General features: G+C 57.1%; 54 protein-coding genes, 1 tRNA gene, 1 other RNA gene and 1 riboswitch (1 of these 57 running past the window's edge). Of the genes, 16 read left to right on the forward strand and 40 right to left on the reverse strand.

Annotated features, from left to right (window positions below; translation table 11 throughout):
* Positions 1 to 386: 386 nt before the first annotated feature.
* Positions 387 to 498, reverse strand: a riboswitch (cyclic di-GMP riboswitch).
* Between the two features lie 310 nt (positions 499 to 808).
* A tRNA-Phe gene (locus VES88_16555) sits at positions 809 to 881 on the reverse strand.
* 139 nt (positions 882 to 1,020) lie between these two features.
* Here VES88_16555 and VES88_16560 point away from each other — a divergent pair.
* Positions 1,021 to 1,149 (forward strand): hypothetical protein, encoded by a 129-nt coding sequence (locus VES88_16560; protein HYN83093.1) that lies wholly within the window; start codon positions 1,021 to 1,023, stop codon positions 1,147 to 1,149.
* Positions 1,150 to 1,162: 13 nt separating this feature from the next.
* Here the strand turns inward: VES88_16560 and queF are convergent, their stop codons facing one another.
* The 13 genes from queF to VES88_16625 all read right to left on the reverse strand — a co-directional run bounded on the left by queF (position 1,163) and on the right by VES88_16625 (position 15,324).
* Positions 1,163 to 1,555, reverse strand: a complete 393-nt coding sequence (gene queF, locus VES88_16565; GenBank protein HYN83094.1) for a preQ(1) synthase — start codon at positions 1,553 to 1,555, stop codon at positions 1,163 to 1,165.
* A 42-nt stretch (positions 1,556 to 1,597) separates the two neighbouring features.
* Positions 1,598 to 2,518 carry a rhomboid family intramembrane serine protease gene (locus tag VES88_16570; GenBank protein HYN83095.1) on the reverse strand — a complete coding sequence of 307 codons (921 nt, stop codon included), beginning with the start codon at positions 2,516 to 2,518 and terminating at the stop codon, positions 1,598 to 1,600.
* Between the two features lie 68 nt (positions 2,519 to 2,586).
* Positions 2,587 to 3,609: a D-alanine--D-alanine ligase gene (locus tag VES88_16575; GenBank protein HYN83096.1), complete on the reverse strand. Its 1,023-nt coding sequence runs from the start codon at positions 3,607 to 3,609 to the stop codon at positions 2,587 to 2,589.
* A gap of 13 nt (positions 3,610 to 3,622) precedes the next feature.
* Positions 3,623 to 5,026, reverse strand: coding sequence for a pyridoxal-phosphate dependent enzyme (locus tag VES88_16580; GenBank protein ID HYN83097.1), 1,404 nt, complete (start codon positions 5,024 to 5,026; stop codon positions 3,623 to 3,625).
* Entirely contained in the window at positions 5,026 to 5,652 is a 627-nt protein-coding gene (locus VES88_16585; protein HYN83098.1) for an energy transducer TonB, read from the reverse strand. Before VES88_16585 ends, VES88_16580 begins: the two co-directional genes overlap by 1 nt.
* A 9-nt stretch (positions 5,653 to 5,661) precedes the next feature.
* Positions 5,662 to 8,310 carry a DNA mismatch repair protein MutS gene (gene mutS, locus VES88_16590; GenBank protein ID HYN83099.1) on the reverse strand — a complete coding sequence of 883 codons (2,649 nt, stop codon included), beginning with the start codon at positions 8,308 to 8,310 and terminating at the stop codon, positions 5,662 to 5,664.
* A gap of 2 nt (positions 8,311 to 8,312) precedes the next feature.
* Positions 8,313 to 9,398, reverse strand: coding sequence for an SPOR domain-containing protein (locus VES88_16595; protein HYN83100.1), 1,086 nt, complete (start codon positions 9,396 to 9,398; stop codon positions 8,313 to 8,315).
* 16 nt (positions 9,399 to 9,414) lie between these two features.
* Positions 9,415 to 10,473 carry a DNA polymerase III subunit delta gene (gene holA / locus VES88_16600; protein ID HYN83101.1) on the reverse strand — a complete coding sequence of 353 codons (1,059 nt, stop codon included), beginning with the start codon at positions 10,471 to 10,473 and terminating at the stop codon, positions 9,415 to 9,417.
* A 100-nt stretch (positions 10,474 to 10,573) separates the two neighbouring features.
* On the reverse strand, positions 10,574 to 11,104 hold the full coding sequence (locus VES88_16605) for an anti-sigma factor (GenBank protein ID HYN83102.1): 531 nt from the start codon (positions 11,102 to 11,104) through the stop codon (positions 10,574 to 10,576).
* Between the two features lie 70 nt (positions 11,105 to 11,174).
* Positions 11,175 to 11,813 carry a sigma-70 family RNA polymerase sigma factor gene (locus tag VES88_16610; GenBank protein HYN83103.1) on the reverse strand — a complete coding sequence of 213 codons (639 nt, stop codon included), beginning with the start codon at positions 11,811 to 11,813 and terminating at the stop codon, positions 11,175 to 11,177.
* Between the two features lie 276 nt (positions 11,814 to 12,089).
* Positions 12,090 to 12,632: an NUDIX hydrolase gene (locus tag VES88_16615; GenBank protein ID HYN83104.1), complete on the reverse strand. Its 543-nt coding sequence runs from the start codon at positions 12,630 to 12,632 to the stop codon at positions 12,090 to 12,092.
* 26 nt (positions 12,633 to 12,658) lie between these two features.
* Entirely contained in the window at positions 12,659 to 14,017 is a 1,359-nt protein-coding gene (locus tag VES88_16620) for a pitrilysin family protein (protein HYN83105.1), read from the reverse strand.
* Complete coding sequence (locus VES88_16625; GenBank protein ID HYN83106.1) at positions 14,014 to 15,324, reverse strand: pitrilysin family protein; 1,311 nt, start codon at positions 15,322 to 15,324, stop codon at positions 14,014 to 14,016. The genes VES88_16620 and VES88_16625 overlap by 4 nt, the downstream gene beginning before the upstream one ends.
* Before the next feature lie 90 nt (positions 15,325 to 15,414).
* Between VES88_16625 and VES88_16630 the strand changes: the two genes are divergently transcribed.
* A complete protein-coding gene (locus VES88_16630) occupies positions 15,415 to 16,227 on the forward strand; it encodes an alpha/beta hydrolase (protein HYN83107.1) in 813 nt (270 codons plus the stop codon).
* Positions 16,228 to 16,275: 48 nt separating this feature from the next.
* Here the strand turns inward: VES88_16630 and VES88_16635 are convergent, their stop codons facing one another.
* The 5 genes from VES88_16635 to VES88_16655 are packed head-to-tail and all read right to left on the reverse strand — an operon-like array spanning position 16,276 to position 21,268.
* On the reverse strand, positions 16,276 to 17,724 hold the full coding sequence (locus VES88_16635) for a pitrilysin family protein (GenBank protein HYN83108.1): 1,449 nt from the start codon (positions 17,722 to 17,724) through the stop codon (positions 16,276 to 16,278).
* Entirely contained in the window at positions 17,721 to 19,091 is a 1,371-nt protein-coding gene (locus tag VES88_16640; GenBank protein HYN83109.1) for a pitrilysin family protein, read from the reverse strand. The genes VES88_16635 and VES88_16640 overlap by 4 nt, the downstream gene beginning before the upstream one ends.
* Positions 19,088 to 19,693: a YdcF family protein gene (locus tag VES88_16645; GenBank protein HYN83110.1), complete on the reverse strand. Its 606-nt coding sequence runs from the start codon at positions 19,691 to 19,693 to the stop codon at positions 19,088 to 19,090. Before VES88_16645 ends, VES88_16640 begins: the two co-directional genes overlap by 4 nt.
* A 13-nt stretch (positions 19,694 to 19,706) precedes the next feature.
* Entirely contained in the window at positions 19,707 to 21,089 is a 1,383-nt protein-coding gene (locus VES88_16650) for an MBL fold metallo-hydrolase (GenBank protein HYN83111.1), read from the reverse strand.
* A 2-nt stretch (positions 21,090 to 21,091) separates the two neighbouring features.
* Positions 21,092 to 21,268 carry a hypothetical protein gene (locus tag VES88_16655; protein ID HYN83112.1) on the reverse strand — a complete coding sequence of 59 codons (177 nt, stop codon included), beginning with the start codon at positions 21,266 to 21,268 and terminating at the stop codon, positions 21,092 to 21,094.
* Between the two features lie 91 nt (positions 21,269 to 21,359).
* On the opposite strand from VES88_16655, the gene upp reads away from it, so the two are divergent.
* Complete coding sequence (upp, locus tag VES88_16660) at positions 21,360 to 22,010, forward strand: uracil phosphoribosyltransferase (GenBank protein ID HYN83113.1); 651 nt, start codon at positions 21,360 to 21,362, stop codon at positions 22,008 to 22,010.
* A 6-nt stretch (positions 22,011 to 22,016) separates the two neighbouring features.
* Here the strand turns inward: upp and VES88_16665 are convergent, their stop codons facing one another.
* On the reverse strand, positions 22,017 to 22,667 hold the full coding sequence (locus VES88_16665) for a DUF2225 domain-containing protein (protein ID HYN83114.1): 651 nt from the start codon (positions 22,665 to 22,667) through the stop codon (positions 22,017 to 22,019).
* A gap of 159 nt (positions 22,668 to 22,826) precedes the next feature.
* Here VES88_16665 and VES88_16670 point away from each other — a divergent pair, with 159 nt between their 5' ends.
* Entirely contained in the window at positions 22,827 to 23,768 is a 942-nt protein-coding gene (locus tag VES88_16670) for a hypothetical protein (protein HYN83115.1), read from the forward strand.
* 4 nt (positions 23,769 to 23,772) lie between these two features.
* Here VES88_16670 and mnmE read toward each other — a convergent pair whose 3' ends face one another.
* The 5 genes from mnmE to rpmH form a co-directional block, all read right to left on the reverse strand.
* On the reverse strand, positions 23,773 to 25,164 hold the full coding sequence (gene mnmE / locus VES88_16675) for a tRNA uridine-5-carboxymethylaminomethyl(34) synthesis GTPase MnmE (protein ID HYN83116.1): 1,392 nt from the start codon (positions 25,162 to 25,164) through the stop codon (positions 23,773 to 23,775).
* Positions 25,164 to 25,946, reverse strand: coding sequence for an MBL fold metallo-hydrolase (locus VES88_16680; protein ID HYN83117.1), 783 nt, complete (start codon positions 25,944 to 25,946; stop codon positions 25,164 to 25,166). Before VES88_16680 ends, mnmE begins: the two co-directional genes overlap by 1 nt.
* Before the next feature lie 15 nt (positions 25,947 to 25,961).
* Entirely contained in the window at positions 25,962 to 27,614 is a 1,653-nt protein-coding gene (gene yidC / locus VES88_16685; protein ID HYN83118.1) for a membrane protein insertase YidC, read from the reverse strand.
* A complete protein-coding gene (gene yidD, locus VES88_16690) occupies positions 27,614 to 27,823 on the reverse strand; it encodes a membrane protein insertion efficiency factor YidD (GenBank protein ID HYN83119.1) in 210 nt (69 codons plus the stop codon). The genes yidC and yidD overlap by 1 nt, the downstream gene beginning before the upstream one ends.
* 354 nt (positions 27,824 to 28,177) lie before the next feature.
* On the reverse strand, positions 28,178 to 28,342 hold the full coding sequence (rpmH, locus tag VES88_16695; protein ID HYN83120.1) for a 50S ribosomal protein L34: 165 nt from the start codon (positions 28,340 to 28,342) through the stop codon (positions 28,178 to 28,180).
* A gap of 147 nt (positions 28,343 to 28,489) precedes the next feature.
* Here rpmH and dnaA point away from each other — a divergent pair, with 147 nt between their 5' ends.
* Positions 28,490 to 29,884 (forward strand): chromosomal replication initiator protein DnaA, encoded by a 1,395-nt coding sequence (dnaA, locus tag VES88_16700; GenBank protein ID HYN83121.1) that lies wholly within the window; start codon positions 28,490 to 28,492, stop codon positions 29,882 to 29,884.
* Positions 29,885 to 30,068: 184 nt separating this feature from the next.
* Positions 30,069 to 31,181, forward strand: coding sequence for a DNA polymerase III subunit beta (gene dnaN / locus VES88_16705; GenBank protein HYN83122.1), 1,113 nt, complete (start codon positions 30,069 to 30,071; stop codon positions 31,179 to 31,181).
* Between the two features lie 75 nt (positions 31,182 to 31,256).
* Here the strand turns inward: dnaN and rnpB are convergent.
* Positions 31,257 to 31,641: RNase P RNA component class A (rnpB, locus tag VES88_16710), an RNA gene on the reverse strand.
* Between the two features lie 989 nt (positions 31,642 to 32,630).
* The gene (gene pyrE, locus VES88_16715; GenBank protein HYN83123.1) at positions 32,631 to 33,218 is read right to left on the reverse strand and encodes an orotate phosphoribosyltransferase; all 588 of its coding nucleotides are present in this window, start codon (positions 33,216 to 33,218) and stop codon (positions 32,631 to 32,633) included.
* A 221-nt stretch (positions 33,219 to 33,439) separates the two neighbouring features.
* Between pyrE and VES88_16720 the strand changes: the two genes are divergently transcribed.
* Complete coding sequence (locus VES88_16720) at positions 33,440 to 34,228, forward strand: HAMP domain-containing sensor histidine kinase (protein ID HYN83124.1); 789 nt, start codon at positions 33,440 to 33,442, stop codon at positions 34,226 to 34,228.
* On the opposite strand, the gene VES88_16725 is transcribed toward VES88_16720, so the two are convergent.
* Positions 34,193 to 35,110, reverse strand: a complete 918-nt coding sequence (locus VES88_16725) for a serine/threonine-protein kinase (GenBank protein HYN83125.1) — start codon at positions 35,108 to 35,110, stop codon at positions 34,193 to 34,195. The genes VES88_16720 and VES88_16725 overlap by 36 nt on opposite strands.
* A gap of 65 nt (positions 35,111 to 35,175) precedes the next feature.
* On the opposite strand from VES88_16725, the gene VES88_16730 reads away from it, so the two are divergent.
* From VES88_16730 to VES88_16745, 4 genes are all read left to right on the forward strand, one after another.
* Positions 35,176 to 36,564 carry a GWxTD domain-containing protein gene (locus VES88_16730; protein HYN83126.1) on the forward strand — a complete coding sequence of 463 codons (1,389 nt, stop codon included), beginning with the start codon at positions 35,176 to 35,178 and terminating at the stop codon, positions 36,562 to 36,564.
* Positions 36,565 to 36,660: 96 nt separating this feature from the next.
* Positions 36,661 to 36,864 (forward strand): cold-shock protein, encoded by a 204-nt coding sequence (locus VES88_16735; GenBank protein HYN83127.1) that lies wholly within the window; start codon positions 36,661 to 36,663, stop codon positions 36,862 to 36,864.
* An 88-nt stretch (positions 36,865 to 36,952) separates the two neighbouring features.
* Entirely contained in the window at positions 36,953 to 39,913 is a 2,961-nt protein-coding gene (polA, locus tag VES88_16740; GenBank protein ID HYN83128.1) for a DNA polymerase I, read from the forward strand.
* Positions 39,914 to 40,086: 173 nt separating this feature from the next.
* Positions 40,087 to 40,839 (forward strand): hypothetical protein, encoded by a 753-nt coding sequence (locus VES88_16745; protein ID HYN83129.1) that lies wholly within the window; start codon positions 40,087 to 40,089, stop codon positions 40,837 to 40,839.
* A gap of 31 nt (positions 40,840 to 40,870) precedes the next feature.
* Here VES88_16745 and VES88_16750 read toward each other — a convergent pair whose 3' ends face one another.
* The 9 genes from VES88_16750 to mnmG form a co-directional block, all read right to left on the reverse strand.
* On the reverse strand, positions 40,871 to 41,782 hold the full coding sequence (locus VES88_16750) for an ABC transporter permease (protein HYN83130.1): 912 nt from the start codon (positions 41,780 to 41,782) through the stop codon (positions 40,871 to 40,873).
* Positions 41,782 to 42,723 carry an ABC transporter permease gene (locus VES88_16755; GenBank protein ID HYN83131.1) on the reverse strand — a complete coding sequence of 314 codons (942 nt, stop codon included), beginning with the start codon at positions 42,721 to 42,723 and terminating at the stop codon, positions 41,782 to 41,784. The genes VES88_16750 and VES88_16755 overlap by 1 nt, the downstream gene beginning before the upstream one ends.
* A gap of 3 nt (positions 42,724 to 42,726) precedes the next feature.
* A complete protein-coding gene (locus VES88_16760) occupies positions 42,727 to 44,148 on the reverse strand; it encodes an ATP-binding cassette domain-containing protein (protein HYN83132.1) in 1,422 nt (473 codons plus the stop codon).
* Between the two features lie 56 nt (positions 44,149 to 44,204).
* Positions 44,205 to 44,987 (reverse strand): Nif3-like dinuclear metal center hexameric protein, encoded by a 783-nt coding sequence (locus tag VES88_16765; GenBank protein ID HYN83133.1) that lies wholly within the window; start codon positions 44,985 to 44,987, stop codon positions 44,205 to 44,207.
* Positions 44,984 to 45,991, reverse strand: a complete 1,008-nt coding sequence (locus tag VES88_16770; protein HYN83134.1) for a BMP family protein — start codon at positions 45,989 to 45,991, stop codon at positions 44,984 to 44,986. Before VES88_16770 ends, VES88_16765 begins: the two co-directional genes overlap by 4 nt.
* Positions 45,992 to 46,027: 36 nt before the next feature.
* Complete coding sequence (locus VES88_16775; protein HYN83135.1) at positions 46,028 to 46,966, reverse strand: ParB/RepB/Spo0J family partition protein; 939 nt, start codon at positions 46,964 to 46,966, stop codon at positions 46,028 to 46,030.
* A complete protein-coding gene (locus VES88_16780; GenBank protein ID HYN83136.1) occupies positions 46,935 to 47,726 on the reverse strand; it encodes an AAA family ATPase in 792 nt (263 codons plus the stop codon). Before VES88_16780 ends, VES88_16775 begins: the two co-directional genes overlap by 32 nt.
* Positions 47,727 to 47,897: 171 nt before the next feature.
* The gene (locus VES88_16785; GenBank protein ID HYN83137.1) at positions 47,898 to 48,515 is read right to left on the reverse strand and encodes an SIMPL domain-containing protein; all 618 of its coding nucleotides are present in this window, start codon (positions 48,513 to 48,515) and stop codon (positions 47,898 to 47,900) included.
* Positions 48,516 to 48,607: 92 nt separating this feature from the next.
* Positions 48,608 to 50,620, reverse strand: a complete 2,013-nt coding sequence (gene mnmG, locus VES88_16790; protein ID HYN83138.1) for a tRNA uridine-5-carboxymethylaminomethyl(34) synthesis enzyme MnmG — start codon at positions 50,618 to 50,620, stop codon at positions 48,608 to 48,610.
* A gap of 59 nt (positions 50,621 to 50,679) precedes the next feature.
* Between mnmG and VES88_16795 the strand changes: the two genes are divergently transcribed.
* Entirely contained in the window at positions 50,680 to 50,958 is a 279-nt protein-coding gene (locus VES88_16795; protein ID HYN83139.1) for a hypothetical protein, read from the forward strand.
* A gap of 22 nt (positions 50,959 to 50,980) precedes the next feature.
* Here the strand turns inward: VES88_16795 and VES88_16800 are convergent, their stop codons facing one another.
* Together VES88_16800 and VES88_16805 are read right to left on the reverse strand one after the other, a co-directional pair.
* Complete coding sequence (locus VES88_16800) at positions 50,981 to 51,538, reverse strand: hypothetical protein (protein HYN83140.1); 558 nt, start codon at positions 51,536 to 51,538, stop codon at positions 50,981 to 50,983.
* Positions 51,539 to 51,748: 210 nt separating this feature from the next.
* On the reverse strand, positions 51,749 to 52,723 hold the full coding sequence (locus VES88_16805) for a hydrolase (GenBank protein HYN83141.1): 975 nt from the start codon (positions 52,721 to 52,723) through the stop codon (positions 51,749 to 51,751).
* A gap of 80 nt (positions 52,724 to 52,803) precedes the next feature.
* On the opposite strand from VES88_16805, the gene VES88_16810 reads away from it, so the two are divergent.
* From VES88_16810 to VES88_16820, 3 genes are read left to right on the forward strand one after another with little or no spacing between them, the layout of a single operon-like run.
* Positions 52,804 to 53,151 carry an ArsC/Spx/MgsR family protein gene (locus tag VES88_16810; protein HYN83142.1) on the forward strand — a complete coding sequence of 116 codons (348 nt, stop codon included), beginning with the start codon at positions 52,804 to 52,806 and terminating at the stop codon, positions 53,149 to 53,151.
* Positions 53,148 to 54,245, forward strand: coding sequence for an alanine--glyoxylate aminotransferase family protein (locus VES88_16815; protein ID HYN83143.1), 1,098 nt, complete (start codon positions 53,148 to 53,150; stop codon positions 54,243 to 54,245). The genes VES88_16810 and VES88_16815 overlap by 4 nt, the downstream gene beginning before the upstream one ends.
* A complete protein-coding gene (locus VES88_16820) occupies positions 54,242 to 56,185 on the forward strand; it encodes an ABC-F family ATP-binding cassette domain-containing protein (protein HYN83144.1) in 1,944 nt (647 codons plus the stop codon). The genes VES88_16815 and VES88_16820 overlap by 4 nt, the downstream gene beginning before the upstream one ends.
* Here the strand turns inward: VES88_16820 and murB are convergent.
* Complete coding sequence (gene murB, locus VES88_16825) at positions 56,182 to 57,120, reverse strand: UDP-N-acetylmuramate dehydrogenase (GenBank protein HYN83145.1); 939 nt, start codon at positions 57,118 to 57,120, stop codon at positions 56,182 to 56,184. The two genes, VES88_16820 and murB, sit on opposite strands and share 4 nt — an antisense overlap.
* A gap of 12 nt (positions 57,121 to 57,132) precedes the next feature.
* Between murB and VES88_16830 the strand changes: the two genes are divergently transcribed.
* Positions 57,133 to 57,671: the start of a pitrilysin family protein gene (locus VES88_16830; GenBank protein HYN83146.1), read on the forward strand. Its footprint extends 877 nt past the window's final position; the window shows 539 of its 1,416 coding nt (coding positions 1–539); it begins with the start codon at positions 57,133 to 57,135; the stop codon falls past the right edge of the window.

Below are 57,671 nucleotides of genomic sequence, written 5' to 3' on the forward strand. Positions count from 1 at the left end.
GTGAAGCCAAAGTGCGACAGGTTGACGGCACCGTTCCCGTCGAGATCCTGTCCGAAGGTCGTGGTACCGCCCCCCGTGGCCTGCACACTGCGTGGCGCGGCCGTTTTTTGGGCCATCGAGGCCCCCGGCCCCGGGGCAGCAACATCTGCTGGGCCACTCACATCGTTCATCCGCTCACACCCAGCCATGACCAAAAGCAGCCCGAGTCCAGCCAATCGTGTGATCCGAATCCGGACGGCCGTGGCTGGTCGCCGCGTATGGTCGAACATGATTCGCTTCCTCCGTTCATCGATGGACGACGCCGTGCTCCCGCGCCGCTGGACGCTCGCGCGGGGCGTCCGGGGTGGACTTGGCCGCACCAAAGACGCGAATCGCCAAGCGCACCTTTCGGTAGCTCGGCGATCGTGCGGCCTTCGTGGCGTCAGCCTGCGGCGTCGGAGGAAGCGAGGACCCGTGGCTTTGCGACCCCGGCTTTGGCCGGGTGTGCTTTTATCGATGGGTGGTAGCGCCTGAGATACAGCGCGGTACGGGGGCTGTCAACAATTGCGGCGGCCCGCGGCAATGCTTGCGCGGAGCGACCCGAGAGAGCGGTTAGCGACCGTTCCGTTCCGCAACGAGTTACGAAACAGCGTAAGGTAATTCAGCACCAAAGAGAACGGCGGAGTTATGCGGAGTTCAGGTACTAACCAGGTACCATCCAGCTTGGCGAACGTCCGCGACTTCCCGAGTGATCTGGAGGGCATCACCAATCGGCAGCGGCCGCTCTCGACGGAGCCGGTCGCGCAGCGACTCGCCGAGTTACAACCAATGGCCAGGGAGGGAATTGAACCCCCGACACGCGGATTTTCAGTCCGCTGCTCTACCAACTGAGCTACCTGGCCTGTACAACCCGCTACAAAAACCGGCTTCGCAATGTAGTAATGGCTGCGTGACGCTGGAACCCCTCACACGGCGTTCTCCACCGTCGTTACCGCTGCCTGCCAAATAAAGGCGGTATGACTCCTGCGATGCAGGGTTTCCATGAGCAAACTGCTTCGCGGCCTCGCTGCCGGTTATGGCGCAAAGAAGATGGGCGGTGGCTGCTTCAGCACCATTATCATCTTCATCATCCTCTGGTGGCTCCTCGGCAACTTCGGAATTTTCCAGTAGCCGATCGCCCTGGTTACCTCGAGCCGTGCGTGGCCGTGATCACCGACTTGATCCCGCCGCGCACGTTGAAGTCGCCAACCACCTTCATCCACTTCGGCTTCGACGCCGCCACGAGATCGTCGAGTATCCGGTTCACCGCCCGCTCGTAGAAGATTCCCTCGTTCCTGAAGCTCCACAGATAGAACTTGAGACTCTTGAGCTCCACGCAAAGGTCTCCCGGCACGTAAGTGACTCGGATCGTCCCGAAGTCCGGAGCGCCACCCTTGAGTAGATCGAGATCGGACGCGTCACTCTCCACCCCACCTACCGGACAGAGCGATGTGAACTCGTCGCAGTCCATGTGGATCTCGTAATCCCGCTTCGCGTAAGGATTCGCGAAGGTCTCTAGCAGCTCCGGCTTCGGCATTCCGTAGAATGCACGAATCAGGGAGCGGGATCAATCAGCGCGTCACGATCCGCGCAGCTTCCTCGACATGTCTTCCAGAATTCGGACTTCTTCGCTCGTCAGACTCTCGATCCCGTGCTTCGAGATCTTGTCGAGAACGACGTCCAGGCGCTCGGCCGATTGACGATTCGAATCCTCGGTGAGTGGCACCAGCGCCGATCGAGCTGGCCGGGCGACGACGGCATTGCTCTTTGCCACTACCTCGTCGACTTCACCCCTGTCGGAGCGCTGGCGATTTCTGGGTCGTACCTTGGGTACAGCTCGGAATGCGTCTTCCGGCTCATCCGGAACCGGCGATACCCACCGGCGGAAATTGTCGAGCCCGCCAAACGAAGACATCCGGAGATAGAGCCACCCGAACGCCAGGCCGCCGAGGTGCGAGAACCACGCTATCCCGGACCCTCCCGGAGTCGACGCTACACCCATCGCCAGGTTGATCAGGACCATCCAGACGACGAGCCAGCGCGTCTTCATCGGAATTACACCGAATAGATAGACCTCTTCGTCCGGCCATCTGAGAGCATACGCGAGCATGACGCCGCTCACTGCCGCGGATGCGCCAATCAGACTGGCCCTACCCTGCAGGAGCAGGTGCGCTACCGCGCCGCCGAGTCCGCACCACAGGTAGAAATAAGTGAACCCACGCGTGTTCCAGCTCTGCTCTACACGCGGTCCGAACATCCACAGCGCAAACATGTTGAACGCGAGGTGCCACAGCCCTGCGTGGACGAACATGTAGGTGACCGGCGTCCACCACACCGAGGTGAGACTGTCGGCCGAAAGACCAAGCGCGCGAAAGACAGCGTCGGACCGGAATAGAGTCAGCTGCAGGAAATACACACCGATATTCGCCGCGAGCAGCCATTGAACCGCTGGCGTCATTCTTGGCTGCTGCTGTTGCGAATCGTAAAGCGCGTCTGACATGCGAAAATCCCGGACCTGACTGAAAGAAAGCTCTGATTTCTATAACACGGACCGTGCCTGACTGTTCCTCACTTTCGCGCGAGGTTGACAATCTCCTCGCAAAGCTCGGCGAACGACATGCCGCTCGCCGCTGCACCCTGCGGAATCAGACTGAGCTCGGTCATCCCAGGCAACGTGTTCGCCTCGAGGCAGTAAAAATCACCGCCTCCGCTCATACTGCCATCATCGGAAGAAGCGAGCCGAAAATCAATCCGCGCACAGCCCCCTAGTTTGAGCGCCCGGAACGCCGCGAGCGCCTGTTGCTGGATTTTGGCGGTCTGCTCCGGTGACAGCTGTGCCGGAAATTCCTCTTCGGCCATTCCCGGAGTGTATTTGCATTCGTAGTCGTAGATCTCGTGCTTCGGCTTGATCTCGCCCACAGGGAAAACACGGTCTCCGAGGACCCCTACCGTCAGCTCTCTGCCGGGAATGAATTGCTCGATCATCACCTCGTCATCGAACCGCCACGCCTCCGTCACCGCAGCGTCGAATTGACCTCGCTCCTTCACCACCGTGAGCCCCACCGTCGACCCCTGCTTTGACGGTTTTACCACGACCGGGAAACCGAGCTCACACTCCACATCCTCGATCGAAGCCGGCGCCATCAGCCAATCCGGAGTCAGCACGCCCTCGGTCCGGAAAAGCTTCTTCGAGAGATCCTTGTCCATCGCCAGCGCACTCGCGAGGTGCCCACTCCCTGTATACCTGATATGTGCCATGTCGAGCAGCGCTTGCAGCGTACCGTCCTCACCCTGGCCCCCGTGCAGCGCGAGAAACACAACGTCTGCGCTCATCAGTTCCGGGTGACGCTCGAGCGCCGGCAGGAAGGATCCGCCAGTCGCTTCGGCAAGTGATTCCAGCGATGGCGGCTCTCTTCCCACGCTGCCTTCACTTAGCCCGCGCTCCGCATCGGCGCTGATCATGCCCTTGGATGGATCGAAGGCTGTTACATCGTGACCTCGGGAGCGCAGCGCCGCTGCAATCCTGAGCCCGCTGGCCAGCGACACGTTTCTCTCGGCTGAGGCGCCGCCCATAAGAACAGTGATCTTCATCGGGGGACAGAGCCTACCGTGACATCATGAAGCGGAGCATGTCGGAGCGGGTCACAATTCCCTGCACCGTTCCATTTTCACGAACTAGAACCGCCGGATTCGACTTGGACAGCAGCTTGACCACACTGTCCACCGGCTGGTCGCTCGCAATCACGGGAAACGGCGATTCCATTACCTCGCTCACGGTGGCGTCGAGGAGCTTTGGATTCTCCAGGCTTTTCTGCGACAGCGACCAGTCGCTCACCGATCCCACGCAATTCGGTCCGTCCATCACTGGGAGTTGCGACACATCATGGAGCGCCATCAAGCCAAGAGCCTGTCGCACGCTCGCTCCCGGCGCAACACTGACCACAGCGGGCGCATCCCGGTCGCTCTCCTTGCCGCCAAGCACGTGGCTCAGCATGACGCGCGGCGAATCCAGCATCTGGTTCTCCCGCATCCATTCGTCGTTGTAGACCTTGGACAGATACCGCTCACCCGTGTCACAGAGCACGGTGACGACGAATGCGTCCGGATCATCTATCTGCCGGGCGACGTTGAGCGCCACGTGTGTTATCAACCCCGACGACCCTCCCACAAAAAGCCCCTCCTCACGTGTCAGGCGTCGCGCCATTGCAAACGAATCCTTGTCGCTTACCGTCTGGAAGTCGTCGATCAGGCTCATGTCCAGCGTTCCCGGAATCTTGTCCTGTCCGATTCCCTCCACCTTGTACGGTACGCCCTCGTTGAGGCGCGTTCCGTTGGAGCGCCAGTGATCCGCCAGTATCGAGCCAACCGGATCGCCGGCGATCACCTTGATTTGAGGATTCTTCTCCTTCAGGTAGCGCCCGACTCCGGTGATTGTGCCGCCGGTTCCGGCCCCCGCGACAAAATGTGTTATGCGACCACTGGTCTGTTCCCATAACTCTGGACCGGTGACGTCGTAATGCGCCTCGGGATTTGCCTGGTTGTAAAACTGATCCGCGAGAATCGCGTTCGGTGTCTCGCTCGCTATCCGCTTCGCCATCATCACGTAGCTGTCCGGATGATCGGGAGGCACGGCCGTCGGCGTGACGATCACCTCAGCGCCAAAGGCTTTCAGGAGGCGAACCTTTTCCTGCGACATCTTGTCTGGCATCGTGAAGATGCACTTGTAGCCTCGAAGAGCGGCCGCTATCGCGAGAGCTACTCCAGTATTCCCGCTAGTGCCTTCGACGATCGTTCCACCAGGCTGGAGCGTGCCATCCCGCTCGGCTTTCTCGATGATCGGTACCGCGATCCGATCTTTCACCGAGCCGCCCGGATTGAAAAACTCCGCCTTGGCGTACACTGGCGTCCGCAGTCCACGCGTCACCGAGTTGAGGCGGATCAACGGCGTCCACCCGATGGTGTCGATGACGCTCTCGTAAGGATGCCGGTTTCGCTCGACCGGCGGCATCAGCCTTTCTTCTTCGTCGTTGTTTTCTTCGGTGCAGCCTTCTTGGTCGTGGTCTTCTTTGTTGGCGTGCTCGCCTTTTTCGCCGATGACGCCTTAGGGGCAGATTTGACTGCGGTATCCGTGCGCGCCGCAGTTGTACTCACCGGAGCTGCGACGGGGGCTGTCGAGGGTGAAGCCGGAGTAATCGATATCCCCGGCTTCTTGAGGATGGTATCGCCCGGGAGTGGTGGTGCCCCGGGATGCCTGAAGTACACGGGAAAAAGAATCGAGACCGGAACAGCTTCGCCGCGGGTCTTTGCTGGAATGAACCGCAGCTCGCTCGATCCCCTGACCGCCGCCGAGTCAAGCGACGGGAAAGTCGAGCTTTCCGCAACGTGGGTCGACTCGGCAACCACCTGCCCTTCCTTGTCGATGAACACCCTTAGAGTCACGTTCGCTTGAACCTTCTTTGCATAGAGGGCGGCGGGATACCTGAAAGGCAGGTCTTTGTTGAGCATGACAGGCAGCACGTCAGGTCTCGCTCCGACACCCGAGAACGGCTCGTCCGATTCCTCGCCTCTGTTACAGCCTGTCGAGGCCAGAACGCCAAGCAGTAACGCCGCACCGACCGCGTACTTCATCGACATCGCCGTAATCTACGACTGCCTTGCACGCGTCACGAGGCGATCGAGAATTGCCAGTGCATCTATCGGCTTCATTTCGTCCGGCTTCAGATCCTTGAGCTCCTCGATTATCGGGTGCGGCAGCGATCCGAACAGCGGCAGCTGCTCTCCGGCCTTGGGCTCCTTCCGTTTCCCCGGACTGCCACTCGTCACACCCTCTTTCGTTCCTCCCAGTGCGGTTACGATCTGCGCCCCCTCGAACAGACTGAGCAATGCCCTCGCGCGGTGCAGGATCTCCTCTGGAAGTCCCGCCAGGCGCCCGACCTCGATTCCATAGGAGCGGTCAGCCCCACCTGGTACAAGCCGATGCAGGAATAGCACCCGCCCCTCCACCTCACGCACCTGGACACTATAGTTACAAGCTGCTACTAATTCGTCGGTGAGCTGCGTCAGCTCATGGTAGTGCGTTGCGAACACTGTCTTGCAGCCGACTTTGTCGTGCAGATACTCGCTCACCGACCACGCAATCGATACTCCGTCGTACGTCGAGGTGCCGCGCCCTATCTCATCGAGCAGGACAAGACTGGACCGCGTCGCCGTATGGAGAATTGCGCTCGTCTCCGACATCTCCACCATGAAGGTGGATTGTCCGCGAACGAGGTTGTCGCTTGCCCCCACACGCGTGAACAGCCTGTCCACTACCCCGATTTTCGCCCGCGAAGCGGGAACGAAGGATCCGATCTGTGCCAGCAGAACGATCAACCCGACTTGACGCAGGATCGTCGACTTTCCCGCCATGTTCGGCCCGGTCAGGATGATCATCCGCGCAGTCTCGATCAGGCGCACGTCGTTGGGAATAAACTTCTCCCGCTGCATCATCCGCTCGACGACCGGGTGGCGGCCGGCAACTATCTCCAGATCGAACCCGTCGGTCATCTCTGGTCGAACGTACCCTTCCCGCTCGGCGACTTCGGCCAGGGTGGCAAGTACGTCGAGCTCGGCAATCAGGCGCGCGACACACTGTAGTCGCCCCACCTGGATCCCAATTCGCCGGCGGAGCGCCTCGAACACCTCACGTTCGCGCTCCTCGATTCTTTCGGCGGCCGTTAGAACCTTCTCTTCGAACTCCTTCAGAGCCGGCGTGACATATCTCTCCGCTCCGGTGAGTGTCTGCCGTCGCTGATAATCCGCCGGCACCAGGTGCGCATTGGTGTTGGTGACTTCAATGAAATATCCGAACACACGATTGTAGCCGACCTTCAGCGAGTTGATGCCTGTCCTGGACCGTTCTTCCATTTGAATCCGCGCAATCCCGTCCTTTCCTCCGTCACGCAGGGTCCGCCATTCGTCCAGCTGAGCGTCAACGCCTGTCCGAATGCTTGGCTCGTCGCCAAGTGTCAGCGGAGGCCGGTCGACCAGTATCTTCGTGATGTCGTCGCCGAGGTCGGCGCATGCATCCCACTGGCTCATCAGTGCAGTGAGTGGATTCCCCGACTCAGCGCCATCCTGCGCTGCCAGCTGCTTCAGTACCGTTTCGACCGTCGGCAATCGTTCGATCGAGTCACCGAGTGCTCTGAGCTCTCGCGGCGTCGCCCGCGCAGACGCCGTTTTGCTGGCGAGCCGTTCCACGTCGCGAACACCGTCCAGAGCACTTCTCATTGCCTCGCGGACAATCGGGTCGGCCGCCAGCAGGCCTACGGCGTCGAGCCGCGCCTCGATTGCTGTGCGGCTGGTCAACGGTGCAAGCAGCCATTGGCGCAGAAGCCTCGAGCCCATCGGGGTGAGCGTGCGATCGAGAACGCCGAGAAGCGTTCCTTCGTTGCCTCCTCCCCGCAGTGATTCCACGAGCTCAAGATTCCGGCGTGTCATTTCGTCAAGGGGCATCGTGCCGCCAGGCCGTTCCACCCTGGGCCAGGTCAGATGCGGGATTCCGCCCGGCTGCAGCTCATGCAGATAGCGCATCAGCACTCCCGCGGCCGCGACCGCGGGACCATCGGACTCGGTGATGCCAATTCCCTCGATGGAAGCGACGTTGAACTGGCGTGTCAGCTCCGCTGCCGCAAGTCCGACATCGAACTCCCACGGCTCACGCTCCGTCACCAGGGCGCCTTCTTCGCGGCTGTGCTGCGTCAGTCTGGCCGGAGTCGATTCCCGCGCAACCAGAATTTCACGAGGCGTCAGACGCGACAATGCCGCATCGGCGTCGCCGGCAGACGTCATGATGAGCCTGAGCTCGCCTGTGGTCACGTCTACAGCCGCGATGCCCACTGAGTCGCCTGCAGAATGGATCGCGCACAGGAAATTGTTGCGTGATCCATCGAGCATATCGTCGGCGTATGCAGCACCTGGCGTGACCGTCTCGATCACTTCACGCCGAACAATGCCTTTCGCAAACTTTGGATCTTCGGTCTGCTCGCAGATCGAGACTTTGAAGCCTTGTTGAACGAGGCGGCGCAGATACTCACCCGCCGCTTTCACCGGAACTCCCGCGAGAGGAACTTCGGCAGACCCTCCGTTGTTCCGCGAGGTAAGCGTCAGCCCGAGAGCACGGGATGCTACTTCAGCATCCTCGTAGAACATCTCGTAGAAGTCACCCATTCGGAAGAACAGAATTGCGTCCTGGTGCCGGGCTTTTATTTCCCGGTACTGCTGCATCAACGGAGTTGATGAAGCGCGGCTCACCGCTATTCGGCCTTTACCACAAACCCGTTGATCTGCTTTGCCTTGAGTGAACGCATCACTGCACTTGCCTGCGCCTGCGTCGGATAGTGGCCGATCCTTACTCGGAATGGGGCGCTTGTGCCTGAGACGCGGGCGTCGTAGCCCCTCTTCTTGAGGCTCTCAACCATCGCCCGCGCCTGGGATTTCACGTTGTACGCGGCGACCTGAACGGAATATCCACCTTCATCCGATGCCGCAGCCGGGGAAGGAGTCACCGGCTTCGCCGTCGCCACAGTTTTTTTCGCTGCGGCTGGTGCCGGTGCCGGTGCCGGTGCCGGTGCCGGTGCCGGTGCCGGTGCCGGTGCCGGTGGAGTAATCATCGACGGGCTCACGTCCCGCGGCGTCGAGGGTGGTTGCATTGACGGCTTGGAGACGACAGTAGGCGACTTGACGGCAATGGAGTCGGTTTTCGGCGCCAGAACGCTCGCGCTGGGAACACGTGTTGAGTCAGTCACCGGAACGGCGGCGGAAACCGGTGTAGTGGAGCTCGCTATCACTACACCGACACAGCGCTGATTGAGATACGAGATCTGATTCCGCAGCTCTACGTCATTCGGATTTGTTTGCGCGAGCGCGTCCGCATTCACTGCACACGCGCGCTGCACATCGTTTTTCTCGAACAGAACACGCGCCGTCCAGTACCCGGCACGAGCCCTTGTCGCACCGGTCGGATGTTCGAGGGTGAGCCGGTTCAGGTGCTGTAGCGCTCCGTCATAGTCGGCGCGCGCGAGCTCGAGCTGGGCAAGCCGGAGCAGAACGTCTTCCACACGCGGAGAAAGCGGATAGTCGACGACGATTCGGCGATAGTCCATCTCCGCATCCGAGGCCATAGCGGAGAGAACAGCCCTCCAGTAGAGACCCTCGGCGTATGCGTTCGTCCCTGGGGCTGCGTGAGCAATCATCGAGTCTACGATCGCTCGGCCGGTTGCGGCGTTCCCATCATTTACGAGCGTCTGCGCTCTCCGATACGCCGAACTGTCGGGACTACCCTGTGCCTGACTCAGTACCGGTAACAACACCATCGCTGCGACTGCCCACTTCCTTGACATCTCTACTCCTTGCTTCCTATGCGGCAATTTTCTGCTCATTTCCGGCGCACATCGCCAGAATGAGCGTGGTCAGCACCTGCTCCTCCGAAGAAACCCTGCTTTCCTTGAGCGTCAGATCAGCTATCAGCAATGCGTCGAGCGCGCGCTGCAGCGATTCCGTTTCCCATGAGCCTGCAGCCGAGGCCCATGCAGCTACTGCTGTACCCCAAGGGCGCCCGGTGAATGCCGATCCGGACTGCTTCAACAGGTTCCAATAGTCGTTTTGCAGCTGCCCGGGTTGCAAGCCTTCGTCGAGCCTCGCCCTCCCCCATGCCAACGCGACTGTTTGCGTTGCAAGCGCCATGACGACCAGGACCGCGCTGGTTTTCGGCTGCGCCAGAACGTGGTCGACCAGTGCCAGCGCGTGCTTTACGTCGCGTCTCCCTATCGCATCCAGAAGATCCGCCATTGTCTCACCCCGGCGTACTCCGACCACTTCGGAAACGGCTTCCTCGGTGATTTCTCGCCCGTTTGCGAAGCTTGCAAGCTTTTCCAGCTCAGTCACCAATTGGCGCAAATCATTTCCGACCGCTGACTGAAGCAGGTCGATGGCTCCCACAGATATGGCGCCTTTGAGGTTCAGCGTAACGTGATGGGCAATCCATCGGGGGATTCTGTCGGCTGTCAGCGTGTCGAATTCCAGAACAGTCGCCAGACGCGCTAGTTCCTTGTCCGTCTTTCCGCCCGCTGCCTCGACGAGCAACAGTAGCATATCTGCGGACGGTTTTTCGAGATACTGTTCGACAACTTTTCGTGGGTCCTTTCGCAGCGCACCCGCATCACTAATCACCACGACGCGGCGCTCGGCCATCATCGGCATCGAGGAAAGAAGCGCATCCATCGATTTTGGGTCGACATCCTGCGCACGACGAACGTCGAGATTGAAATCCCGCATCCCAGGGTCGGTTGCTGTCGCAATGAGCTGCCTCATCGCGTCTTCTTTCTGAAAGTCGTCTTCGCCGCAGATGTAGTACGCGGCGTCGAATGACTGCCGCTTCAAAACCTCTCCGAGCGACTTTAGTGCAGCCTTGGACATGCTGCTAATATAGAAAAAGATTCATCCGGAACCCCTTGCCGAGTGTTCTCCCCCTCCCGGAGTTCCTTAAGAAAAAGACCCGGGCTTGGAGGCCCGGGGATTATCGTCCGTTTTGGGTGAGCTGGAGGTCCGCGGATGCGAAATGAATCGGTGCCAGCTCTGCATAGAGCGCGGCCGTCCAGATCGGAAGCCCGGCAGGAACGGAGGCAACCATTGCCGGTGCCGGAGTCGTAATCGGAGCAAACTCTGGCTCGGGAATGCTTGCCACGGCCGGAGGAAAGACGATGTCCCGGGAAGCATCCACATCGCGCAATGAGCTGCCGATGTACCCGAGCATCAGCGCGCTCGAAACTGCTATCGTCGCTGCAAATGCGCGGGAATGATGAAATACGGGAGCAGCTTCGGCGTCCTTCAGCTCACGGAGTCGAGCATTCAGCCTCTCGGAGAAATCCGCTGATGGCTCGATCCTTGGAAGATTTCGAAACAGGAGAAGCGAGCGGCGAACGATCGCGTCGTGCTTCGCACACTCTTCGCACTCCGCAATGTGCCGCTGCACGCCGACAAGCTCGATACCGGATAGCGTGTCGTCGATGAAGGCGGAGTGTGTTTTATGGAATTCGCGACAGTCCATGAGGCAGGTTCAGGGGGTCTGGGTACCAGTACCCGTTCGACGGGTACTGGTTCCCCCCAAACTCATAACTCTACTCCATGTAGGGCGCAACAATCTCCGCGAAGGAGTTCCTTGCCCTGTTCAGTCGCGATTTGACCGTGCCGAGATTGCAGTCCGTGATCTCGGCGATCTCCTCGTAGGACTTCCCCTCGAGCTCCCGGAGGACGAAGACATGCCGATGATGCTCGGGCAGCTTTGCCACCGATTCCTCGACTATTTCCCGCAGGTGCCGCTTCCGGTACATGTCATCCGGCCGTGAGGTGGTATCCTCGAATTGCAGCGGCCGATCGTCATCCTGCCAGTTCTTTTGAACCGTCTGCATCAGTACCAGCGGATTTCGCGAGCGATTCCGGAGCTCGTTTTTCGCCAGATTCGATGCAATCGTGTACGCCCACGTCGAAAACTTCTTCGACCGGTCGAAACGATGAAGATGCCGGTACACCCGGATGAACACTTCCTGAACCAGATCCTCCGCCTTCTCCCGATCACCAATCGTCCGGTAAATGAAGTTCAACAGGCGGGTCTGATACCTCTCCACCAGCTCCGAGAACGCTCTTTCCTCTCCCCCCAGGAAAGCGGTGACTACGGCTGAATCGTCCATCGCCCGCAGTCGCTCCCTGACGGTAATTCCTTGACTCGGAATCTCTTGTTTACGAGCGATACTTGCCATTACCTACCCCCGAAATAGATGAGACTCTGACAACAGAAGAACCTGTGGCCGCCTCCTGGGTAAAAGTTTCTTGCCTTGGTCCATAGTGCAGGGGGTATGCCGACCATCGGTCAGCGGAATAAGCCATTCAATGACAATGGCTTAGGCCTTCTCCACCACCCTGCTTGTCCCGCCCCCGGCGCCCTGGTGTCCTAAAAACAAGACAATTCGGGGCGCATTCCTTGTACGTGGGGCCTTCCTTATACGTTGGTTGGAGTCCTTTCGGCCTTCGAGGGTTTACTTTGGCCGGTGGCTCGCGTGGGCCAGGAGCAGCCCCAGGGCGGTCTTTGCGTCCACAATTTCGCCCGAATGGACCATCGCCACGGCCCGCGACAGGGAAATCGGGTGGAGCTCCATGAACTCATCGGGCTCGCGGCTCGCTACGCCGCCGGTGAGCTCCTCCGCCACGAAAAGATGGATCTGCTCATCCGTAAACCCTGGCGTCGTATAGATGGTAGTCAGACGTCGCAAGTGTCTCGCCGAGTATCCCGTTTCCTCTCGTAGCTCTCGCTCGGCGCATTCCTCCGGAGACTCGTCCGGGTCTAGACGCCCAGCCGGGATCTCATATAGATAGCGTTCCGCGGCGTACCGGTATTGGCGGATCAGAAGGACATCCGGACCTGCTTTGGACGCGTCCAGCAACGGAACGACCGCGCTTGCTCCCGAGTGCCGAATCATCTCCAGCTCGCCAATCGTTCCATCGGGGAAGCGAACCTGATCCACATCCAATGAGATGACCCTGCCGGTATACACTCGGCGGGAAGAGACCTTTCCGGTCATCTCGGTTTTTGTGGCTTGCTGCCTTTTCACGCTTCAGTAGCGGATCGCACTGATAGATCACCGAGCGCTAGCTTCCCCACAGGCTCCTTCACCACCGCAGGATCTCCGACAACGACTATTTGCAGCATCTCGGGAAAGACGTAGCCCTGCGCTGCCCGGAGGACGTCCGACGGCCGGACGGCGTGAATATTCTCCCGATATGTGTCATAGAAATTCTCCGGAAGACCGAAAACCACCAGGTTCGCGAGTGCGGATGCGATTGAGGATGTCGTTTCGTACCGTATCGGGAAAACGCCTTCCAGGTAGTTCGTTGCCAGCGACAGCTCCTCCTCGGGAATTTCTTCGGTTCTCATCCCATCGATTTCCTTCAGCGTCTCACTTATGGCGGCCGCCGAAACTTCACTCTGAACGGCGGTTGCGATCACGAACGGCCCGGGCTCACGCCGCCAGTCGAAGAAAGACGAGGCTCCGTAGGTGTAGCCGTGTTGCTCTCTGAGATTGAGGTTGATTCGGGACGAGAACAATCCACCGAGGAGTGCGTTCATCACCACTACGTTGAAATAATCAGGATGAGATCGCGGGATCCCGATGTGTCCAAGACGTAGCTCCGCCTGCGCTGCACCCTCTTTGGCGATTATCTCCACCGCGCGAGTGCTCCGGGCTTGCATTACAGAGGCGGCGTCTACGGAAGCCCTTTTCCCCGCCCACCCGCCCAGCGTCGTCGAAACAAGCGTCACCGCCTCCTCAGTGTGGATATCCCCAACGACTATCACCGTTACCGCATCGGGTGTATAGCGCGATGCAAAGAAGGCGGCAATCTCGTCACGAGTAATGACAGACACCGATGCAGTCGTCCCGGCCATTGGCTCACTGTATCGCGAGCGTTTCGCATACAGAAATCTCGAGAATGACTCGTCAGCCAGGCCCCTCGGCTCTGCCAGAATCTGTGCTCTTTCGGCAAGCCGTTCGGCTTTAAGGCGCTCCACTTCGCGCTCGGGAAACGAGGGGGAGGTGAGCACCTCGGTCATGAGCTCCAGCCCTGGCGTCAACTTGTCCCGCAGGAGAGTCATGCTCACGATCGTGCTGTCCCAGTCTGCGCCAGCCTCGAGCGAAGAGCCGAGTTTCTCGAAACCTTCCAGTATCTGAATACCGTCGTGCTTAAGGGTGCCTTCCCTCAAACCCTCAGCGGTGAGCTGCGCCAGGCCTTCGCGTCCGGGGGGGTCGGACGTGGCCCCGGCATCGATCACTGCCAGCACGGTGACGACGGGAAGTTTTCGGACAGGCGCAACGACTACCTGGAGCCCATTCGGTAACGCGGTGCGCTCGAATCGCGGGAATTGAAATGTCCGCGATGGCCCTGGCGCCGGCCGCGTGGAGATCGTCATGCCGCGATCGACGGCGGTGTTGTTACGCCAGAATCCGCGGTCTCCATTCTCGGGACGAAGAGCAGTGTCACGCGGTTCTCCGGACCAAGTCTCGAGCCAGCGAACTCATTGACGGCTTCGACTGTTACATCCTGGTATTTCGCGGGCTGTTCGTTCAGGAGCTCCGGCTCGCCGAAGTATGTGGCGAACATTGACAGCCTGTCCGCTCGCTCACTCGCTGACTGCAGCGCTGTGACGATCTCGGTGTCGATCAGCGCGACTGCTCGCTCGACCTCTTCTTCTCGTACACCGTCCTGTATCAGACGATCGACTTCCCGATTGACCTCTTCCTCCAGCCTTTCGGGTGTTGTTTCGGGACGCGCGATGACGTCGACCACCAGAAGATCACTTGCCTTGGCAAGGTCGAATGTGAACGCTGAAGCATCCGCTGCGACTTGTCGCTCACGCACGAGCGACCGGTGCAGACGGCTGCCTCGACGCATGCCCAGGATCGCACCAGCGACGCTTGCCGCGTAGTAGCCATCACTGCCGAAGATTGGAGACCGGAATGCCAGATAGAGACGTGGTAAGGCCACATCATCGCCAACCACGAGGCGCAAAGGCTGCCCGAAAATTGGCGGTACGTCCATCCCCGTGAGCGAAGGTTTTCCTCGACCTCGCGGAATTTCGCCGAAATATTTCTCGACCAGCCTGCGAGCATCAGCCGAATCGAAGTCGCCGGCGATGGAGAGCACTGCATTATCCGGAGTGTAGTACGTCTCGAAGAACTGTTTGATATCGTCGAGCGACGCTGCGGAAAGATCTTCCATCGAGCCGATCAGCGAGTGATGAAATGGGTGTGACTCCGGGAACGTGAGCGCCGAGAGCCGCTCCAGCCACGTTCCATAAGGCTGATTGTCGATGGACCAGCGGCGTTCATTCTTCACGACGTCGCGTTGTGTATCCAGCTTTTCCTGCGTCATCGCCGGCAGCAGGCTGCCCATTCGGTCTGCTTCCAGCCAGAGGGCGAGTGACAGCTGATTCGAGGGAACTGTCTCGTAATAGTTCGTCCTCTCCAGCCATGTAGACCCATTGAGGGTCCCGCCGGCTCGCTGTATCAGCTCGAAGTGCTCGTTGGACCCGACGTGCTCCGATCCCTGGAAAAGCATATGCTCGAACAAATGGGCAAAGCCCGTTCGCCCCAGTCGTTCGTTTGCAGAACCGACATGATACCAGAGGTTTACGGCAACGATCGGTGCGGTCCGATCCTCTGATAGCGTTACGAAAAGGCCGTTATCCAGGCGAAATGTGTCGATAGGTATTCGCATTGGCGTAAATTGACTGAGATGCCTTGGCAGGGTAACCCATCGCGACGTCCGCTCCGCCCGCTCCGCCCGCTCTCAATTCCTGGACCATCCGTGACGGCGATCATCCTCAACATCACCGGCCTGGTGCTCACCGCCCTGGTGGTTTTTGTCGGGATTGTCTGGCTGTTTCAGGAACGCATTGCTTTTCAGCCGCCTCGCCCGCCACTGGAAACAGTCGAGGCAAGCCGTGTGTCGTACAAGGCTCGCGATGGCCAGCCACTTCTCGCTTATGTCGTTGGAGACCCGAAGACGGCGAGGGGCCTCCTGCTCTCGTTCCACGGCAACGCAGATCTCGCAGTAAACGGGATTGACTGGGCAGAAGAGGTCAACCGAGCTACTGGTTTTGCCGTAATGCTGACCGAGTACCGCGGCTACATGAATCTTGGCGGACGACCCACCTACAAAGGGTCACAGCTCGACTCGGAAGCTGCTTATGAGTTCGCGCGCCGTGAGCTCGGTATTCCTGCCGACAGCATCGCGTTCTACGGACACTCGCTTGGCGGCGCAATCGCTGCCGAACTTGCATCACGACACCGTCCGCTCGCACTACTTCTCGAGTCTCCTTTTACTTCCGCGCGGGCAATGAGCCGCATAATCGGCTGGAGAGCCACCCACTTCGTGTGGGATGCAATCGCTCGGTTTCATTTTGATACAGTGGAAAAGGTGGCTTCCATCGAGGCACCCGTCTGGGTGGCCCATGGTCTGCGAGACCGGATCATTCCGGCTCAGATGGGCAAGGATGTATTCGCTGCGGCCAAGGTGAAGGGCGAAATGCTGCTCGTGCCTGAGGCGTCACACAACGATGTCGGATACGTCGCCGGGCCAGGCTATTGGCGATGGATAAGCGCAGCGTTGCAGAAATAAAAAGCAGGACTTGAGAGAGGTCCTGCTTTTCCATCCGGCGCACCCCGACTACTGGGTGACAGGCTTTCCGAAGAAATCCCGGACTGAAATCGGCCCGGTACCCACAGCCTTGAGGCCCGACTCGATGCTCTTTCTGTCTCCGACAATCACGATCGCCAGCGAGGATGGGTTGATGTACTCCCTCGCCACACGCTGCACGTCCGCCTGCGTTATTGCCTCGACGTTCTGCACGTAGTTGTTGTAGTAGTCGAGGGGAAGGTTATAGAGGGCTACCGGGACCAGCACCGTCGCGATCTGTTGCGTCGTCTCGAAGTCGGCTGGAAGTCCGAGCTGCAGGTATCGCTTGGCCTTGAGGAGCTCATCCGGTGGCACAGCGTTGCGAATGGCATTGAGCTCCTTTATGAACTCGATCAGTCCGGAGTCTGTTTTGGCGGCAACAATTTCGGCCGACGCAGTAAATGGGCCCGCAGCTCGGCGCATGTCGAAGCCGGAACGTGCTCCATACGTATATCCGCGCGTCTCCCGCAGGTTCTGGTTCAGCCGGCTGGTGAATGAGCCGCCAAGTATCGTGTTCATCACCGTCAGCGCAAAGTAGTCCTTCGTCGATCGGGGAACACCGATGCTGCCGATGCGGAACGACGACTGTGCCGCGCCGGGTTTGTCGATCAGGTAGACCGTCGTACTGGCAGCTTTCGGCGCGTCAGTGAGAGTGTAGGACGGCACTGTTCCACGCTGCCAGCTGCCGAATATTCCGGCGATTTTCTGTTCGATCTGAGCAGGGTTCACATCACCGACAATGATAAGGGTCGAGTTATTCGGGAAGAAATGAGTCTTGTAGTAGTTCACCAGGTCGCTCGGCGCCATTCCGGTGATCGAGGCCTCCGTTCCGATCAAGGCCTGGCCGTACGGATGCGACGCCCCGTAGAGAATCGACGCATACGCCTGGTTGGCAATCGCAGTCGGCCGATCCTTGAGCTGAATCAGCTCGGTCAATCTGTTCTTTCGGATTCTCTCGAACTCGCTCGCCGGGAAGGATGGCTTGAGAATCACATCGGCAAAGAGCGCCAGAGCGCTGTCGAGCTGCGCCGTCGGCGTGTGCAGGCTCACAGTCGACGCATCCCAGTTGCTGTTCGTGCCAAGGCCGATTCCGAGGAACGCAATCTGGTCGGCTATCTCGAGGCTGGACCGCGTCGTGGTACCCTCGACGAGCATCGTCGAGGTAAGGTTCGCCACTCCCGGTTTCCCCGTCGGGTCAACAGTCCCTCCGCTGCCGACAACAAGCGCAAAGTCGGCGAGCGGCAGTTCATGCTGCTCGACGATCACGAGCTTCAGGCCATTTGGAAGCACGCGTGTGATGATCGGCGGCAATGAGACTTTCGGCGGCGGCCCCAGAATCGGCGCACGCGACCGATCGACCGCCTGAGCACCAGCAACGGACTGGATTCCCGCCGCAGCTGCGACAAACGCCAGCGATCTGAGCGAGCGCTGCGACATCATCGCGTACCCCCGGTTGATGTAAGCATCATCTCGCGCTTTCCCTCGGGCACTACAGTCAGCACCACCTTCGTTTTGGCGAGATACAACCTTGCCACACGCTGTACGTCTGCGCGGGTGACGCACTCGTAACGCGCCGCATCCTGCTGGACGTACTCCGGCGTGCCGGCCATGTAGTTGTACTGGTTCAGGATGTCTGCCTTGGTCCGCACGCTGGTCATGCGGTTCAGAAAGCTTGCCTTGAACGAGTTTTGAACTCTGGCCAGCTCTCGTGCGGTGATTGGCTCGTTCATCAGACGCTGCAGCTCTTCCTGGACGATCTTGTCGATAGCGGCAAGGCTCTGTTCAGGCTTCGGCGTTACGTCGATCTGGAAGAACCCCGCGAGCCTGCTGGCCTGTTGTGACGCTCGCACGGCCTGAGCTATCTGGCTGTCGTACACGAGTCGCTTGTACAAGCGGGAGTTCTTGCCACTCGCAAGGATGGCTGCCAGAACATCGAGCGCGGCATCATCGCTCGCGAAAAGCTTTACCGTCGGCCAGGTATAGAACGCCCGCGGCAGCTGCACCTTGTCCTCGAGCACGAGGAATGTGTCCTTCGCCAGCAATACCACAGGGACATTCGGTCGCGGAGGAAGAGCCGGACCTCGAGGAATCGCAGCAAAATACTGCTGAATCAAAGCCTTCGTCTTCACAGGATCGAAATCACCTGCGATAGACAGCGTCGCATTGTTGGGAGCGTAATACGTCCGGAAGAAATTCTTCACGTCATCGAGTGATGCGGCGCTCAGATCCTCCATCGACCCTATTACCGACCACGAGTACGGATGTCCTTTTGGATAAAGTGCTGCCAGGATGATTTCCTCCGACTTTCCGTAAGGCACGTTATCGACACTCTGCCGACGCTCGTTCTTCACGACGTCCCGTTGTAGATCGAGCTTCGGGAGGTCCATCGTTGGCAGCAGGAACCCCATCCGGTCAGAGTCGAGCCACAGCGCGAGGGGAACTGCATTGGAGGGTACGACCTCGAAGTAATTGGTCCGGTCCTCTGTGGTCGACCCGTTGTTGTCGCCGCCGGCTGCCTCGAGCTCCTTGTCGAACACTCCCACCGGCACATTCTGGGAGCCCATGAACATGATGTGCTCGAACAGATGTGCGAATCCTGTTCTTCCAACCTTCTCGTCGCCTGACCCAACCTTGTACCAGGTATTCACGGCCACGATCGGCGTTGAATGGTCCTCGTGGAGGATTACCTCCAGCCCGTTCGGCAGCGTGTACTTCTCGAATGCAATTCTGGGAACCGGCTGAGCCTGAAGGCTGCCTGAAATGGCCGTTATTAAGTAACAAATCGATACTATCAATGCGCGGCTCACATTTTCCTCTCGAATAAGAAGGCCATTGGTGCTTTGAACGACTCACTCAGCATGTATTTCCAGCGCTCCGACCGATTTGGTGAGATTGGGCTAGTTCTGGTTGGTGACGTATAAGGAGTAAACCCGAATCGCCGGCTCAGGATCCACAAGCGAAGCATGTGAAACGGATCACTCACCACAATTGCTGTCTTGAATCCCCTTCCTTTCAGCATTCCGGCTACAGCCTGCAGTGATTCCCGGGTGGTTCGACCCTCGTTCTCCAAGATTATTGACCCGTCTGGAACTCCGTGTTTCCTGATATATCCGCGGCTCACGGCAGCCTCACTCGTAGTATCGCCGAAGCCCGTACCTCCTGTCAGGATCACGACACGTGCCAGGCGCTTGTTCCACAGATCGACTGCGTGATCCAGACGGGCTCGCAATACCGGAGAGGGGTGCCCATCGTACTGAGCCGCACCTAGTACTACAATCGAGTCCGCGGGACGTGCCTGATCCATCTCACTCCACAGCAGCACTGCTCCCATCCAGCCAGCCCAGAACACGAGCAAAGCCAATACTGTGCTGACAGCCAGCTTTAGGATCGTGCGTCCCGCCCGGGCCATCGCTGGAAGGTACCTAGAAGGTCACTCGCGTGTGCGGCTCCGGGCAGGTGACGGAGTACCCTTTCGCCTCGAGTGTCGTCTTGAGCGCCTCCTGCGCTTCGGGCTCACCATGAACAAGGTGAACAGCTGCCAGGTTCGGTGACCCTGCCCGTACCACATCGAGCCAGATACGTAACTCGGTTCGATCGGCATGAGCGCTATAGCCGTTGATTACCTCAACGTTCGCCCTCAGTGGAATCTCCTCGCCGAATATCCGCAGCATTGGAGCTTTCTCCACTATCCGCCGCCCGAGCGTGTGCTCTGCCTGGAAGCCAACAATCAGTATCGTGTTGCGGGGGTCTGAAGCTCCCTGAGCCAGATGGTGGAGAATCCGCCCCGCTTCTACCATGCCCGACGCCGCAATGATTATCATCGGCCCGTTCATGTGAGCAAGAGCCTTTGATTCCTCGACATCACGCGTGTAGTGAATCAGCGGGAAGTCGAACAGCTCCTGCACCTTCTTGACCATGTCCTCGGATTGATCGAAGGCCTCGGGGTGCATCTCGAAAACGGTGGTCGTGTCAATTGCGAGCGGGCTATCGATATAGATCGGAATTGCAGGAATGGCTGATTCCCTGATCAGCGAATGCAGGTTGTAGATGATCTCCTGCGTGCGCCCTACCGCAAATGCGGGAATCAGAACTCGTCCTCCCTTTGCGGCGGTGTCCCGAACGATTTCCGCAAGCCGCACACGCGCGCCATCTACCGACTCATGGTCACGATTTCCATAGGTAGATTCCATGATGAGCGTGTTTGCTCCGGTCGGCGGTACGGGGTCCTTGATTATCGCCAGACCCGACCTGCCGATGTCGCCGGAGAACACCAGTCTCTTTGCCTGGCCGTCCTCCACACAATCGAGTATCACGGATGCAGAGCCCAGAATGTGACCTGCATCGACATAGGTTCCCTGAACGCCCGGCACTACATCGAACGGCTTGTTATACGGAACAGCAACCATCAGCTCCATTGTCCTGACTGCGTGCCTTGTTCCGTACAGCGGCTGAATAAACTCCTTTTTTCGCCTGGCCAGAAACTCGGCATCTTTCTCCTGGATATGAGCCGAGTCGGCCAGCATTACGGCGCACAGGTCACGAGTGGCCGAAGTTGCCCAGATGGTGCCGCTGTAGCCTTCGGCGATGAGAAACGGCAGTCGCCCGGAGTGGTCGATATGCGCATGTGACAGGACGATTGAGCTGATCTCTGCAATCGGTACCGGCAGTGTTCTATTCTTTTGCTCGGCGTCGCTTCTCTTCCCCTGGAACATGCCACAGTCGAGAAGGACTGTGCTGCCGTTTACGCGCAGGATGTGACACGAGCCCGTGACCTCGCGGGCCGCTCCATAGAACTCGATTTCCAAGTTTATCCTTCGGCTACGGCGTTACGCTGAAACAGAATTATCAGTCGCAGTTCATCCTGGGACATGAGTGCTGGTTCCCAGCCTCCCCTGCTTCGCTCATTGAGAAGGTCAGTCAGCGTATCTTCGTCCTCACGTGTGTGCCGGGTCAGCTTGACCACCACTGCCTGGTATTCCTTCATGCCGACATGAAATGAAAGTAAGTTAGAGGCGGTGAGTGGACGGATTCTTCAGCTGCTTCTGTGTGGTTACGGAAGGGTGGGTTGACGACAAATGATCGAGCGCACGAAGGAATTTCCAACACTCACAATTATCCGGCATCCACTCGTTCAGCACAAGCTGACGATAATGCGCAGCCGTGAGACTCCGACAAAAATCTTCAAGGAGCTCGTCGACGAGATCGCAATGCTGATGGCCTATGAGGCCACTATCGACCTCACCGTCGAGCCACTTCTGGTGACAACTCCCTTGGAGGATACAGCCGGGTGGCACATCAGCGGGAAAAAGCTGACCCTCGTACCGATTCTCAGGGCCGGGCTCGGAATGGTGGAGGGAATTCTTCGGCTTGTCCCCGCTGCGAGAGTCGGACACATCGGTCTCTACCGCGATCACGATACGCTCCAGCCTATCGACTACTACTTCAAGGTTCCAAGCGATGTGACCGAGCGGGATTTTTTCGTTCTCGATCCGATGCTGGCTACCGGCGGAAGCGCAGCCGCTGCCGTTTCCTCTCTTAAACGAGCTGGCGCTACGAGGATTCGGTTCCTCTGCCTAGTGGCTGCGCCTGAGGGCGTAAGACGCCTTGCCTCCGAGCATCCCGATGTTCAGGTGTACTGCGCGGCGCTCGACCGGGAGCTCAACTCACAAGGGTACATTCTGCCTGGTTTGGGCGATGCCGGTGACAGGCTTTTTGGAACACGGTAACACCCCTTAGCCAAACCACTCCTGGGGGTCAGTTCGCTGCTGGTCGGCCGCGGCGAGAATCCAATGCTGACTCTCCGGATCGGTCACCTCCTCGGGAACACGGTCGAACCAGTCTCTGGCCTGACCCAGGTCGCCGACGCGCCTCCAGAGCTCTCCAACCAGATATGTGAGGATTGCCCGTTCTTCGACAGCGACTCCGTCGTAGCTGCCGAGCGCTTCCTCGAAGCTCCATGCCGCCAGCCGGCGGAAGTATCGCTCTGTTTCGATGTCGTCTTCATCAACGCAGCACCAGGCAGCACGAAGCAGAATATCCGCAATCTGGCGCGCTTCGCCTCCCTGCCACTTAGCGACCTTCGCTGCGGCTTCATATTTCACCGACCCTGATGTGCTTGATGGAGCATGAGGAGCAAGCTCATTCAAAACGTGCTCCTTGACGAGCGGGCTGACTTCAGTAGCTCCTGAAAAGTCTCGCTCGCCGCCCGAGTACCCGCATTCGTCACACATATGAATGAGATAGGCCAGGGGCTGTGTTCCCGACGCGCACTCATGGAAATCCGTCCGCTTACCACCAAAGGCATTCGTTGAAACGACCGCCTGGGAGTGAAAACTGTGCCGACAGATTGGACAACAAAGTTCTATCTGACGGAGAGTCGTCATATCACCTCGAGATGCAATCCGAAAGGGACAAGGGGAAATTCTGTGCCAGCTTTTTTGTCAAGGTTGGGTTAGGTCGCTCTTGTTCGGAATTTCCTTCGAACGTATTTTCTCGCATCCAAAAGCGCGCCGCGCTAAAATGAACTCCTCGCGACCTGGTCGTTGATGCTGATTAACCTGCTGCCTGATTTCTTCGCAGTTCTTAACAGCACCGATCGCATCGCGGCATACCACCGCTACTTCGACACTCACCGCAACATCCTCCAGGCTTACTGGTCAAATTACGTCCTCGATCCCGATGGACCGCATTTCGCCGACGTAGCTCGATCAGCCGCTCTCGCCGGCCGAGGAGACCTCCGGACAATGCTCGAGAGAATCGATGTTGTTTCTCTCGCCAGAAATGCCGAAGAACAGTGTCGGGCTCTCCTCGATGTCGATTCCGATATCGATGTCGTGCTGATGGTCGGCGTCGGGGCAGCCAATGCAGGCGAACTGGTAGTAAACGGACGGGGAATTGCCTTCGTGTGTCTCGAGCACTTTACCAGTGTCACAAACCCCGAGACCCACGGGCTGGGACTCGACCCCGAGCTCATCCCCCTTTGGCTTGCCCACGAAATCGCGCACGCTGTTCGCTACACTTCACCCGAAAGCCGAAGCGAAATGCGCCAGGCTATTGAAGAGATGGGGGGCTACTACTCCTATTGGGAGACGGGAAAACGGGTAAGTCTTCGCGAGCTGCTCATCAACGAGGGCATTGCAGTTCACGTTTCTCGCGTAATCAGTCCGGGCCATGCTGCCTGGGAGTACTTCGGTTATGACCGTCGCGAATATGCCCGTATTCGTGAAATGGAGCCCGTGGTGGCCCGGGCATTGTCAGCCGAGCTTGACAGTGCAGGTCTCGGACTGCGCCTGAAATACCTCTCCGAGGGCATGACAGACGAGAGGAGGCGGGTCGGCGATCAAATTCTGCCCGAGCGGGCAGGCTATTATGTCGGCGCAAAGATGGCCGAGCATGCAATTGCCACCAGAGGCTACGCGTGGACTGCGAGGGCTGGCGCCCAGGAAATAATGGCGAGCGCTGGAGAGGCAGCAGAGAGCGCTTAGTCGGTTATTTCCCTACACAGAAGGCACTGAACACTCGCTCCAGAACATCCTCGGTGCTCACTGCACCGATCAGTGTCTCCAATGCGATTGCTGCCGTTCGAAGGTGTACTGCCGCTACTGGTGCAGGAAGAGACTCAGCCGTCCACACGGATTTGAACTCAGCAATTTCGGCACGGGCGACATTGATCCCCTGAACATGCCTTGCCCGCACCAGCACAGGCAGCTCCGGCGTGAGCTCTCCATAAGTCTCGGTAAGGACAACGTCAATTTCATTCTGAAGGCGGTCCAGTCCTTCGCCCGTCACAGCACTGACACTGATGTACCTCGGTTGTTCTGCATCTGACCGTTCGAGCATTTCGTTTACACAGAGATCACTCTTCGTCAGAACCGAAATTACTGGCGCCGACGAAATCCGCGACAGAATCAAACCAACTCGCTTCATGGAGTCTTTGCTTTCGCCACAGGCGAGTAGAATATGAGCTCGAGCTACATACCTCTCGCTCATCTCAATTCCGAGCAGTTCCACCACGTCACCGCTTTCCCGAAGACCAGCAGTATCAATCAGGCGAATGGGCCAGCGCCCCGCGTCGATCACTCCTTCGAGTGCGTCACGAGTTGTTCCCGGAATTTCCGTGACGATAGCCCGGTTTTCTCCGAGAAGTGTGTTGAACAGAGAGGACTTGCCTGCGTTTGGCTCTCCGGCAATTACAGTGATCGCTCCCTCCCTCACGATCTGGCCAACCGGGATGGTTGCGAGAAGGATATCAAGAGACTCCAGCACACGATTCGCTGACTGGAGCACTCGATCCCTCGAGACCGGACCATCATCCTCCTCGGGAAAATCTATGTCGTATGCAAGGAGGGACTCCAGAGAAAGTACACTCTCGCGAATCGAAGCGATTCGCGACGATAAGCCCCCCTCGAGCTGCCCGAGTGCAACCTGCTGCATGGCGTGAGACTCGGCATCGATGAGATCACCAATTGCTTCCGCCTGAACGATGTCGAGTTTGCCGTTGAGCACCGCTCGGCGCGTGAACTCCCCTGGAAGCGCTTCTCTCGCACCAGAGCCAATCAACGCAGCAATCACGGACGCAGGCACAGTGTGGCCGCCATGCGTCGAGATCTCCACAACGTCTTCGCCGGTGAATGAGTACGGCCTTACATAGACCGTCACTATCGCCTGATCCAGGATCCACCCGCTGTCATGGACCGTGCATAGCGAAGCTTCCCGGGAGTCGGCCGGCCAAGGATCGATATGCTTCGCCGCAATACCGAATGCGTCTTCACCACTCAGCCGCACAACTGCTATCGCACTTCTCCCGGGAGCTGTGCCGAGCGCCACAATAGTGTCGCAGCCTCCGGCAATGCTCTGCCCTAAACCGGGACTCGAGGTCACTACTCGTCCGACGGTAGGTCGAAGCTCATCCCGGGCTCGAGAATCTGCACCATCTCGCTTCTCGGATGTCCCGGCAGCAGTGCCCTGAGGCGATAAATCGCATCATGAGCTTTCGATGTCACGTGATCGAAAGTGCCCCAGTGGTACGGGATGAGATACCTGGCATCCAGCCGATCAAACAGGGTGAGTGCGTCACCGCTGGTTAGATGGCCTTTTCGAAACCCGGGCTTCCACCATGGAGCATGGCCAATAGGCAGCAGCGCCATATCCAGCCGACGCCCGACAATTGTCACGTTATTCTCAACGAGATGCGTACTTTCCGGAGTCAATCCAGTATCACCCGCAAAGAAACAGGAAAGCTTATTAGTATCAAATAGATACATATTGGCGGCACTCCGCCACCGATCGACGGCGTACCGATTACCCCGATGCGTTGCCGAGCCGGCGTGGATTTCGACTCTGCCGCATTGAACAGCCTCTCCGGGAGCGATTTGCTGAGCCATGCCATAGCCTCGCCGCCTTAGCCATCTGGCGATCGCCGGGGGCGCATAAATCGGAATTTCCTGAGGCAGGGCATCGAGAGATTTGAACGACAGATGATCCGCGTGCGCATGCGTAATGATTATCGCGTCAATACGCGGCAGGGACTTGATCGCCACTCCCGGTGCACTGACCCTTGGCAGAAACTTGCCAAGAGCTAGATCAAAGTTCGGGTCGGTCAGGAAGATTCGGTCAGCCAGCTCAATTAGTAGCGTTGCGTGACCAATATAGGTGATCCGCATCTTCCCTTCGCTCGCCTACGTCAGACGCTTGCGTCGGGCGCGCTCTCTCGCCAGAAGCCACTGCTGTGGAAGGGCGGCAAGATTCTGTGCCGTGTAGTAGAGGTTCAGCCCGGAAGCCATGTTTGCGAGGACAAAGGTCATCATTACCGGGAACATGTAACTCATCATCTTGGCCTGCGGATTCGGCGGAGCATTACGCAGGCCGATCCAGGAGAGTACGTACATCGAGGCGCCCATCAGAACCGGAAGGATGTAGTAGGGATCCTTCATCGAGATATCGTGAAGCCACATGAAGGGAACGCCTCTGAACTCGATGGTGCCCTGAAACACAAAGAACAGCGCGAAGAGTACGGGCATTGGAATGAGAGCCGGCAGGCATCCGGTGAGCGCGGTGAACGGACTGGCGCCATGCTCCTTGTACACTTTCATGATCTCTTCTCGTTGCCTCTCTGGCTTGTCCTTGTACTTCTTCTGCACCTCTGCCAGCTGCGGCTGAATGTCCTGCATTTTCATGCTCGAGCGCATCGCGCTCTGGTTCAGCGGCCAGAGAATTATCCGGATCAGGACACCGAAGATCACCAGCACCCAGCCATAGCTCAGCTGCAGTACTTCATGCATCCACAGGAGAAGGCGAACACAGAGCGTTGCAATAGGCTGCACCATACCCTGCAGAAAACGCCATCCAAACGGGTTTACATGGTCGAAGTCTCGACCTACTGCAACGAGCTCATTCTGTTGCTGCGGACCTGCATAAAGGTCCATCGTGAATTTTCCGTCTTTGATCGCCTTTACAATCGTGGCGGAGGCGGTTGTCGCGAGCTTGGATGTCCGTGGACCGCCCTTCAAGCTCACCTCATCGAACGTATTACCCGGTGGGTTTAACACCCCCAGCACAAAGTACTTGTTCTTTACGGCAGCCCATGTCAGCGGCCCGGCCGCGAGTTCTTGCTCACCCGGATCAAGGCTTCCAAACTGCACAAGCCGGGCATTGTCCCGCTGCGGCTTGAACGAATACGCCAGGCTATTCAAGTCAGCGGTGGTGTCCGATTCCGTAGGCCTGACGGTCGATGGAAGATGCGTCAGAAGATAGACATTCTCTGCTGGCCCATCGATTCGACCATTGATGCTGACCATATAGCGATCAGGAACAAAGCCGTATCTGATTGTCACATTGAAGTTGTCGACTGTTGCGCTATAGATAAGCGCACCGCCACTTGCTAGATCCCCCTCACGTGTGACTCGAAATGGAACCCGATCAAGTGATGTCGTGTCGCCTCGATGCACTAGCCCATACTTCAACAAAGGCTCGCCAGGGGTTCGCAACTCAACGATCCCACCTGAAGACGTAAGGTTCTTATAGTCCTTCAGGCGGATTGAAGTGGGAGCTGCTCCGATGCTGCTGAACTGATAAATCGAGCGCCTGGTCTCGATTGTCGTGATTTCCGGCCGGATATCCATTAAACCAACAGAATCGGTCGCAGCCGGACGGGGCTGCTCACTCGCAGAGGGTAGACTATCCTGGACCCGAGCTCTCGGAGGGACTACAGAACTAACGGTATCACGCTTGACGTCGACGGGCGGTGCCGGAGGCGCAACAGGAAAAAGAAACTGAGTTATGGCAACAACAGCTGCAGCCAGCAGTAGGGCCAGAAAGTATCGTTTTTCCATTAGGGGACCGGGTCATATCCACCCGCTCGAAACGGGTGACACCGCGCAATTCGGCGGATTGCCAGCCAGCTTCCACTCACGGGTCCATGGCGCTCGATAGCTTCAATCGCATACGCTGAGCACGTCGGATAATAGCGACATGCTGCAGGCAATAACGGTGAGATCCAAAGCTGATAGCCTCGAATCATCAGAATAAGAGGGTTTCGCATCAAGTTGCCGGAAATTCAGCCATCAGCCGTACTTGGATTCGCTCAACCTCGCGAGCAAGCTCTTTGAAATCCGCTGTATAGGCACTCGGCAGCGCACGGACTATGATATCCAAGCCGGGAAACCTGGGAATGAGCCAGACCCGGACCAGTTCCCGAAGACGTCTCCGAAGCTGGTTCCGTTCTACCACTGTGTGACCATACTTCGCTACCACTATGGCAACCCGACAATAAGAGAGCAGGGAGACGACCACACTGGCCTCGATACGGCCAGTTTTTAGCCTTTTCCCTGCTCGTTTGATTTTTTCCAACTCGCTCTCACGCGTAAGTCTATGCCGACGCGAATACGAGCTCTTCTTAGGCGCCGGCGTATTTACTCGGCAGGCGTACCGCTAACTGCTTACGGCCTTTTTTACGTCGCCGGTTGAGCACCGCCCTACCCCATCGGGTTGACATTCGCTCACGAAAACCATGAGTCCTGATACGACGTTTGTTACGCGGACAATAGGTTGGCTTGCCCATTAAGATCACCAAGAAAGCTAAATCGACAGATTTCGTAAATAGCTGATAAAACTATCTCACTACACGACATACCTCAACCCATGTAAACCAATTCACCGAAATGCAGATTGACTTTTCCACATGGTTTGGCTACGGTTGCCGTCCCCTATGTCACTGACAGCTTCAGAAGTCTGGAAACGCCTACTCGACCGAGCTCGGATCGATATTCCCGAGCAAACTTTCAGGACATGGCTTGAGCCAACTGAAGCTCTAAGCCTGGACGGAGATGTAATTTCGGTTGGTGTTCCCGATCAGTTTGCTGCTGACTGGAACGAGTCCAAACATGCTGAATTGTTTTCCACATACGGTCCGATCGCCCTTGGGTACCCTATCAGAGTCATTTTCAAAGTCAACGAAGAGCGAAAAAAGAGGTCACAAATGGATTTCTTTGTAGCTCCTCCTGTTTTCTCTTTCGCAACAGGACGAGGCCACTTAAGCGCCAACCAGGCGCCACTTAGTTCCCGTTATACTTTCGACCACTTTGTCATCGGCAAATCCAACGAACTTGCCGCTGCTGCTGCACACGCTGTCTCCCAAGCACCAGGAAAGGTCTACAATCCCCTCTTTATCTATGGTGACACCGGGATAGGTAAAACTCATCTAATGCAGGCTATTGCACACGATATCATCTCAAGAAATCCACAAATGAGAATCAGCTTCGTTGGTACCGAGCAGTTTACTAACGAGTTGATTGGATCGATTCAGAACCATACCACATCGAGTTTTCGCCGACAGTACCGTGAGACCGACCTATTACTCATTGATGATGTGCATTTCCTCCGCGGAAAGGAGGCAACCCAGCAGGAATTCTTCCACACATTCAACGCATTGTACGAAGCGGGCCGTCAGATTGTTCTAACAAGCGATCGTCCACCTTCAGACATTCCAGGACTTGAAGCACGTCTAATCAGTCGCTTCCAATGGGGAATGGTTGCAGACATTCAGCTCCCCGATTTTGAGCACCGAATTGCAATCCTCAGACAGAAGGCACAACTCGACCACTTAGAACACACAATCCCGGAAGACGTAATCCGCTTCATCGCAGAGAACGTAAAATCCAGTGTCCGTGAACTCGAAGGATCCATTATCAAACTCCTCGCGTTTGCATCACTTAAGCATAAAGAGATCTCAATTGATCTTGCGCACGAAGCTCTGCGCGACAAGCTACGCCCTATAAATGGACAGCCAAGCCATCCAGCCTCCTCAACTCTAACGATCAATACAATCCAGCAAATAGTTGCCCAAGAGTGGGGAGTTACTGCAGAAGGTCTCCGATCAAAGACTCGCACAAAAGCTCTAACAATTCCCCGTCACATTGCAATGTTCCTAACACGTGATCTACTTGGAACTCAGCTTGTCGAAATCGGTAACGCTTTCGGCGGTCGTGATCACTCAACGGTTATCCACAGCATAGAGAAAACAGCAGAAATCCTGGATACAAATCCTTCGTACAGAAGCCGCATCCACAAAATTCGGCTTCAGCTTGAAGCACTACGATCCTAGTCCACAAAGGTCCACCAAGAACTAACATCAGAACTCATAGCACAACTCACTCATATCAAATACCTTCCGCCAGATACCACATGTCTCAACAAACCTACTACTACTACTAATCTCTTATATCAAAAGACAGCATTCGGCAGTTACCACGGGAAACAAACCCACCTAAGAACAGGATCCTGACGGCATGCGGCTCACGATATCTCGGGAAAAACTTCAAGAAGGCTTGGCAGCTGTCACGGCAAGTATTCCTGCAAAGACAACGTTACCCGTCTTGGCAAATATTCTGTTGGAGACAACGGATAGAGGCATTCGGCTCTCGGGGACGGACCTAGATATTGCTGTTACAACAGAGGTAAGTGCAGATGTTGAAGCACCAGGAGCTGTAACAATTCCAGCGAAGAAGCTCTCTGAGATTGCGCGAGAGCTACCCCCTTCTCCAGTGAAAATGGCAGCTGTTGGGGAACAGCGGATTACACTTGAGTGTGGTCGGTCGCGGTTTAAGTTGCTGGGTTTACCACGGGACGAGTTTCCTACCTTTCCGAAGGTGAAGTTTTCCGATAGCTGGCGTGTTCGTTCAGGTGATCTTCAAAAGTTGATTTCTCATACTTCGTTTGCGGTTTCGACAGAAGAGAGTCGACCGATTTTAAATGGTGTTCTTTGGGAGCTTAAGAGTGAGAAGATGGCGATGGTGGCAACGAACGGGCATCGTTTGGCGAGGATGGAGATTCAGACGGAGATGTCGTCAGCGCCTTCACACGATTTAATTATTCCACCGAAGGCACTGGAGCAGGTAAGGCGGTTATTCCCGGCTGAAGAAGAGCTTGAGATAGCTCGTGGTGAAAATCATCTTGGCTTCAGGTCACCATTTACTTCGGTGTTTACACGGTTGATTGAAGGTCCATACCCGAACTATGAGTTAGTTATCCCGCGAGATAATAATCGAAGTGCGGTTATTGATAAGATGGCTTTAGTTAGTGCCTTGAAGAGAATGTCAGTTGTAGCGTCTGATCAGACTCATCGTATTCGGCTCTCATTTAATTCCGGGATGCTGAAGTTCAGTGTGCAGACGCCTGATCTTGGTGAAGCTCAAGACGAGTTGCCAATCAGGTATGTTGGTGACCAGCTCGATATTGGATTCAACGCGAGCTACCTACTCGAGATCCTCAGGTACATTCCAACTGATGAGGTCAAGCTTACGTTTAAAGCGCCTGAACGGGCCGCAACACTTGAGCCGGAAGGGTGGTCAGATTCCGCAACATACCTCTGTCTCGTGATGCCACTAAGGCTGGTGGATTAATTCAAACCTCTGGTAAATGGTGGCTGGATAGTGGAACAAGCCCTTTACGAGTCTTTGTAAAGGGCTTGTTCCTTTTCTGGCAATCAGTCTATAAGCCGGGTTCTGTCCGATGGCTAAGCCATCTCGACGGTCATTTCTCTCGAACCACGATCACTCGTGATTTCTAGCAGCCTACCCACGGCGTCTTTATCGAGGTGGATGTCTCTCGCCGTTTACTTGGCCTTGCTCCAGCTGGGGTTTACCATGCCGCCCATGTTACCATGAGCGCGGTGGGCTCTTACCCCACCATTTCACCCTTACCTCGGTTTTCCTTGGCGGTCTGTTTTCTGTTGCACTTTCCGTAACCAGAGAATCACTTCTCTGATTCCCAGGTATTACCTGGCAGCCTTATCCACGGAGCCCGGACTTTCCTCGATTTAGACTCCAGTAGAGACTAAATCGCGACCGTCCAACTGATTGCGCCTGACATCGAATATATACACTTGACTGACAGTTTAGTGCGTATCTCAGCCTTAATGTCTTCCGGCGCTGACGGGATGCTGACGTGGCCCTTTTATACTAGCTGGGTCTCATATAACTCTTTCGGAGTGACTATGGCTAGCTCGAGATCGGCATTACCGCCAATGCCCGTGACAACAATGCTCACGCCGAGTGAAAGGGCTCGAGTTGATGCAGCAGCGCAGGGATTATACTCCGCACTTCATCGTGAATCTCTTGATGAGGTAATTGCCGATTTGCGTGAGCGGCGAGCTGGTGCTGTCCTGGTTTCTATTGCTCGCTATGGACTGCAGAGTAGTGCACGTATGGCGGCGATGGTTCGGGAATTTCCGCGAGTTCCAGCCATGGCTTTGCTCACTGAAACTCAGTATGCGACCCCTCAGTTTCTACTTGCTCTGGGTCAACTAGGGGTTCGAATCCTGATCGATGCGCGTCAACCTTCAGGGTGGCAAACGCTTCGTGAGATTCTTGCTGCTGAACGGTCAAGCGATCTTCAGCGTACGGCATTGGGACGGCTGAGTGCAGACCTAGTCGGTGCTCCACCCGATTGCTGGAGATTTTTTGAGCTTCTCTTCAGCCACTCGCCGCGTGTTCAGACTGTTCGCCAACTCTCTCGAGAGATGTGTATTTTGCCGAGTACGTTGATGAGCCGGTTCTTTCGAGCACACTTGCCGCCGCCGAAGCGTTATCTAGCACTGGCTAGACTCATCAGAGCTGCAAAGCTGTTCGAGAATCCTGGTCTCTCTGTGGCTAGCGTAGCCAATTACTTGGATTATTCATCCCCGCAGAGTTTTGGACGTCATGTTCGAGCAATGATGCAAATGTCGCCCGTGATCTTCCGGGAGCGATATGACGGCGCAGGAATGCTGCTTTACTTTCGTGAGGAGCTTATTCTACCGTATGTCGCAGTTCTTCGTGATTTCCGACCTGCGGCCGCATATCCTGGTTGGATCATGAGACAGCGGAATTTGGATGCTCGTTTAAGTGTGAAATCAAGGACATCAGCTCACCACGGTGGGTAACTGAAATGACCCTGTAACCGGCGTCTTCAATTGCCTCGCGGCCACCCTCCTGTCGATCCACCAGTGTGAATACTCCTGCTATATGTCCGCCCGCAGTTTTGATAGCGTCGACAGCTTTTAAGGCGGAATAACCTGTGGTTATTACATCCTCCACAACCACTACCCGATCTCCATCCAGGAACGTCCCCTCGATCAACCTTCTGGTTCCATGAGTCTTTGCTTCTTTTCGGATGGTAAATGCGCGGAGAAGTGGAGGAGTAAAATTGCTCGCGTAGCTGATTGAATATGCGATTGGGTCAGCGCCCAGTGTGAGCCCTCCAATAGAATCCAGTTCCCACTCAGCAGCTTTCAACATCTGGATTGCTAAAGGTCCAATGAGTGAAAGCCCTTCCGGACTCATTGTTGTGAGTCGCGCGTCAATGTAAAGATCGGAGGTTCTTCCGGAAGCTAGTTTGAAGTATCCGGTTTTTACGGAACGCGTAGCGAGGAGATGAATAAGCCGCTGGCGTTCCGTCATCGCGTCGGGCATCATCCACGAATATTATCGAGGTCAGAGCTTCTCAATTGTTTCCCTGGCTGGATTGCTGAGTAATGCAACCGTTCGTCTATATTCTAGCCGTTGTTGTCTTTGCGGGCCTTGGGCTCCTGCTGAATCATGAACGACGCCAGGCTCGGAAGCTCGTTGAACGGTCCAAGGAGCTCGAGCGACTGTCGGCCGAACTTCTACGAGCCAGCCGCATGAAAAATGAGTTCCTGGCGAATGTCTCGCATGAGCTTCGAACTCCGCTCAACGCCATCGTCGGATTCGTCGATCTGTTACGTGAAGGTGTCTATGGGGATTTAGCGCCGCGGCAGGTGAAACCCGTTGAAAGAATCGAGGCTTCAGCAAATCATCTGCGCCATCTTGTGGATCAGATTCTCGATCTTGCAAAAATGGCTGCAGGCCGACTGGATGTTCATACAGAAATTCTCGATGTGCGGCCTTTTATTCTGGATGTTGCCAGCGAGGTGGAATCTCTTGTCAACGAAAAGGATTTGAGTCTTTCTCTTACAATGGGCAGCGCGCTGCCCAGAATAAGAACCGATCCTACTCACCTTCGACAAATTCTTGTGAACTTAATTGGGAACGCCGTGAAGTACACAAACAAAGGGACAATAGTGGTCCGAACGCGAACAGTGCCCCAGTCCGAAGGGCTTACTCTGGGAATGCCGGTGGACCTTCCGGTGCCTGATCGGGTGGAGGCAACCTGGTTGTGTGTGCAGGTCGCAGATCCGGGTATCGGGATAGCACCAGCTGACCAACGGCGGATTTTCGAGGAGTTCGAGCAGGTTGAGCCAGGGCCGCGGTCAGACTCGCCAAATCGTGGAACGGGACTTGGGCTGGCTATCTCTCGGCGGCTGGCCCGGCTTCTTGGCGGTGACTTGACGCTTGTGAGCGAGATAGGACGGGGCTCGACGTTCACACTGTGGCTGCCAATCAACGCCTATGACTTAGCTCCGCCGCAGTATTCCTCGAACGCGGGCTAGGATACCACCTCCATCCTGCTCATCGGACTCTGGCGGGGTATCTCCAACAGTGCCTGAAATCGATTCCTGAAACGCCTTGGTGAAAACCATCACATCCGGGTATCGGTTCGACGGCTGTTTAGCCAGTGCACGCATCACGGTAGCTTCAAGCGCCGAGCTGAACCTGAGTTTCTCTCGAGCCGAGTTCAGCGGAATGGGAGGGAGCGTCAACAGCTGAGTGAACATCTCCCTCGGAGCTTTAGCGGTATATGGCAGTGATCTCGTGAGCAGATAGTATGCGATCGTTGCAAGACTGTATTGATCTGCAGCCGGTGTCACGAGCTCGCCCGAAAGTGCTTCAGGCGCTACATACATCAGGGAACCTACGAAAAACCCTGCTCTCGTCAGCCTTTCGTCTGCACCGGTTTGAGTGTCAGTCGCGATCCCGAAATCAAGCAGTTTGACCTGCTTGCTGTCGGGATCGTACATGACATTCTCGGGCTTCAGATCTCGGTGGACAATATTGGCCTGATGCGCAGCGTGTACGGCCGCGCCGATCTGGGAAATGACCGCAGCCACCTCTTCGATCGGAAGAGGAGCGTGCTGCCGTGCATACCTTTCCAGTAGCTGTCCGCTGGCCCACTCGATTGCCAGAAAGTGGAGACCGGTATCCGATTCTCCGATTTCAATAGTTCGGACGACGTTTGGATGCTGGACCCGAGCGCCGTATTGCGCCTCCCTGACGAAACGGGCGACAGCGGTGCGATCGTAGCGTAGTTTCTCTCGGAGGATCTTCAGCGCAACTGTGCCATGAGTGGGATGCATGGCTCGATAGACTGCCGAGGTTCCGCCCTCGCCGACCTCACTCTCAACGGTATAGCCGGCTATCTTTGAGCCGAGCAAGCTCTGTTCAGGCACACGGGCGAAAGTAATAGAAACTGATTAGCGGGGATAGGGTAGATAGACGAATGCGTAAGTCCACAACTGGCTGTCTCATATCGATTGCTTTGGCTGTGACGGTGGCTGGTTGCGCGCAGTCACGCCCCGGGCAGCCAGTCGTAGCGGCGACTTCGCCGAGGGGTGTACAGCCTGCCCAGGATCCTACCACCATCTACCACCAGATGGGGCTTATTGCCACTGGGAGCCCCCTCTCCTTTGTTGGAAAAATCGCGTATTTCGCGTCGTCATCCCCCGATATCACCATGATGCTGGCCAGCATTTCGATCCCCAACCGGGCGCTGAGCTTTGTGCGTGAGGGCGACTCGTACAGAGCTCCATACGAAGTGCATCTGACGCTTACACAGGGCGCGAATCAGGTAGCTGCTGTCAACAGTATGGAAATCGTCAGAGTTCCCACGTTCAGGGAGATCAATCGAACCGACGAGAGTGTGATCTTCCAGCATTACTTCAAGGTCCGGCCTGGCAACTATAATCTCTCTTTCCAGGTACGTGACGCGACCAGCGCACGAAGTACCAGCCAGGAGGGGGCAGTTACGGTCCCGGCACTTCGGGGCGGCCATCTTTCCACGCCGGTGCTTGTTTACGAGGCAAGCCCGCGGTCGGCACTCGACTCTCTTCCGCGTATTCTAGCCAGCCCACGATCCAGTGCTGTTTTCGGCCAGGACAGCACGGTAGCCGTCTATCTGGAAGGTTACGGAACGCAATCTCAGCTACCGGTGGGATTCATTGTCCAGAATGATCGTGGTGCTGTGACATGGCGGGATACTCTACAGTTGCAGCGTCGCGGAAACCTTTTGAGCGGGTCTGTGAGGATTCCAATTTCTCGAGTGGGAATTGGCATCGCCAACGTGACGTTTACCAGAATCGATGCGACGGATACGGTAAGGACACCGGTTTTTGTGAGCTTCGGAAACGATATCCCGCTGGTAACCTACGAGGAAATGCTTTCCGAGCTGCGGTACTACGCAGCATCCGATCGCATCAGGTCGCTACGGGATGCTCCGCCAGAGCGTCGTGGGGCTGCATGGGCGGATTTTCTCCGTTCCACGGATCCTGTTCCAGCAACCCCTGAGCACGAGGGATTGCAGGCGTATTTTGGCAGGATTCTACAGGCGAACACCCGCTTTCGTGAGGAGTCGCGGGGTGGATCAGGCTGGCTCTCAGATCGCGGCAAGGTCTTTGTTGCTGTCGGCGAGCCGGACCAGATATACGAGCAAACTACCAACCTTCCTGTTACGGCAACCTCGACAACACGAGCCCGTGTGCAGTACTGGGAATACGGTCAATACAGAGTGCGATTCCTGTTCTATGACGAGACTGGTACAGGACGATGGCGTCTGACGCCGGCAAGCGAGGCCGAGTTCCAGGCGGTAAACGCACGTATTCTGGTTCACTGAACGCGGCGGTTGCTACCCTACCCCAAATTGCTTGACAAAAATCCGGGCTGATTCTATATAGGCGCGCACTGGAATCAGATGCCCGGAGGCAGTTCCATGGCCAGAGGAAAAGTGAAGTGGTTCAACGACGCGAAGGGCTATGGCTTCATCGAGCAAGACGGCGGTGAAGACGTCTTCGTTCACTTCTCGGCGATATCGATGGATGGCTTCAAGACTCTCGCTGAAGGTCAGGAAGTCGAATTCGAGATCGAGACGGGCAACAAGGGACTGCATGCAACCAACGTGCATACTCAGGCATAGCCAGCTTATACTCGCGAGCTGAATAGCGTGCCGAACTGACGCGCCTTGGTGTGAATCTTCGCACCAGGGCGCTTTGTATATTCACTGAATGAAGCTCCCGGAATCACCCCGTCTATTTCTCGTCGACGGGTATGCGCTGATTTATCGCGCTTTCTACGCTCTTATCGCCCGCCCGCTTACTACGAGTAAAGGTGAAAACACCTCCGCTGCATGGGGCATAGCCAACTTCCTGCAGCGTCTGCTGACAACCTATGAGCCCGAGTATCTCGGATGGGTTCACGACTCAGGACTCTCATTTCGCCATGAGCGATACCCTGCCTACAAAGCAACGCGAGAAAAACTGACTGAGGAGCTCCAAGCCGATTTTGACCGGGGAATGGATCGAATCTGCCAGCTGCTCAAGGCTTACCGTATTCCAATCATCACGCTTCCAGGGTTTGAAGCCGATGACGTAATTGGAACGCTCGTCAGCCGAAGCGTGAAGCAAGGCGTGAACACGGTTGTTGTTTCGGGCGACAAGGATTTTCAGCAGCTGGTGCGTTCTGGGGTCTGGTTACTCAATCCTGGACGAGGTGGATCGGCCGGCGTGGAGGAGCACTGGGTAAGTGTCGAGAACGCGAGTGAGCGTCTTGGTGTTCCACCTGAGCACGTCACGGACTACCTGGCACTTGTGGGCGACTCCTCCGATAACATTCCCGGCGTGCGGGGAATTGGTGACAAGACGGCGTGCGAGTTGGTGAGACAGTACGGAGACCTCGAGTCGATTCTTGCGCACGCTTCAGAGATTCCGAAGAAGAGACCGCGGGAAGCTCTGCTGGAATTTGCGGACAATGCGCGATTGTCCAAGGAATTAGTAACAATTCGCGACGATTTATCGGTGGAGCTCAGCCTCGATGCGATGCGACTTCAGAGCCCTGACAACGATCGGCTCCGCGAGCTATTCGTCGAGCTCGAGTTTCATTCCCTGGCCAAGGCAATAGGAGTTCTACCGACCTCGACTCTACATCAGGCGGTCGCGGTCAAAAGCGATGTTTCCTATCGCACAGTTGATACGATCGCCAAGTTGGAGAGGGTAGTTTCGCTGGCTCGGGCAGCAGGCACAATCGCAATCGACACCGAAACACTGCTCCATCCGGATAATCCACAGAAAACAGACCCACTTCGGGCAAGACTGGTTTCTCTGGCGATCGCTGTTGCACCGGGAGAGGCGTATTACTTTCCTCTGCGACACGTCCTCCGCCGAGACGTTCAGAGTGAGCTGCTGATAGATACTGCCGGAGATCGTGCAGCGATTGACGCACCGGCAGATCGCGGGTTGATTCGGGGCGGTGATGAGCCGGTCGCTTGGAAAGCTCCTCGCAAGAAGGCCTCGGCTGCTTCAGGCATCGCGGGTGCGATCCTCGCTCAACGTGCGAGGACAGGTGACGACCCAGTCCGCAACCTGCCACCTCTCGAGTCCGATGAGATGAAGCCGCTCAGGGACCTTCTTGAAGACCCCAGCGTCAAGAAGGCTGCCCAGAATGCGAAATACGACCTTCTTGTTTTGCGAAAAGCAGGTGTCGACATCCGGGGCCTTGATTTCGATACCATGCTTGCCAGCTACGTTCTTGATCCCAGTCGCCGATCGCACAGCCTCGACGTGCTCGCTCTGGAGTTTCTCGATCATACGATGACGTCCTACTCGGAGCTCTGTGGCAAGGGCCGATCTGCGACCCCGTTCGACGAATGTCCTGTTGATGCAGCGCGAGATTACAGTTGTGAAGATGCGGACATGACGTTTCAGCTTCGATCGATCTTCGAGCCGCAACTGGAGAGTACGAAAACCCGGTACCTCTTTGACGATGTAGAAATTCCCCTGGTCAGTGTTCTGGCTGATGTCGAGTGGACAGGAATCACAATCGACCTGGAGTGGTTCAGGTCTCTGAAGCACCGTTTCAAAAAGGAACGCGAGGCTGTTGAGCTCCAGATCTACGATACTGCCGGTGTTCAGTTCAACATCAACTCGAATCTTCAGCTGAGAGAGATTCTTTTCTCGCGCCTTGGTCTGCCGGTACTCAAGAAAACAAGCACAGGGCCGTCAACTGATGTGACGGTTCTGCAGGAGCTGGCCGAGAGCGGACACGTGCTGCCGAATCTCCTGATGGAATATCGTGAGCTTTCGAAGCTCGAGAACACGTACCTGGATGCCCTGCCGGAGCTCGTGAACCCGGATACCGGCAGGCTGCACACGTCGTTCAACCAGACCGTCGCCACGACAGGCAGGCTCTCGTCGAGTGATCCCAATCTTCAGAACATTCCGATAAGACGCGAGCTGGGCCGAGATATCCGCAGGGGCTTCATTCCGCGAAAAGACTGGCTGCTCGTTGCAGCGGATTACTCACAGATCGAGCTGCGGCTTCTGGCACACCTTTCACGTGATCCTGCTTTTGTGGAGGCATTCATCGCCGGTGGTGATATTCACCGTCAAACCGCGGCGATAATCTTTGATGTCGCGCTCGAGAACGTCACTGCCGAAATGCGCGGCCGCGCCAAGACGATAAACTTTGCTACTATCTACGGACAGGGCGCCCATGCACTATCACGGCAGCTCAAGATAGAGCATGCTGAAGCCCGTGTATTCATTGCACGCTATTTCGAGCGGTTCAGTGGAATTCGCAGGTATCTGGACAGCATGGTCGAATTTGCACGGGAGCACGGTTATGTGCAGACGCTGTTTGGTCGACGTCGCTACATCCCCGAGCTCAGGGAGCGGAACTTCAACATCCGGGCATTTGGTGAACGTACTGCAGCCAACTCGCCAATCCAGGGATCAGCTGCGGACCTCATCAAGATTGCGATGATAAAGATCGACCACCTGCTTCGTGAGCATGGCCTGGCGGGAAAGATGCTGCTCCAGGTGCATGACGAGCTCGTGTTTGAATCTCCGCCCGAAGAGCTCGATGCTCTGCAGAGCCTGGTACGCGATCAGATGGAGAACGCCGCAGAGTTATCAGTTCCGCTGGTTGTTGACATAGGCGTCGGAAAGAACTGGCTCGAAACCAAGAGCTGATTTTGATACGTTTGCGTTTCTTCAGCTTTTTGCTGGCGGTGTTCGGAGCAATAGCTTGTCGGGACGAACGTCCTGCGGTAAGCATAGACTCTACGGCACTGCAGAAAGCCGCACGTCCTGCAAACTCAGGCTCCTCCCGCACGACGGGCTGGGACTCTGCAGCTGGATCAGTGATGGTGGTCGCCAAATCGCGAGCGTCACCTGACGTGGCTATCATCCTGCCCGGTCTGACGGACAGCACGCTTGCCGCAACATCGCACTTTGAGCTTGCAGCAGTCGCAAATGCCCCCCTGGAGCTGTTCGGCTCGCGAGGGCTGGCTGGAAACTCGCAGCTTCAAGCTGTCTCGCAGCCGGGTAGTTCCAGCGGATGTGTGAGCTGGCCTACCGGAAGATTGGCAGGAATGCCGGCGACAGACTGGCGAGTGGCATTTGAAGAAGGACGAGTAGTCGGGCTGCCACTTGACTCGCTCGAAGGGATGAATAGCGCGGACTCAGCCCGGTTCGTCGGGAGTGTTCTGCAGGCAGTGAACTCGCTGAGTAACGCTGGGGATCCTGCGTTCAGGGGAATTCCATACTTCGTTCGGAAGGGATATCGATTGACCCTTCCTCCTTCTACGATTCTCGTGGCTGAGGCGATCAGGAGAATAAACGAAGAGGCGAATCCGCGAGAAGAGCATCTGCTTCTACTGGGCGAGCGATCGCGTGACGATGCCGGCTACCGAGTGGGGTTTCATAAGCGTTCCGCTGGATCTGAAGAGTCTCTCGAAACGAGCGAGATCCTCGCAGCCGTTCGCTTCACTTCGTCGAGCCGGCTGGCGATCGTAGTCACGTTCGACTACGAGGACGGTGGGAAGATCGGCCTCCTCGAACGGGTAGCAGCTGGTAACTGGCGGATTGCCTGGAAGAGCGCCTACACGGATTGTTGATGTTGCGCCGGTCTATTTACGTGCCTTCGATCTAATCGATCTCCCATTTCCCGAGGCTTGCGGGAGCTCTCACTCGTCCAGTCACTCCGGCCAGCACGAGTAACGTGAGCAGATATGGGAGAGCCAGGAAGAGCTGGTAGGGTAAGCCCCAGCCCATCGACTGGAACAAGTACTGTAGGGCGCTTGCCGCCCCGAAAATCAACGCTGCGATCGCGACGCCAATGGGGTGCCAGCGTCCGAGAACCACGATTGCAATCGCAATGAATCCGCGACCGGCTGACATTCCCTCGGCAAATGTGCCAACCTGCGCGATCACTAGAACGCCACCGGCGACTCCTCCCATGAATCCGCCGAACAGAATTGCCCCAAGCTGGAAACGTGATGCAGAAACTCCGGCTGCAATTGCGGCCTCTGGGTTTTCGCCAACAGCCCGGAGAGCCAGTCCCGAGTGGGTTCTGTATAGCCACCACCAAGCCAGCGGGATGAGAAAGTACAGGACGTAAGTGATGGGAGGCTGGGCAAACAGCGCTTGTCCGATCAGTGGAATGGATGACAGTATCGGAATCGACATCGGCTGCATTGTCGAGATCTGCAGAGCTGCTCCCGCTGAGCCGTACACCTGTCGATAAAGAGTTCCCGTCAGTCCTAATGCGAGAAGCGTGATTGCTGTGCCCGTTATGATCTGATTCGATCGCAATGTGGTGACGAAAATTGCAAAAACCAGCGCGATTGCCGCGCCTGAAATCCCGGCGATTGTAAAACCGACCCAGGTGCTTCCATAGCCGGCCGCAACGAGACCACCAAGCGCACCGCAGATCAGCGACCCTTCGAGCCCGATGTTGATTACACCGGACCGCTCCACAATCGTCTCGCCCAATGCTGCAAATGCTAGTGGCGTTGCGGTCCGGACGGTGCCTTCGAGGAAGGGCGCAATCGTTTCCATCACGAGGCGCCTTGTGCAGGAGCCAACTCGGGCGCGACAAACCGACGGGACCGGCGTGAGCGGTAACTCTCGGTTCCAAGGACAATGAGAATGACGGCGGCCTCGACCACCCAAACGAGGGTAGAGGGTACACCTGCATCCCGCTGCAGGGCGCTCGCCCCGGCCTCCAGAGCGCCGAAAAGGATGCCAGATGCGATCACCCAGGCTGGGTTCAACCCGGCGAGTAGTGCTACCGCTATCGCTGTATAGCCGTAGCCCGGTGAGATGTTTTCATAAAGCGCAAACGTAACGCCGTGTACCTCGATTGCTCCTGCAAGGCCGGCCAGCGCGCCGCTGATCAGAAAAACATTCCGTGTTGTTCGCTCAACATTGATCATGCCGGCAATTCGCGCTGCACGCGGATTTGCCCCGGTCAGTCTGAGCCTGAAGCCCGCTGCAGTGTTGCGAACGCCCCACCACGCAAGCAGTCCTGCGGCAATGGCCAGAATGAATCCAATGTGGAGTCTTGTGCCTTCGAGAATGACCGGAAGCTGGGCGGACGGAGCAATCGTTGATGTCTGCGGATAGATCTTCGTCGGTTCCTGAAGCGGGCCGCGGACAAGAAAGGAAATCAGGTAGAGCGCAACGAAGTTCAGCATGATTGTGCTTATGACTTCGAGAACGTGGAACCGATTTGTCAGCTCGGCGGCAATTGCAGCCCACAAAGCGCCCGCCAGCATGCCGATGATCAGGGCAACGACAATCGCGACCGGCCCGAGAGAGCTTCCCAGCTTCAGGCTGACAGCTGTTGATGTACAAGCGCCAATCAACAACTGTCCTTCGGCGCCGATATTGAGCACACCACCCTGGAATGCCACCGCGACAGCCAATCCCGCGAGAATAAGAGGTGTTGCCCGGACGAGCACATCTCCTAGAAGAGCAAAAGCAGCCAACTCGCTCATCTGTCAGCCGTTGCGACTCGCGAGAAGCGCATTGCCAATCGCTCCCGGCTCGAGCGGCACCTGTACCAATGTCCCTTCGCGGAGCACTACGACTCGATCGGCAAGATCAACGAGCTCATCGATGTCACTCGAGTAGAACACCACGGCGCAACCGGCGTCGCGTGCCCGCCTCAGATGCTCATGGATCATCGACGACGCGTTGATGTCCAGACCTCTCGTCGGGTTTTCGGCTATGATGGCATTTGGGCTGTCATCGAGCTCTCTGGCGAGCACCAGCTTCTGCTGATTTCCTCCGGAGAGATTCTGAGCGCGCATGTCTATCCCGCTCGTGCGCACATCGAAACGCTTGAGCAGTGACAAGGTCTGCTGCTTTATCGCTGACCACCGCATTCTGCCTTTGCGCTTGCCGATGTCCTTCAAGCCCACGTTCTCGTAAAGAGTGAACGTGGACACCAGACCGTCGTGTCGCCGGTCCTCGGCGATGTATCCTATTCGTTCTGGAAGGACGCGTCTGCCCTGCGTAGGAGTGAATCGCCCTGCGAGAATTCGAAGCAGCCAGGCTGCACTTCCCTCAAGTGCAGCAATCCCGACAATTTCGCTGGCTCCCACTTCGAGATTCACGCTCTCTAACCGGCGCACACCGGACGAGTCGATGAGGTCAACCCCGCGAAGGCTGATTACGCTCTCGCCGGCAGGTGAAATGTTTTCACGTGCCTGTGTCACGCTAGTCTGGGGCTCACGGCCGAGCATCTGTGCAGCCAGCTGCTGCTCCGAAAAATCTGACATGCGTCCCGTCAGCACCATTCGGCCGTCTCGAAGAACGGAAACATCGTCTGCATACTGGCGGGCATCGCGAAGCTTATGAGTGATGAGCACCACGCTCGTACCGTGGAGCACGAGCTCGCGGATTCGTGCGAGAAGATCCTCTGATTCGGCCGGCGCCAGAACTGCCGTAGGCTCATCGAGTATCAGCACCTCTGCGTTATTTGCAAGGGCTTTGATAATCTCGACGCGCTGCTGAGCGGGAATGCCAAGAGAGCTGATCGTTGCTGACGGGTCGACCGCTAATCCCGTCATTTCTTCCAGCAGCTGGAGTTTTTTTGCTGACGCGCGTGTGTCAAAGCGTCCACGTCCACCAAGCTCGATGTTCTCTGCGACTGTCATTTCCGGTACAAGCATGAAATGCTGGTGCACCATGCCGATACCGAGTGTGATCGCATCCCGTGGCGAGTGAATTCTCCGTGAAATCCCCCCGACTTGAACATCACCGGTATCCGGCGAGATCATCCCGAAAGCAATCCGCATGAGCGTTGTCTTCCCTGCTCCGTTCTCGCCAAGCAAGGCGTGTAAGCTGCCGCGGCGCAGCGTGAACGAGACAGCGGAGAGTGCTTCGAGATTTCCGAAATGTTTCGTGATCCCGCGCATTTCCAGCGCAGGTGGTGGATGAGCGGAAAGGAGTGTGCCTTCGTTCGCCAATGAGCTCAGAGCCCCGTTGGTGCGGCAATGTTGGTCCACGTCAGATCGAAGCGACGACCCACTTCAGCAGCCAGCGCCTGTACACCTAGAGTCTCAGACGCATAGTGACCGAGATAGATGATAGTAATGCCGCGTTCTCTTGCCTCTACTGCCGTCCAGTGCGGGCCTTCGCCGACGATCAGCGTGTCTATATCATGTTGTGCTGCTTCTGCAAGAGTTTCGGCCGACGCTCCTGAACCGGTGCAAATCGCCCACCGTCGCGTTCTGTGCTCCCCACCTGTTCCCGAAGTTGCGATCGCTTCTCCTCCACTCGCTCGCGAAAAGAGCTGTGCTCGTTCGATTAGTGCAGAGGTAGGAGTGTCGCTAACACCCTGAAGTCCGATGAAGATGTCCTTGAAACGTCCAAACTCTTCCGAGGGCTCGAGACCGAAAGCCTTTGCCATGAGTACGTTGTTCCCGAGCTGGGGATGTCGGTCCAGCGGAAGATGAGATGAGTACACCGCGAGATCAGCGTCGAGAAGGTCCCGGAGGTTTGTGTAGTGTCTTCCCACAAGAGGCTGCACGCCAGCCCAGAACATTCCATGATGAACGATCAGCAAGTCTGCCTCTTCGGCAATGGCGGCTTTGATCGCCTGCGCCGAGAAATCGACTGCTGCTGCGACTTTACTGACCGCGCCTTTGTTGGAGAGCTGCAAGCCATTGAAAGCCGTTGGATAGTCGGGTGTCGTTGATGTGAGCAGAATTCCATCCAGAAATTCTACAATTTGAGAGAGCGGCTTTGGGCTCATTGTCTCGCTGATGCGCTCTCAAGTCGACCATCGAGTGCCTTGTGCGTAGAGTCGACCTGATGCCGGACTACTTGCGGGATCGTTGACTCGAGCTGGGGATTGATCACTAGCTTCACGATGTTGTCGTGTAGCCCGAGTGAGATGACGCGTGGCGCAAACTTTCCGTCCTTCACCTCACGTGCTACAGTGAGGAACGCGCGAGGAAGATCGATTACCACGCTGCCGAGAGTTACTTCAGGCGCAATGTTGTTTTGATCGGAGTTCGAGCCAATGACGCGTACGTCCTTCGCTCCCTTCGCTGCTTGAAACACACCAAGTCCTGCCGCGTCGGCATTCTGGAAGATGATGTCGGCATTTCGTGAAATCTGGGCGAGTGCCTGTTCCTTGCCTGCGCTGACATCGTCCCAGTTTCCGACATACGAGGTGAGCGTCTTCACGTTCCGGTTCATGGAACGTGCGCCTAGGGCGAACGCTGCAAAACTCCTCCGCACAGGAGGAAGCTCTGTTCCGCCAATCATTCCGATGGTTCCTGTCTTTGTCATCGCGCCTGCGATCATTCCGGCGAGGTACGATGCTTCCTCGAAGGCAAATTCGATCCCCGCAACATTTTTTGCGGTGCTGGTACCCGATGTCGTGATGTAAACGGTGCGTGGAAACTGAGGGCCGGCTCTCAGTGCAGCATCCTGGAACTCAAAGCCGTGTCCGAATACGAGGTCATATCCCTGCGCGCCGTACTGGCGGAAGTTTTCGTCGAACTCGGCTGGTGTCCGCGTTTGGATGTGGCTGACTTTGGCGCCCAGTGTATCGCGGATCCACATGAGGCCCTCGTAGGCTCCACCGTTCCACGACTGATCACTGATCGGTCCTGGTGTAAGAAGAGCGACCTTGAAGTCGGAGCTTGCAGTGCTGCCACTTCGATCACTGGAGCACGCAGTAACCGCGAGGGCTGCGCAGAGAAGGGCCTTTGTGCAAAAGTTGTTTTGGCCGAGTGACTTGCGGGTCATAAGTCTTTGCGCGGCAATGGATTAAACACTGGGAAATTATTGTGGATTCTCTGTTAACCCAATGATATCAGTGAGCCTTTCCATGTCTTCGGCAGAATGGAACGCGATCTTGATGAAGCCTTTATCAGGGGTGGTCTGGCTGATTGAAACATCTGTTTGTAGGTGGCGTCGCAGGCGCTCTTCGAGGTTTCGGACGTCGGCTGATCTTGAATCTACCTTTTTCGGACGGCCACGTTTCCGTTGTCCCGGAATTGTAGGACCAGCGTCCGTTGATTCGCGTACGCGTTGCTCGATGTCCCGGGCGCTCAAGCCTTTCGCAACGATTTCGTTCGCTAACTCGACGATCCTCGTCTTCTCATTCAATCCGAGCAATGGCCGGACGTGACCGACCGTGAGGGCTCCGTCTCTTACCATTTGTCGTACCGATGCCGGCAACTGAAGAATCCTGAGCATGTTGGCTATCGTCGATCTGTCTCTACCGACCATCGATCCAATCGTCTGTTGGGTGTGGCCGAATTCCTTGATGAGGCGGTCGTACCCTTCTGCCTCTTCAATGGGATTCAGGTCGGTTCGTTGCAGGTTTTCGATTAGAGCAAGCGCAAGTAATTCGCGATCGTCGATTTCCTTGACCACTGCGCTGATGGTTGTCCAGCCCAGGTCGGTTGCCGCACGCAGCCGTCTCTCGCCTGCGATGAGCTCATACGATTCGCCACCGGAAGCCGAGCGTCGTACGGTGAGGGGCTGAAGGAGCCCGGAGGTGCTCAGGCTCTCCCGCAGCTCCTTCAGCTGCTGTGGGGCAAAGTCCTTTCTGGGCTGGAAGGGATTCCGCCGGATATCCTTGATGGGAATCTCTCGTAGCGCTGTCTCGGGCTCGGCTTGTGTAGGAGCGGGACTCGCGTTGAACAATGCATCGAGCCCTCGCCCCAGTCGTCTCGGGAGTTTTTCAGGAGGCATCGTCCGTTTCTCCTCTGGCATTACGTTCCATCAATTCTCTGGCAACACTCATGTATGACTTGGCTCCGACCGATCCAATGTCGTACAGAACAATCGGCTTGCCAAAGCTTGGGGCTTCAGCGAGGCGAACATTCCGCGGAATCACACTGGCGAAAACCTTAGGGCCAAAATAGTCGCGTGCGTCGTCAGCAACCTGGCGAGACAGGTTGAGCCTCGAGTCATACATAGTGAGGAGCACGCCGGCTATCGAGAGCTCCGGATTTGCCCCCTGTTGAATGCGGTGGACCGTATTGAGTAGCTGGGAAAGTCCCTCGAGTGCGTAATACTCGCACTGAAGGGGAATGAGAACGGTATCGGCCGCAGTAAGCATGTTGAGCGTCAACAGCCCGAGCGACGGTGGGCAATCGATAAGAATGAAGTCGTATTCGTGCGCGAGTGGACGAATCGCCTCGCGAGCGACACTTTCGCGATGCGGGAGGTCGATTAGCTCGACTTCAGCGCCAGCGAGATCTGGCGTTGCCGGCACAACATCCAACCCTTTGAGCGCGATGTCTCTACGCCTAGCTTCGGCGATTGGCGTATTGCCGATGAGAACGTCATAAAGCGTTCGTGGGATCTGGGTCGAAAGGAGGCCCATACCACTGGTGGCATTCCCCTGGGGGTCTCCATCTATGAGGAGAACGTGTTGCTCTGCGACTGCGAGGCTTGCGGCCAGGTTAACAACCGTGGTTGTCTTTCCTACACCGCCTTTTTGGTTGGCGACAGCAATGACTCTACCCACTCGCTTCCGGAAGAATTAAGATCGGGAAAATGTATTCGAGAGGAGAGATGACTGATAGCCTCTGCCGGAGCAATGTGTCACGTGAAAAATCGATTCAGCGCATTTTCGGGCATCGGGTGCCCAGCAACCCACGCATGGTCGGCTGAGTTTTCACGTGACACACCACTTTGGCTATTTGAATCTCCATCGTGTTGTCACATCTACGGAAAGCGTCTGTTCGCCCGGATTTATGGGAGTTTGCTCGGCAGCTGCCGCTACCTGACCGCGTGCCATTGCTAATGGGCGAGGAGGTGGCGCGTAATGAGTGCCGATGGAAACCTCGAGTAATCCAGCCAAAGAACCGCCGGCGGCGTGGGCAGCGGCTTCAGCATCAAGGCGAGCTTTCTGGATCGCGCTGGCTATTGCTGTACGACGCGCGCCGTCTGTGTTCGAAGCGTAAAACTGAAGCGACGTGATCATGTTGGCGCCCTTGGACAACGCAGCGTCGATGACTGGTCCGACTTGGCTCAGGTTTTTGACCTCAACCAGCAAAGTGTTCGTCACGTTGTAGCCGATGACAACCGGCTCCCGGTTTGGCTCATATCTCTGTTCGGGATACACGTTGTAATTGATGGTCGAGAGCTGATCTGATGCCAGCCCTAAAGCGCGGAGTGCGTCGAAGACGGCCTTCTGCTTGGCGGCGTTTTGACTGGCCGCAGCCGCGGCAGTCGCAGCCCGTGTTTGAACGCTGATCTGAATGGTTGCGCGATCTGGATCGACGCGGACCTCGCCCCGTGCTGAGGTGATAATCTGCGGTGGTGTCTCAAATGGCGCGTTGCTGGCTGGTTGCTGAGCCGATCATGTCGGTATAATCGTTATAAATACGGGCAGATAGGCTAATCTCATTGTCCCCTCGTTTCAGTTAGTGTGCGAAACCCATTAGACGAATCCGGCCCACTTTCTTGCACAGCCTCACCCTCTCGCAGAGCCTTTATTCGCCCCCTCTCGACCTCGATCACCAGGTTCTGCAAATCACTGGGGCTCACCCCGGGAATACTCGCGGCTTGCGCCAGCGTCCTCGGTCGCACCGAGGAAAGCTTCTGACGAGCCTCGAATGACAGAGACTTCATCTCCTCATAGGGCAGATCAGCCGCCAGCCCGAAGCCGCCCATCTGCCGCAGTCGATCTGCCTGAGCTCGCTCACGCTCGAAGTAGCCCGCGTATTTGATCTCCAGCTCTGTGGTCAACACGGCGTCGCTCGATGGCTGGTGCTCCATGCCTGCGGCGCTCAACAAATCAGAGAGCTTCAATCCATGTCTTCGTGCGAGCTCAACGACTTTCACGGAATGCAACAGCTGTGAACTTCCTGCCGCAGTAAGAAGCGGCTCAGCCGCGGCGGGAGTGATGCTGGATCTCTCCGCGAAAGTTCTTATGTAATCCTCTTCCGTGATTCGATTGACGATCGTCGATTGCTCCTGGTCGGAATACAACCCAAGGGACAAACCGATCGGACCAAGGCGACGCAATGCGTTGTCTTGTCGCACGGTCAAACGGAACTCTGAACGAGACGTGAACAGCCGGTACGGCTCGTCGACTCCGCGCGTCACCAGATCGTCTACGAGCACTCCGATATACGAGGACTCTCGGCCGAGAATCAGCGGCTCCCGACCTGCGACGAGCAAGGCGGCATTCAGTCCGGCAATAACACCCTGGCCGGCTGCTTCCTCATAACCGGTCGTGCCGTTCACTTGTCCGGCGAAAAACAATCCTCGAACAGATTTCACCTGAAGCGAGGAATCGAGCTGTGTCGGAGGATAGTAGTCGTATTCGATCGCATAGCCCGCTCGGGTCATTTTCACCGACTCGAGCCCCGGGATGGATCTCAGAATGTCCAGTTGGACGCCGGCAGGCAGGGACGTGGAAAGACCGTTGACGTACAGCTCGGTCGTATCATGTCCCTCCGGCTCGAGAAAGATCTGGTGCCTCTCGGCGTGAGGAAACTTGACGACCTTGTCTTCAACCGATGGGCAATAGCGCGGACCTCGAGACAAAATCGCGCCTCCATACATCGCGGAGCTTTCGATGTTCTTCTCGATAATTGCCTTGCCGTCGGAACCGAGAAACGTGATCCAGCAGGGCAGCTGATCGGGATGACGAACATGGTTCGCGGTGCGACGAGAATCTTTCCAGAAATGCGACCAGGAGTAATCGAAATCTTCGATCTCACTCTCCTGTCGCACCAGCGTCGAATAGTCGACGGACCTGCCGTCTATTCGCGGCGGGGTTCCCGTCTTGAACCTCTCGACGACAAGACCGGCTGAATCGAGCTGCTCAGCGAGATCGACGGTCGCTGATTCACCTGCGCGTCCGCCGGAAAGGCGGGTTTTCGTTCCGATATGCATCCGTCCACGAAGGAATGTACCGGCGGTAATGACGACGGCGCCTGCGCCGAAAAGGCGCCCCTCCAGAGTCTCGACGCCCAGCACTTTCGCGGAATCGTCGGACAGCAGGAGTCTTGCAACGGTCCCCTGAATCGTCTGCAGGTTCATATGCTCTTCGAGGAGCTGTCGAACCGCTCGTCGATAAAGCCCCCGGTCGCATTGAGCGCGTGGCGCCCAGACAGCCGGACCCTTGCTGCGATTCAGCATGCGGAATTGCAAGGTTGCGAGATCCGTCGCCCGGCCCATTATTCCTCCAAGAGCGTCGACTTCACGGACGACAGTGCTCTTTGCGACCCCGCCAATTGCGGGATTGCAGGACATCTGACCGATTGTCTCCAGCGCGCTGGTCACCAGGCCAACTCTCGCGCCGAGACGCGCCGCTGCTACCGCCGCCTCTGTGCCGGCATGGCCGCCGCCAATAACGACGACATCGAACTCGTCTTCAACCGACTGGATGCGCTGTCGAGGAGGCATAGAGATTGAAAGGTAGCGGAATCAAGCGGCCCTTTCCGTCGAACTAACCGGAGTGATGAGTGCCAGTCACAGTCGATGCCGGACGACCGGCAGTTCTGATCAGGAAGGATTCATATGAGAGAGCGGGAATCATCCGCGCGGAGCTCGATGGCCGCTTCAATCTCACGGACAAGGAATTTCGGGTCGAAGGAAATCTCGTCGTAATCGGCCCGCTACCGTCGGACGACATGGTCGGCCCTGTCGTCGACTATCTGGAAGGAGTCGGACTGATCTATTTCGATGATTTTTTCGAGCTGAGTGGGAACTGGCCGGACTGGCTGCACGTCTACGTCATGTAGAACATGCTTTGTGTCAAAGACGTCAGAGTCGTGCCTCGACGGCGGACCAGGGCTCGACTCTCGCCACGCCGTTTTCGACGGTATCAATGACGACTTCCGTGTCATACGAAATCTCGGATCCTTGAATGCTCTGTGCGGCGAATGTATGCCGTACACCGTCTGCTTCGAAACTGATTTCACCGGTTCCCGAGGGCGAGATCGATCTTGTAACTCGCGCGAGTTGTCCCTGTATGAGCTCGTCGAATGATTCGAGTCCGGAATACGGCAAAGCCCACTTTGACATCAGCACGATCACCCCTGCAGTAGCCGCCGCCGCGAGTGTCAGGCTGATGGCGAAGATTGTCCCCAGCCCAACAGTGCTTCGTGTGACAAGGAGATAGCCGATAGCTCCGAGCACGATCCCGAACGTCGAGCCTGTCGGTGCATTGAAGATCGCTGACGGGGGTTTTCGACTCGGCTTTCCCGGCGCTCGAGCGCTGCGGCGTGCTGTGCGTGAGCGCTCGACGCCATGTAGCATCGAGTAGACGGCGAGACCGAGGCCCGCGACGAACGTCGCCAGAAAGAAAACCCTCGCCATCATCTCCTATCCTTCATCATCTCCTATCCTTCGAGATAGCGCTTGAACCAGGCGATCGTTGCCGGCCATGCCTTCTGAGTGGGCGATCAGGTTCGCGCCATTCGCGCCCGACTGCTGCCGCAGGAAGTCGTGTAAAGTGCCGTCAAGGGTGGGGGGTCCGTATCGGGCATAATGACCTCGGCGAGGAGTCGGTAAGCTCGACAATGCTATTCTTTACGCCAGCTTGCTGGCAAGAAACTCACAAACCCGTCGTTCGGCATAATAAAAAGGTCGTAACGGATTGCTTCCGGCAATAAAGCCGGCGTGTCCACCGTGGGCCGGAAAATCGACTTCAAGCGCGGGATTCAGCGCGGCGACCTTCTGGACGTCCTCCAGCACGTTCGGGGGCAGGAACGGATCATCGACGGCATTAAATAGTAGCGTAGGCACACTAATTCGATGGAGCCATCCCAGCGAGCTCGACCGGGCGTAATAGTCGTCTGCGCCGGAAAAGCCGTGCAGCGGGCTGGTGAGGAATTCGTCGAACTCGTGCATGGTACGGATGCGAGACAGCTGTTCTCTATCGACGAGGTCAGGAAAACGCTCGAGCTTGGCGATGGTCTTCCGCTTGAGCGATCGAATGAAGTGTCGCTGGTATACTTTGGCGAATCCGCGATTGATGTGCCGTGATGAGCGGGCCAGGTCGAAGGGCACTGAAATCCCCGCCGCTGCTTTGAGCCGTGGCGAAACGGCGCCGTTTTTCTCGCCGAGATATTTGAGGAGCACATTACCGCCAAGTGAAACACCGGCGATAAGCAGCGGCTGAGCGGGCGATTCGCTCAGAATACGGTCGACCACGAACGACAGGTCGGTCGTCTCACCGGAGTGATAGAACCGTCTGGTGACGTTCAGCTCATCGCCGCACGACCGGAAGGTCAGCATGTCGGCCGCCCACTGCCTTCTTCGCGCCTCGCTGAGCAACCCCTGCGCGTAGTGAGAGCGAATCGTTCCCTCGAGGCCGTGCAGGATCAACAGCCGTGGCGCTTCGCGCTCGGCTGACGGGAGGCGATGCAGATCGACGAAATCCCCGTCCGGCGTGTTCCAGCGAATCCGCTCGGTGGGCTGCGCCGCCTCACGTCGAAAGAGCTTACCCCACATTGTCTGAGCGTGCGCGCCAGGGAGCCACCAGGCGGGTGAATACTTGCTCATCGCGTGACAGCGACTCTCGAAACGGAGATGATAGGAAAGGCGGGCATGATTAACATCAACGGGTGATAAGCCCGCAATCTATGGAGGTCCAGATCTTCGGGGTCCGAAAGAGCGCGGAGACACGCAAGGCACTCCGGTTTTTTGCAGAGCGGCGTGTGCGGACACACTTCGTGGATTTGATGGAGCGACCAGCCTCCAAAGGCGAGCTTCGCAGGTTCGTCCAGAAATTTGGAATTACCGCGATGATTGATCAGAAATCGAAGCGATATCAGGAACTTGGGTTACGCCACTCTCGCATGTCCGACGAGAGCTGGATCGAAAAGCTCGCCGAAGAGCCCTTGCTGCTGAGAATGCCGCTGGTACGAAGCTCCAATCAGGTTTCGATCGGGGATAACGAGATCACGTGGAAGAAATGGATGGAACGATGACGGATACGCCAAACCGGTTTGGGACGTTCTTCGCCCCCGGCCCGACCGAAGTCAGGCAGGAAGTTCTGGTCGCCATGACCAGGCCGATGATTCCCCACCGAAGCTCTGCGTTCGAAGAGCTGTTCGCGCGACTGCAGGCCGGACTCGGATACGTATTCCAGACGGACCGGCCGGTTTACGTGTCGGCCTCCTCGGCAACAGGAATGATGGAAGCTGGGATAAGATGCTCCCCGCCGGGCCCGATACTCTCTCTCGTTAACGGAGCGTTCTCCGAGCGGTTTGCCCATATCGCGGAAATGTGCGGACGGCATGTAGGCCGGTACGAGGTCAAATGGGGCTCAGTGCACGAAGTAGTAGGGTTAGAGACTTACCTGACCAAAACGAGGTACGCTGCCGTTACCGTTGTGCACTCCGAGACCTCCACGGGAGCTCTGAACGATATTCGCGCCCTTTCAGACTTGGCACATTCGCACGGGGTCACTTGCCTCGTTGACAGCGTGAGCGGGCTCGGGGGCGCCGAGGTGCGGACCAAGGAGTGGCAATTAGATTACGTTCTAACAGGCTCGCAGAAGGCACTCGCTCTCCCACCCGGGTTGGCCTTCTCGACTGCATCCGCCGGCTTCATCGAGTCTGCGAGGAGCTCAGAAGGCCGCGGTGTCTATTTCGACCTGGTTGAGATGGACGACTTTGCGACTCGCGGGCAAGTGCCAACGACCCCTGCCCTTTCCCTCATGTATGCGCTCGACGTTCAGCTTGAAGCAATCCGGCAGGAGGGTATAGAGAACCGCTGGAAACGACATACGACGATGTCGGAGATGACCAGCCAGTGGCTCGACAAATGTCGCGACTCGCACATTGACCTGAACAACATCGTTCAGCTGGAGTTCCGGTCGCCGACAGTCTCCGCGATCCGGCTTCCAAAGGAATCTTCCGCCGCCGAATTCCTGCGAAGGGTCGCGGAGCGTGGAATCCGGGTGGCAACCGGCTATGGCAAGCTGAAGTCCGACACATTCCGGATCGGACACATGGGTGACCATTCACCGGCGACCCTGGAAGGCTGCCTCGCCGCCTGTGAAGCGGCAATCAGAGCTTGACCCAGATCTCCGCGTCGGACCTGGGAGTCCAGTTCGGGGCGACCACCCTCTTTCGAAATGTCAGCTTCACTGTTTCGCAGGGGGAAAAATGGGGAGTGGTAGGACGCAACGGGTCGGGAAAGACCACGCTCCTGCGAATTCTCAAGGGCCAGATGGAGCCGACATCAGGGCAGGTGGCGAGGCAGCCGGGAATCCGGGTCGCGATGCTCGAGCAGCACCGGGATTTCGATGATGCCGTATCCATCTGGGAGGGAGCAGCGGGTGGTCGTGCCGATCTGCTGAAGCTCGAGAAGTCGCTCGAAGACCAAAGCAAGCTCATCGGAGAGCTGGGTGAATCGTCGACGCCTGAGGTTCTGGCGCGATATGATCGTGACCTCGAGCGATTTCAACGAGAGGGCGGCTACGAGCTTGCTCCGCGAGTCGACGCGATACTGCATGGCCTCGGGTTCGATCCCGACGCGGCGCGCACGCGTCGGATCACAGAGCTGAGTGGCGGAGAGCTGGGCCGTCTCGGACTTGCGCGACAGCTCATCAGCGGCGCGGAAATACTGCTGCTGGACGAGCCTACCAATCACCTCGACCTCGATACTATCGCGTGGCTCGAGGGGTTCATAGAAGGAAGCGACAAGACCTTTCTCATTGTGAGCCACGATCGTGCGTTTCTGTCGAGCGTCGTAGATCACGTGCTGCACCTCGAGGCAGATACGGCAATACCGTACGCGGCAACTTACGAGTCATTCATCGAGCAGCGACAGCAGCGGCGTGACGCGCAGGAGCACGCGTTCGACAAGCAGCGGCGACAGATCGAGAACCGGGAGGACTATATCCGGCGCAACATTGCCGGTCAAAACTCAAAGCAGGCAAAGGGTCGACGCAAGCTTCTGGCACGGCTCCCCCGCCTGAGCCCTCCACCGGGATCAGAAGGTGTGATGGGCCTGCGGTTCGAGTCGCAAAGCCGGGGAGGAGATCAAGCTGTTGTTGCAAAGGGGGTTTCCATCCGTGTCCCGGGACGAAATCTCATCGAGGGTTTCTCCGGAGAGATTCGGCGCGGTGAGCGTCTCGGACTACTCGGTCCCAATGGAACGGGGAAGTCGACGCTCCTGAAAACACTGGTCGGAACGTGTGAGCCCGAGGCCGGCGAGCTGCGGCTCGGGAATTCGATCGTCGCCGCGTACTACCGGCAGGATCTGAGTCAGGTGCCGCTCGATCAAACACTCTACGACATCATTGCCGGATTTCGTCCAGGATGGGAGCGCCGTCATGTGCAAGGCCACCTCGGGCGGTTTGGATTTTCCGGAGACGATGCGCAAAGAATTCCGGCAACTCTTTCCGGGGGTGAGAAAGCGCGAGTAGCGCTCGCGATGATGGTTCTTTCCGGTGCAAACCTGCTGATACTCGACGAACCGACCAATCATCTCGACGTCGAATCGATCGAGGCACTCGAAGATGCGATCGAGTATTTCGATGGAACAGTAATCCTCGTCAGCCACGACCGAGCCCTGCTCCGCTCGCTGGTGACGCGGGTCTGGGTCATTCACAATCGTCGTGTAATCGATTTTGGCGGCAGTTTCGCCGAGTGGGAGACTGTCAGCGAGCAGCGTGCACACGCGGCGGCGGTGAACGCTTCCGAAGAGCTGTCACTACGGCGTATCCAGGAAAAAAAGAAAACTGCGCGAGCACGCGACGGACGTACGGATACGAGGAAGGCAGGTCGGGAAGCAAAAGCGCGAGCTGACCTTGCCGAAGCCACAGTCACCTCACTTGAGTCGAAAGTTGCGACGATCTCGGCGGAGCTTTCCGATCCTGGGCTTTACCTTACGCGAGAGGGCACACTTCGCTCCTCGAAGCTTGGAGCAGAGCTCGAGGGATTGAAAGCCGAGCTCGATCGAGCGCTGGAGGTCTGGGCAGAGGCCACAGACGCAGCCTCGCGCGACTACTAGCTGAACTCTCCTATGAAGCTGATCTCCGGCTCGAGGTGGAGATCGAATTTCTTTTCTACAGCCTGCTGCGCGATCATGATGAGCTCGCGAACGTCCTTCGCCGTTGCCTTGCCGAGGTTGACCATGATGTTTGCGTGGATATGAGAGATCTGCGCATCACCGTGCCGAAAGCCTTTCAGGCCGCACTGGTCCACCAGCCTCCCCGCCCCGACTCCCTCGATCTTCTTGAAGATCGATCCGGCGCTCGGATGGAACTGCAGCCACGGATGCCTGCTTCCGCGCCAGCTCAGGTTCTCCTGCATGATGCGATGCATCGCTGCAGTATCACCGGGCTGAAGCTGGAAGATCGCCGTAAGGACAATGTCCCGTCGACTGTGGAGGATGCTCGTATCGTATCCAAACTTCATGTAATCACGGTCGACGATCCGGCGCTCTCCCTCCTCCGACAGAATCACGGCCGAGTCGAACACGTCCGCGATGAACATCGTGCGCTTGCGTTCCGGCTCCGGCTCGAGAAAGTGCAGGTTTTGCCAGACGGCACCGCCGATGGTGCTGGGAATTCCGACGTAATGCTCGAGCCCCGACCAGCCCCGCTCGACGGCCTTCGGAATGATTTCGCCGACGACAGCTCCGCTCTCAACTGTGAGCTTGCCGGCATCCGAGAACTCGAACCGGTTCGACGTATTGCGAATGACGAGACCTCGAAACCCGCCGTCGCCGATCAGAATGTTTGCTCCAAGTCCCAGCACGAAATATGGGACGCCAAGCTCACGAGAAGATTGCACGGCAATTGCCAAATCATCTGCAGCCGTGGCATTGTACAGTAGATCTGCTGGACCACCGATGCGGAAGGTGGTGTATGGAGCAAGTGGCTCGTCTCGCTTGAGCTGGGATTGATTCAGCCGCGCGGCGAGTTTTTTGTATGTATCTATCATCGAGGCTTTCTGTTGTCCGACATCTCACAAAGAAATCGCTGGCTGCGCTGGCGCGCCACTCTGATTCTTTTCGGCCTCACGTGTCTTGTTGTCCCGGGCACAGGGTGGGCACAGCGTGCCGAGCTCCAGAAAATCATTCAGCGGAAGGTTTTGGCGAACGGCCTCGAGGTCATTGTCGTCGAGAATCATGGCGTTCCGCTGGCGACAATCGAAGTCAATGTAAGAAACGGCTCTTTCACGCAGACGCCCGAATTCGCGGGCCTTGCGCACATGTACGAGCATATGTTCTTCAGGGCCAACGCGACGTATCCACGGCCGGAAGCATTCGTCGACCGTGCAGGCGACCTCGGCGCAGTTTTCAACGGAACAACCTCCGAAGAGCGAGTCAACTACTACCTGACGGTGCCCGCGGACAGCCTTGTCGGCGGCATTCAGTTTCTCGCCGCCGCGCTGAAGGCGCCGCTGTTTCGGCAGGATGAGCTCGGGCGTGAGCGCCAGGTCGTTATCGGGGAGTACGACAGAAACGAATCGAGTCCGTTCTTCCAGCTCAA

It is taken from the genome of Gemmatimonadaceae bacterium, assembly GCA_035633115.1.
Classification (GTDB): domain Bacteria; phylum Gemmatimonadota; class Gemmatimonadetes; order Gemmatimonadales; family Gemmatimonadaceae; genus UBA4720.

Coding starts and splice junctions, on each gene's coding strand:
- VES88_16655 (HYN83112.1), bottom strand. CDS start 21,268: ATGAAGGAATACCAGGCAGTGGTGGTCAAGCTGACCCGGCACACACGT.
- VES88_16635 (HYN83108.1), bottom strand. CDS start 17,724: ATGATGTCGCAGCGCTCGCTCAGATCGCTGGCGTTTGTCGCAGCTGCG.
- VES88_16745 (HYN83129.1), top strand. CDS start 40,087: ATGGTGGTCGCCAAATCGCGAGCGTCACCTGACGTGGCTATCATCCTG.
- VES88_16575 (HYN83096.1), bottom strand. CDS start 3,609: ATGAAGATCACTGTTCTTATGGGCGGCGCCTCAGCCGAGAGAAACGTG.
- queF (HYN83094.1), bottom strand. CDS start 1,555: ATGCCGAAGCCGGAGCTGCTAGAGACCTTCGCGAATCCTTACGCGAAG.
- VES88_16665 (HYN83114.1), bottom strand. CDS start 22,667: ATGACGACTCTCCGTCAGATAGAACTTTGTTGTCCAATCTGTCGGCAC.
- VES88_16560 (HYN83093.1), top strand. CDS start 1,021: ATGAGCAAACTGCTTCGCGGCCTCGCTGCCGGTTATGGCGCAAAGAAG.
- VES88_16810 (HYN83142.1), top strand. CDS start 52,804: ATGGAGGTCCAGATCTTCGGGGTCCGAAAGAGCGCGGAGACACGCAAG.
- VES88_16775 (HYN83135.1), bottom strand. CDS start 46,966: ATGCCAGAGGAGAAACGGACGATGCCTCCTGAAAAACTCCCGAGACGA.
- VES88_16805 (HYN83141.1), bottom strand. CDS start 52,723: ATGAGCAAGTATTCACCCGCCTGGTGGCTCCCTGGCGCGCACGCTCAG.
- VES88_16625 (HYN83106.1), bottom strand. CDS start 15,324: ATGCGAATACCTATCGACACATTTCGCCTGGATAACGGCCTTTTCGTA.
- mnmG (HYN83138.1), bottom strand. CDS start 50,620: ATGCCTCCTCGACAGCGCATCCAGTCGGTTGAAGACGAGTTCGATGTC.
- rpmH (HYN83120.1), bottom strand. CDS start 28,342: ATGGGCAAGCCAACCTATTGTCCGCGTAACAAACGTCGTATCAGGACT.
- VES88_16680 (HYN83117.1), bottom strand. CDS start 25,946: ATGCGGATCACCTATATTGGTCACGCAACGCTACTAATTGAGCTGGCT.
- VES88_16765 (HYN83133.1), bottom strand. CDS start 44,987: ATGAGCCCAAAGCCGCTCTCTCAAATTGTAGAATTTCTGGATGGAATT.
- VES88_16730 (HYN83126.1), top strand. CDS start 35,176: ATGCGTAAGTCCACAACTGGCTGTCTCATATCGATTGCTTTGGCTGTG.
- yidC (HYN83118.1), bottom strand. CDS start 27,614: ATGGAAAAACGATACTTTCTGGCCCTACTGCTGGCTGCAGCTGTTGTT.
- VES88_16610 (HYN83103.1), bottom strand. CDS start 11,813: ATGGCAAGTATCGCTCGTAAACAAGAGATTCCGAGTCAAGGAATTACC.
- dnaA (HYN83121.1), top strand. CDS start 28,490: ATGTCACTGACAGCTTCAGAAGTCTGGAAACGCCTACTCGACCGAGCT.
- dnaN (HYN83122.1), top strand. CDS start 30,069: ATGCGGCTCACGATATCTCGGGAAAAACTTCAAGAAGGCTTGGCAGCT.
- upp (HYN83113.1), top strand. CDS start 21,360: ATGATCGAGCGCACGAAGGAATTTCCAACACTCACAATTATCCGGCAT.
- VES88_16720 (HYN83124.1), top strand. CDS start 33,440: ATGAAAAATGAGTTCCTGGCGAATGTCTCGCATGAGCTTCGAACTCCG.
- VES88_16760 (HYN83132.1), bottom strand. CDS start 44,148: ATGCGCGGGATCACGAAACATTTCGGAAATCTCGAAGCACTCTCCGCT.
- VES88_16645 (HYN83110.1), bottom strand. CDS start 19,693: ATGGCCCGGGCGGGACGCACGATCCTAAAGCTGGCTGTCAGCACAGTA.
- VES88_16755 (HYN83131.1), bottom strand. CDS start 42,723: ATGAGCGAGTTGGCTGCTTTTGCTCTTCTAGGAGATGTGCTCGTCCGG.
- holA (HYN83101.1), bottom strand. CDS start 10,473: ATGTCCAAGGCTGCACTAAAGTCGCTCGGAGAGGTTTTGAAGCGGCAG.
- polA (HYN83128.1), top strand. CDS start 36,953: ATGAAGCTCCCGGAATCACCCCGTCTATTTCTCGTCGACGGGTATGCG.
- VES88_16735 (HYN83127.1), top strand. CDS start 36,661: ATGGCCAGAGGAAAAGTGAAGTGGTTCAACGACGCGAAGGGCTATGGC.
- VES88_16800 (HYN83140.1), bottom strand. CDS start 51,538: ATGATGGCGAGGGTTTTCTTTCTGGCGACGTTCGTCGCGGGCCTCGGT.
- yidD (HYN83119.1), bottom strand. CDS start 27,823: ATGCGAAACCCTCTTATTCTGATGATTCGAGGCTATCAGCTTTGGATC.
- VES88_16750 (HYN83130.1), bottom strand. CDS start 41,782: ATGGAAACGATTGCGCCCTTCCTCGAAGGCACCGTCCGGACCGCAACG.
- VES88_16605 (HYN83102.1), bottom strand. CDS start 11,104: ATGGACTGTCGCGAATTCCATAAAACACACTCCGCCTTCATCGACGAC.
- VES88_16585 (HYN83098.1), bottom strand. CDS start 5,652: ATGTCGATGAAGTACGCGGTCGGTGCGGCGTTACTGCTTGGCGTTCTG.
- pyrE (HYN83123.1), bottom strand. CDS start 33,218: ATGACGGAACGCCAGCGGCTTATTCATCTCCTCGCTACGCGTTCCGTA.
- murB (HYN83145.1), bottom strand. CDS start 57,120: ATGATAGATACATACAAAAAACTCGCCGCGCGGCTGAATCAATCCCAG.
- VES88_16770 (HYN83134.1), bottom strand. CDS start 45,991: ATGACCCGCAAGTCACTCGGCCAAAACAACTTTTGCACAAAGGCCCTT.
- VES88_16580 (HYN83097.1), bottom strand. CDS start 5,026: ATGCCGCCGGTCGAGCGAAACCGGCATCCTTACGAGAGCGTCATCGAC.
- VES88_16570 (HYN83095.1), bottom strand. CDS start 2,518: ATGTCAGACGCGCTTTACGATTCGCAACAGCAGCAGCCAAGAATGACG.
- VES88_16620 (HYN83105.1), bottom strand. CDS start 14,017: ATGACGATCTCCACGCGGCCGGCGCCAGGGCCATCGCGGACATTTCAA.
- VES88_16595 (HYN83100.1), bottom strand. CDS start 9,398: ATGTCAAGGAAGTGGGCAGTCGCAGCGATGGTGTTGTTACCGGTACTG.
- VES88_16815 (HYN83143.1), top strand. CDS start 53,148: ATGACGGATACGCCAAACCGGTTTGGGACGTTCTTCGCCCCCGGCCCG.
- VES88_16615 (HYN83104.1), bottom strand. CDS start 12,632: ATGACCGGAAAGGTCTCTTCCCGCCGAGTGTATACCGGCAGGGTCATC.